This is a genomic window from Bradyrhizobium erythrophlei, assembly GCF_900142985.1.
In the GTDB taxonomy this organism is placed as follows: domain Bacteria; phylum Pseudomonadota; class Alphaproteobacteria; order Rhizobiales; family Xanthobacteraceae; genus Bradyrhizobium; species Bradyrhizobium erythrophlei_B.
Map to the genome: position 1 here is coordinate 3,084,202 of NZ_LT670849.1, position 56,225 is coordinate 3,140,426.

General features: G+C 62.4%; 52 protein-coding genes and 3 pseudogenes (1 of these 55 running past the window's edge). 21 read left to right on the forward strand and 34 right to left on the reverse strand.

Translation table 11 applies throughout. From position 1 onward, the window contains the following. Positions 1-87: 87 nt before the first annotated feature. Together BUA38_RS14365 and BUA38_RS14370 are read left to right on the forward strand one after the other, a co-directional pair. Positions 88-408: a hypothetical protein gene (locus BUA38_RS14365; RefSeq protein WP_072818609.1), complete on the forward strand. Its 321-nt coding sequence runs from the start codon at positions 88-90 to the stop codon at positions 406-408. A 142-nt stretch (positions 409-550) separates the two neighbouring features. Beyond that, complete coding sequence (locus tag BUA38_RS14370; protein ID WP_072818611.1) at positions 551-2,047, forward strand: NAD-dependent succinate-semialdehyde dehydrogenase; 1,497 nt, start codon at positions 551-553, stop codon at positions 2,045-2,047. Positions 2,048-2,085: 38 nt separating this feature from the next. Here BUA38_RS14370 and BUA38_RS14375 read toward each other — a convergent pair whose 3' ends face one another. The 8 genes from BUA38_RS14375 to BUA38_RS14410 all read right to left on the reverse strand — a co-directional run bounded on the left by BUA38_RS14375 (position 2,086) and on the right by BUA38_RS14410 (position 10,924). Beyond that, entirely contained in the window at positions 2,086-2,661 is a 576-nt protein-coding gene (locus BUA38_RS14375; RefSeq protein WP_072818613.1) for a hypothetical protein, read from the reverse strand. A 2-nt stretch (positions 2,662-2,663) separates the two neighbouring features. Beyond that, positions 2,664-4,238 carry a hypothetical protein gene (locus tag BUA38_RS14380; protein WP_072818614.1) on the reverse strand — a complete coding sequence of 525 codons (1,575 nt, stop codon included), beginning with the start codon at positions 4,236-4,238 and terminating at the stop codon, positions 2,664-2,666. A gap of 92 nt (positions 4,239-4,330) precedes the next feature. After that, positions 4,331-6,547 (reverse strand): SLC26A/SulP transporter family protein, encoded by a 2,217-nt coding sequence (locus BUA38_RS14385; RefSeq protein ID WP_072818616.1) that lies wholly within the window; start codon positions 6,545-6,547, stop codon positions 4,331-4,333. Then, the gene (locus tag BUA38_RS14390; RefSeq protein WP_072818618.1) at positions 6,544-7,458 is read right to left on the reverse strand and encodes a phosphoribosylaminoimidazolesuccinocarboxamide synthase; all 915 of its coding nucleotides are present in this window, start codon (positions 7,456-7,458) and stop codon (positions 6,544-6,546) included. Before BUA38_RS14390 ends, BUA38_RS14385 begins: the two co-directional genes overlap by 4 nt. A 30-nt stretch (positions 7,459-7,488) precedes the next feature. Next, complete coding sequence (locus BUA38_RS14395; protein ID WP_072818620.1) at positions 7,489-8,406, reverse strand: pirin family protein; 918 nt, start codon at positions 8,404-8,406, stop codon at positions 7,489-7,491. Positions 8,407-9,174: 768 nt separating this feature from the next. Then, the gene (locus BUA38_RS14400; RefSeq protein ID WP_083587578.1) at positions 9,175-9,891 is read right to left on the reverse strand and encodes a methyltransferase family protein; all 717 of its coding nucleotides are present in this window, start codon (positions 9,889-9,891) and stop codon (positions 9,175-9,177) included. Between the two features lie 176 nt (positions 9,892-10,067). Then, a complete protein-coding gene (locus BUA38_RS14405; RefSeq protein ID WP_072818624.1) occupies positions 10,068-10,247 on the reverse strand; it encodes a hypothetical protein in 180 nt (59 codons plus the stop codon). Between the two features lie 251 nt (positions 10,248-10,498). After that, positions 10,499-10,924: a GFA family protein gene (locus BUA38_RS14410; protein WP_072818626.1), complete on the reverse strand. Its 426-nt coding sequence runs from the start codon at positions 10,922-10,924 to the stop codon at positions 10,499-10,501. Between the two features lie 293 nt (positions 10,925-11,217). On the opposite strand from BUA38_RS14410, the gene BUA38_RS14420 reads away from it, so the two are divergent. From BUA38_RS14420 to BUA38_RS14430, 3 genes and pseudogenes are all read left to right on the forward strand, one after another. Beyond that, positions 11,218-12,237 (forward strand): AraC family transcriptional regulator, encoded by a 1,020-nt coding sequence (locus BUA38_RS14420; protein WP_072818630.1) that lies wholly within the window; start codon positions 11,218-11,220, stop codon positions 12,235-12,237. 115 nt (positions 12,238-12,352) lie between these two features. Next, positions 12,353-13,200: pseudogene (locus BUA38_RS14425) on the forward strand (class I SAM-dependent methyltransferase). Between the two features lie 31 nt (positions 13,201-13,231). Further along, on the forward strand, positions 13,232-14,086 hold the full coding sequence (locus BUA38_RS14430; protein WP_072818632.1) for an alpha/beta fold hydrolase: 855 nt from the start codon (positions 13,232-13,234) through the stop codon (positions 14,084-14,086). On the opposite strand, the gene BUA38_RS14435 is transcribed toward BUA38_RS14430, so the two are convergent. The 8 genes and pseudogenes from BUA38_RS14435 to BUA38_RS14470 form a co-directional block, all read right to left on the reverse strand. Next, a complete protein-coding gene (locus BUA38_RS14435; RefSeq protein ID WP_072818634.1) occupies positions 14,083-14,796 on the reverse strand; it encodes a winged helix-turn-helix domain-containing protein in 714 nt (237 codons plus the stop codon). The genes BUA38_RS14430 and BUA38_RS14435 overlap by 4 nt on opposite strands. A gap of 213 nt (positions 14,797-15,009) precedes the next feature. Further along, positions 15,010-16,074 carry a ketopantoate reductase family protein gene (locus BUA38_RS14440; RefSeq protein WP_072818635.1) on the reverse strand — a complete coding sequence of 355 codons (1,065 nt, stop codon included), beginning with the start codon at positions 16,072-16,074 and terminating at the stop codon, positions 15,010-15,012. 244 nt (positions 16,075-16,318) lie between these two features. Continuing rightward, entirely contained in the window at positions 16,319-16,996 is a 678-nt protein-coding gene (locus BUA38_RS14445; protein ID WP_072818637.1) for a VIT1/CCC1 transporter family protein, read from the reverse strand. A 23-nt stretch (positions 16,997-17,019) separates the two neighbouring features. After that, a pseudogene (locus tag BUA38_RS14450) lies at positions 17,020-18,013 on the reverse strand (TRAP transporter substrate-binding protein). A gap of 115 nt (positions 18,014-18,128) precedes the next feature. After that, positions 18,129-18,626, reverse strand: coding sequence for a hypothetical protein (locus BUA38_RS14455; protein ID WP_072818639.1), 498 nt, complete (start codon positions 18,624-18,626; stop codon positions 18,129-18,131). A gap of 124 nt (positions 18,627-18,750) precedes the next feature. After that, positions 18,751-18,996 carry a hypothetical protein gene (locus tag BUA38_RS14460; RefSeq protein ID WP_072818641.1) on the reverse strand — a complete coding sequence of 82 codons (246 nt, stop codon included), beginning with the start codon at positions 18,994-18,996 and terminating at the stop codon, positions 18,751-18,753. Positions 18,997-19,165: 169 nt separating this feature from the next. After that, complete coding sequence (locus BUA38_RS14465) at positions 19,166-20,032, reverse strand: dienelactone hydrolase family protein (RefSeq protein WP_072818643.1); 867 nt, start codon at positions 20,030-20,032, stop codon at positions 19,166-19,168. Between the two features lie 74 nt (positions 20,033-20,106). After that, entirely contained in the window at positions 20,107-21,105 is a 999-nt protein-coding gene (locus tag BUA38_RS14470; protein WP_072818644.1) for a Bug family tripartite tricarboxylate transporter substrate binding protein, read from the reverse strand. 182 nt (positions 21,106-21,287) lie between these two features. On the opposite strand from BUA38_RS14470, the gene BUA38_RS14475 reads away from it, so the two are divergent. The 3 genes from BUA38_RS14475 (at position 21,288) to modA (ending at position 23,905) form a co-directional block, all read left to right on the forward strand. After that, complete coding sequence (locus BUA38_RS14475) at positions 21,288-21,608, forward strand: hypothetical protein (protein WP_072826120.1); 321 nt, start codon at positions 21,288-21,290, stop codon at positions 21,606-21,608. A 192-nt stretch (positions 21,609-21,800) separates the two neighbouring features. Beyond that, on the forward strand, positions 21,801-23,060 hold the full coding sequence (locus tag BUA38_RS14480) for an MFS transporter (protein ID WP_072818646.1): 1,260 nt from the start codon (positions 21,801-21,803) through the stop codon (positions 23,058-23,060). Positions 23,061-23,113: 53 nt separating this feature from the next. Next, positions 23,114-23,905 carry a molybdate ABC transporter substrate-binding protein gene (modA, locus tag BUA38_RS14485; RefSeq protein WP_072818648.1) on the forward strand — a complete coding sequence of 264 codons (792 nt, stop codon included), beginning with the start codon at positions 23,114-23,116 and terminating at the stop codon, positions 23,903-23,905. Positions 23,906-23,928: 23 nt separating this feature from the next. Here modA and BUA38_RS14490 read toward each other — a convergent pair whose 3' ends face one another. Further along, on the reverse strand, positions 23,929-24,840 hold the full coding sequence (locus BUA38_RS14490) for a LysR substrate-binding domain-containing protein (protein WP_072818649.1): 912 nt from the start codon (positions 24,838-24,840) through the stop codon (positions 23,929-23,931). Between the two features lie 130 nt (positions 24,841-24,970). Here BUA38_RS14490 and BUA38_RS38770 point away from each other — a divergent pair. The 3 genes and pseudogenes from BUA38_RS38770 to BUA38_RS14500 all read left to right on the forward strand — a co-directional run. Beyond that, positions 24,971-25,036 (forward strand): annotated as a pseudogene (locus BUA38_RS38770) (twin-arginine translocation signal domain-containing protein); the annotation flags it as partial. 45 nt (positions 25,037-25,081) lie between these two features. Further along, complete coding sequence (locus BUA38_RS14495) at positions 25,082-25,705, forward strand: isochorismatase family protein (RefSeq protein ID WP_072818651.1); 624 nt, start codon at positions 25,082-25,084, stop codon at positions 25,703-25,705. Positions 25,706-25,796: 91 nt separating this feature from the next. Then, a complete protein-coding gene (locus tag BUA38_RS14500; protein WP_083587580.1) occupies positions 25,797-26,300 on the forward strand; it encodes a RidA family protein in 504 nt (167 codons plus the stop codon). A gap of 62 nt (positions 26,301-26,362) precedes the next feature. On the opposite strand, the gene BUA38_RS14505 is transcribed toward BUA38_RS14500, so the two are convergent. Continuing rightward, complete coding sequence (locus tag BUA38_RS14505; protein ID WP_072818652.1) at positions 26,363-26,584, reverse strand: hypothetical protein; 222 nt, start codon at positions 26,582-26,584, stop codon at positions 26,363-26,365. A 139-nt stretch (positions 26,585-26,723) separates the two neighbouring features. On the opposite strand from BUA38_RS14505, the gene BUA38_RS14510 reads away from it, so the two are divergent. Next, positions 26,724-27,647, forward strand: a complete 924-nt coding sequence (locus tag BUA38_RS14510; protein ID WP_072818654.1) for a LysR family transcriptional regulator — start codon at positions 26,724-26,726, stop codon at positions 27,645-27,647. Positions 27,648-27,806: 159 nt separating this feature from the next. Here BUA38_RS14510 and BUA38_RS14515 read toward each other — a convergent pair whose 3' ends face one another. The 4 genes from BUA38_RS14515 to BUA38_RS14530 form a co-directional block, all read right to left on the reverse strand. Further along, the gene (locus BUA38_RS14515; RefSeq protein WP_072818656.1) at positions 27,807-28,055 is read right to left on the reverse strand and encodes a hypothetical protein; all 249 of its coding nucleotides are present in this window, start codon (positions 28,053-28,055) and stop codon (positions 27,807-27,809) included. A 257-nt stretch (positions 28,056-28,312) separates the two neighbouring features. Further along, positions 28,313-29,599, reverse strand: a complete 1,287-nt coding sequence (gene ispG / locus BUA38_RS14520; protein ID WP_072818658.1) for a flavodoxin-dependent (E)-4-hydroxy-3-methylbut-2-enyl-diphosphate synthase — start codon at positions 29,597-29,599, stop codon at positions 28,313-28,315. A gap of 13 nt (positions 29,600-29,612) precedes the next feature. Then, complete coding sequence (locus BUA38_RS14525) at positions 29,613-30,569, reverse strand: DMT family transporter (RefSeq protein ID WP_072818660.1); 957 nt, start codon at positions 30,567-30,569, stop codon at positions 29,613-29,615. Between the two features lie 28 nt (positions 30,570-30,597). Further along, positions 30,598-31,083 (reverse strand): Fur family transcriptional regulator, encoded by a 486-nt coding sequence (locus BUA38_RS14530; protein WP_072818661.1) that lies wholly within the window; start codon positions 31,081-31,083, stop codon positions 30,598-30,600. Between the two features lie 367 nt (positions 31,084-31,450). Here BUA38_RS14530 and BUA38_RS14535 point away from each other — a divergent pair, with 367 nt between their 5' ends. The 3 genes from BUA38_RS14535 to BUA38_RS14545 are packed head-to-tail and all read left to right on the forward strand — an operon-like array spanning position 31,451 to position 34,655. Next, positions 31,451-31,927 (forward strand): MarR family winged helix-turn-helix transcriptional regulator, encoded by a 477-nt coding sequence (locus BUA38_RS14535; protein WP_072826122.1) that lies wholly within the window; start codon positions 31,451-31,453, stop codon positions 31,925-31,927. Continuing rightward, entirely contained in the window at positions 31,920-33,089 is a 1,170-nt protein-coding gene (locus BUA38_RS14540) for an HlyD family secretion protein (protein ID WP_072818663.1), read from the forward strand. Before BUA38_RS14535 ends, BUA38_RS14540 begins: the two co-directional genes overlap by 8 nt. Positions 33,090-33,092: 3 nt before the next feature. Next, a complete protein-coding gene (locus BUA38_RS14545) occupies positions 33,093-34,655 on the forward strand; it encodes an MDR family MFS transporter (RefSeq protein WP_072818665.1) in 1,563 nt (520 codons plus the stop codon). Between the two features lie 12 nt (positions 34,656-34,667). Here the strand turns inward: BUA38_RS14545 and pcaG are convergent, their stop codons facing one another. From pcaG to pcaF, 3 genes are all read right to left on the reverse strand, one after another. Further along, a complete protein-coding gene (pcaG, locus tag BUA38_RS14550; protein WP_072818667.1) occupies positions 34,668-35,270 on the reverse strand; it encodes a protocatechuate 3,4-dioxygenase subunit alpha in 603 nt (200 codons plus the stop codon). Further along, positions 35,270-35,971 carry a protocatechuate 3,4-dioxygenase subunit beta gene (gene pcaH / locus BUA38_RS14555; protein WP_072818669.1) on the reverse strand — a complete coding sequence of 234 codons (702 nt, stop codon included), beginning with the start codon at positions 35,969-35,971 and terminating at the stop codon, positions 35,270-35,272. Before pcaH ends, pcaG begins: the two co-directional genes overlap by 1 nt. A gap of 115 nt (positions 35,972-36,086) precedes the next feature. After that, positions 36,087-37,295: a 3-oxoadipyl-CoA thiolase gene (gene pcaF / locus BUA38_RS14560; RefSeq protein WP_072818671.1), complete on the reverse strand. Its 1,209-nt coding sequence runs from the start codon at positions 37,293-37,295 to the stop codon at positions 36,087-36,089. 373 nt (positions 37,296-37,668) lie between these two features. Here pcaF and mutS point away from each other — a divergent pair, with 373 nt between their 5' ends. After that, positions 37,669-40,398, forward strand: coding sequence for a DNA mismatch repair protein MutS (gene mutS, locus BUA38_RS14565; RefSeq protein ID WP_072818673.1), 2,730 nt, complete (start codon positions 37,669-37,671; stop codon positions 40,396-40,398). Between the two features lie 85 nt (positions 40,399-40,483). Here mutS and BUA38_RS14570 read toward each other — a convergent pair whose 3' ends face one another. The 5 genes from BUA38_RS14570 to BUA38_RS14590 all read right to left on the reverse strand — a co-directional run bounded on the left by BUA38_RS14570 (position 40,484) and on the right by BUA38_RS14590 (position 44,805). After that, positions 40,484-41,290, reverse strand: a complete 807-nt coding sequence (locus BUA38_RS14570) for a hypothetical protein (protein WP_072818675.1) — start codon at positions 41,288-41,290, stop codon at positions 40,484-40,486. A 169-nt stretch (positions 41,291-41,459) separates the two neighbouring features. Further along, positions 41,460-41,969, reverse strand: a complete 510-nt coding sequence (locus BUA38_RS14575; protein ID WP_072818677.1) for an OsmC family protein — start codon at positions 41,967-41,969, stop codon at positions 41,460-41,462. 54 nt (positions 41,970-42,023) lie between these two features. Next, a complete protein-coding gene (locus BUA38_RS14580) occupies positions 42,024-42,809 on the reverse strand; it encodes an ABC transporter ATP-binding protein (protein WP_072818679.1) in 786 nt (261 codons plus the stop codon). Further along, positions 42,809-43,645 (reverse strand): ABC transporter permease, encoded by an 837-nt coding sequence (locus BUA38_RS14585; protein WP_072818681.1) that lies wholly within the window; start codon positions 43,643-43,645, stop codon positions 42,809-42,811. Before BUA38_RS14585 ends, BUA38_RS14580 begins: the two co-directional genes overlap by 1 nt. 185 nt (positions 43,646-43,830) lie before the next feature. Further along, positions 43,831-44,805: an aliphatic sulfonate ABC transporter substrate-binding protein gene (locus tag BUA38_RS14590; RefSeq protein WP_072818683.1), complete on the reverse strand. Its 975-nt coding sequence runs from the start codon at positions 44,803-44,805 to the stop codon at positions 43,831-43,833. 283 nt (positions 44,806-45,088) lie between these two features. Here BUA38_RS14590 and BUA38_RS14595 point away from each other — a divergent pair, with 283 nt between their 5' ends. Further along, positions 45,089-47,872, forward strand: coding sequence for a [protein-PII] uridylyltransferase (locus tag BUA38_RS14595; protein WP_072818685.1), 2,784 nt, complete (start codon positions 45,089-45,091; stop codon positions 47,870-47,872). 46 nt (positions 47,873-47,918) lie between these two features. Next, the gene (locus BUA38_RS14600; RefSeq protein WP_156898527.1) at positions 47,919-48,917 is read left to right on the forward strand and encodes an ABC transporter substrate-binding protein; all 999 of its coding nucleotides are present in this window, start codon (positions 47,919-47,921) and stop codon (positions 48,915-48,917) included. Between the two features lie 18 nt (positions 48,918-48,935). Here BUA38_RS14600 and BUA38_RS14605 read toward each other — a convergent pair whose 3' ends face one another. After that, positions 48,936-49,367, reverse strand: coding sequence for a DUF1330 domain-containing protein (locus BUA38_RS14605; RefSeq protein ID WP_072826123.1), 432 nt, complete (start codon positions 49,365-49,367; stop codon positions 48,936-48,938). A gap of 57 nt (positions 49,368-49,424) precedes the next feature. Here BUA38_RS14605 and BUA38_RS14610 point away from each other — a divergent pair, with 57 nt between their 5' ends. Next, complete coding sequence (locus tag BUA38_RS14610; RefSeq protein ID WP_072818689.1) at positions 49,425-49,787, forward strand: DUF1304 domain-containing protein; 363 nt, start codon at positions 49,425-49,427, stop codon at positions 49,785-49,787. Between the two features lie 126 nt (positions 49,788-49,913). Then, entirely contained in the window at positions 49,914-51,137 is a 1,224-nt protein-coding gene (locus tag BUA38_RS14615; protein WP_072818691.1) for an ABC transporter substrate-binding protein, read from the forward strand. 29 nt (positions 51,138-51,166) lie between these two features. Here the strand turns inward: BUA38_RS14615 and BUA38_RS14620 are convergent, their stop codons facing one another. Both BUA38_RS14620 and BUA38_RS14625 read right to left on the reverse strand, forming a co-directional pair. Further along, the gene (locus BUA38_RS14620; protein ID WP_072818692.1) at positions 51,167-52,402 is read right to left on the reverse strand and encodes an amidohydrolase family protein; all 1,236 of its coding nucleotides are present in this window, start codon (positions 52,400-52,402) and stop codon (positions 51,167-51,169) included. 55 nt (positions 52,403-52,457) lie between these two features. After that, positions 52,458-53,450 (reverse strand): Bug family tripartite tricarboxylate transporter substrate binding protein, encoded by a 993-nt coding sequence (locus BUA38_RS14625; protein WP_072818694.1) that lies wholly within the window; start codon positions 53,448-53,450, stop codon positions 52,458-52,460. Between the two features lie 520 nt (positions 53,451-53,970). Between BUA38_RS14625 and BUA38_RS14630 the strand changes: the two genes are divergently transcribed. Then, complete coding sequence (locus BUA38_RS14630; protein ID WP_072818696.1) at positions 53,971-56,178, forward strand: transglycosylase domain-containing protein; 2,208 nt, start codon at positions 53,971-53,973, stop codon at positions 56,176-56,178. Here BUA38_RS14630 and BUA38_RS14635 read toward each other — a convergent pair. After that, positions 56,175-56,225: the end of a LysR family transcriptional regulator gene (locus BUA38_RS14635; RefSeq protein ID WP_072818698.1), read on the reverse strand. It continues 873 nt past the right edge of the window; 51 of the gene's 924 nt are visible here — the last part of the coding sequence; its start codon lies off the right edge, out of view; its stop codon occupies positions 56,175-56,177. The genes BUA38_RS14630 and BUA38_RS14635 overlap by 4 nt on opposite strands.

Consider the following 56,225-nt stretch of genomic DNA (forward strand, 5'->3'; position numbering starts at 1 on the left):
TCAAAGCAGAAGCGCCGCCTAGATATTGCGTTCGGCGACCTGACGGATCAACTGATTGATTGGCGGATGGGCCCGAGGAGAGTTCCCATGATTTCGACCTGGAGCGAATGGAAGCGGTACCCGCGGGCCGGCCGTGGCGAAAACCTCGAAGCGCCGATCACGCCGGGTATCTACGAAGTTCGCTTCGCTGCGACCGGTGCGTTGCACTCGTTCGGCGCCGTCGACAACGTGGCCCAGGCGCTGGCGCTTTTGCCTTCGGCCTCCAAATCCTGGTTCAGCCGCCGCGCGGCGGCGGAAACCCCGGATCTCGAATATCGCACCTGCGCGACCTCGACAAAGGCCGACGCCAAGGCTGCCGCGGACCGCATGATCGGCCGGCGCGAAACCTATCTGAGCGGCGCGGCCTGATCGCCGCTCGGCACCAGGCGGCGCGATCCCGAATCCAGCTTGCAAATTTGTTTGATGCCGTCCGTTTCGGTGCGGGCGATGCATCATGGCTGGTTCCGGCCTATATAGGGCCCAATTACAGAAGAATTTCAGGAGCAACGCCATGACCCCGACCGCTGCCGCCCGCGCCTCGCAATCGTCTACCCCGAACCTGCGGGACCATCTGAAGGACCCGTCGCTGCTACGTGAGCAATGCTACATCGACGGCACCTGGGTCGGGCAGCCCGAGCTTGCTGTGAACAACCCCGCAACCGGCGCTGAAATCGCCAAGGTCGCCCAGCTCGGCGCTGCGGACGCGACCCGCGCGGTCGAGGCCGCCGAGCGGGCTTTCCCGGCCTGGGCAAAGCTCACCGCCAAGCAGCGCTCGAATATTTTGCGCAAATGGTTCGAACTGATCATCGCCAACCGTGAAGACCTCGCGCTGATCCTGACCTCCGAGCAGGGCAAGCCGCTCTCTGAAGCGCTCGGCGAGGTCGATATCGGCGGCGCCTATGTCGAGTTCTTTGCCGAAGAGGCGCGCCGCGTTTACGGCGAGACCATTCCGACCCAGCGCGGCGATGCGCGTCTTCTGGCGATCAAGCAGCCGATCGGCGTTTGCGGCGCGATCACGCCGTGGAATTTCCCGAACTCGATGATCACCCGCAAAGTATCGCCGGCGCTGGCTGCGGGTTGCACAGTGGTGCTCAAGCCCGCCAATGAAACGCCGCTTTCGGCCCTGGCGCTGGTGGCGCTCGCCGAGAAGGCGGGCGTGCCGAAGGGCGTATTCAACGTGATTACAGGCGATGCGCCCCCGATCGGGCTTGTGCTGTGTGAGCATCCGGCTGTGCGCTTTGTCGGTTTCACCGGTTCGACCGAGGTCGGCAAGATTCTCTACAAACAGGCCGCGGTCGGCGTGAAAAAGCTCGGGCTCGAACTTGGCGGCAACGCGCCGTTCGTCGTGTTCGACGACGCCGATATCGACGCGGCGGTCGAGGGCGCAATCGTCTCGAAGTACCGCAACATGGGCCAGACCTGCGTCTGCGCCAACCGTCTCTATGCCCAGGACAAGATCTACGATCAGTTCGTCGAGAAGCTGTCGAAGAAGGTCGCGGCAATGAAGATCGGCGACGGCACCGAGCAGGGCGTGGTGCAAGGGCCGCTGATCAATATGGAAGCGATCGACAAGGTCGAGCGGCATATCGCGGACGCCGTCAAGGGCGGCGCCAAGGTCGTGACCGGGGGCAAGCGCCATTCGCTTGGCCGCACCTTCTTCGAGCCGACCGTGCTTGCCGATGTGAAGCCGGACGCGCTGGTGTCGCGCGAGGAAACCTTCGGGCCGCTCGCGGCCGTCATCCGTTTCAAGGACGAAGCCGACGTGATCGCAATGTGCAACAAATCGCCGTTCGGCCTGGCGTCGTATTTCTACGCCCGCGACCTCGGCCGGGTCTGGCGGGTGGCGGAAGCGCTGGAGTCGGGCATGGTCGGCGTCAACTCCGGCCTGATCACGACCGAGGTCGCTCCCTTTGGCGGTGTCAAGGAATCCGGCCTTGGCCGCGAGGGCTCGCATCACGGCATGGATGAATATCTCGAGATCAAATACGTGATGATGGCGGGCGTCTGACGCTTCCATCATCGCATGATATCCGAGTCGCTTAGGCGCTAGAGTCCCAGCGTGACCTCGGCCCAGTGCACGACGGCCTCACTGTTGAGGAAAGCGATCACGCTGGGCTCCAGCGTCGTGGGACGGTCATGCGCGACGGTCGCGGTCGCGACGATCGCATCGCAGCGGTCGTTGAAGGCGATCGCCAGCACCGAGCCCGGCGCGTGGTAGGGCTCGGCGACGGCGTAGGCGCGGCTGCGGCCTTTCATCCAGGCGATCTTGATTTCGTGGCCCGTGCCCAGCACCGCGGGCTTGCCGCCCATCAGATTAAAGTCGCTCAAACGATCGAGCTCGGCGTCGTCGGAGACGCCGGTCAGGCAATTGCAAAAGCCGATCTTGGCGCGGATGTAGACGTTCACTTCAGCGCCGCAATCGGCCTTTTCGCATCGAAACGCCTTGCCCTCGCCCCACTCGTCGGTCGGAAATGGCCATCGCACTTCGGTAAATTTCGGATGGCTCGGCGGCGTCAGTGCCTGGCTCGTGACCAGCATCGGCCAGGCGAAAAACGCCGACAACCCCGCGAGCGCGCCGAGCGCAAGCCCCAGCACCGTCGCGATGAAGGCGTTTCGGCTCATTCTCAATTACTTGCCACGAAGGTTCGAGCCGTTGCGAGCACCGGCCGATCGGAGTTCGAGCCTGCGGTGAGCGCGAGCAGCTTTTCATAATTGGCTTTCGCCGTTGCCGTATCGCCGAGCGCCTGCGCGGCCTGTGCCGCTCCAGCGTAGCCGTTGAAGCGGTTCGGCTCCTTGGCCTTGGTGGCGTCAAATGCCGCCAGCGCTTCTTTCGCCATGCCGTGATCGAGCAGCATGAAGCCGTAGAGTTCGCGCGCCGGCACCAGCGGTCCGGGGGTGACCGGTGCTTTCTCGGTTTTGTCCTCTGCGTCGGCCGAGGCGGCCATCGCCTTCAGCGCCTCGTCCGGCTTGCCGTCGGCATAAAGGATCCAGGCGTTCGCCTCCTGGACCTGAACATCGACCTGTCCGGCCCAGTAATCGCTCTTCGAGGCGCGCAGCTGGTCGCGAAGTTCGACAAGCTTGGCTGCATCGATGCGCGCCGCGGCCGCGTCGCCGGAGCGCGCGGCACCGATCGCGCGGGCGAAATGAGAAATCGCCATCGCCTGCGGAAACTTGTTCGGCTTGACGTCGAGGTTGGCCGCGCCCTTCCAGTCGCCGCGCTCGAACACATAGCGGGCAGGTGCGGCCGCGCGCGAGAATGCGCTGGCAAAGGAATCCGGATCGGGCGTCATGGCTCCAATGGCGTCGATCACCTTGCGCGCGTCGTCATCGTCGGCGAGTTGCAGATAGGCGTAGACCATGTAGTCCTCGCCATGAAGCTGCTCGCCACCTTCGCGGCTGATCTTGGCCGCCTCGACCGAAGCCTTGTTGGCGGCAATGGATTCCTTCCAGTAGCCGACGCGGGTGAAGATATGCGACGGCATATGCTGGGCGTGCGCCGCATTCGGCGCGATCTTTGAATAGCGCAGCGCCGCCGGCAGGCCCTTGACAGCGATCGGCGGATAGTCATAGAGGTGGATCAGATAGTGGGCGACGCCCGGATGCTGCGGCTGGCGTTGCCAGATCGGCTCCAGAATGGCCGCGCCCTTGAGCTGGTTGGCGTAGGTCTTGTCGGCGGGCGAGGCCGCTACATTCAAAGTAATGGCGTAGAAAATCTGCGCTTCGTCGTCGTCCGGATATTTCCCGGCGAGCGCTTCCATCTTCTTCAGATAGGATTGCACCCGCGCCTGCTGCGGAATCTTGTCGTAATCGACATACATCACCGACAGCGCGTCGATGTAATCGCGTTCGCGCTCGCTTTTCGCATTGACCGCCTTGGCCTTCTCGATGGCGGCTAGCCCGAGCGGCAAATTAGGTGCCGGGATCGCGCCATGCGGGTTATTCAACAGCGACAGCGCAATGCCCCAATAGGCGATGGCGCATTCGCCGTCGGCCTTGATGGCCTCTTCGTAGATCTCCTTGGATTCGGCGTACCAGAACGAATGCTGATAGCGCATCGCGCGGTCGAACCGGCGCTGAGCGACGTCGTTGCAGGTTGTCGCGAAGTGAACCTTGCCGAACTTCTGGTCCACCTCGTCTTGCGCGGTAACAGGCGAGGAGCCCGCAACCGCCAGGATCGTAGCCAAGAGAATCTTGCGCATGCATGTTCCCCTTCAACCGAAGAACTGAAGCCGGATATGTGTGGCGATCATAGGCCGCCCGTGACGAGTTCTCAACGCGCTCCTTTGGCTCGCTAGCGCCGGAGTACGCCGATCAGGCGGTTGGCGAAAGTCAGCCGTTCGGCCATGACGAGGACGAAAAACGTCAGCAATTTCTGGCTCAGCACGGGGCTCTCGGTCTTGATCGCTTCGAACTGGCTGGCGCTGAGGACATAGAGCACGCTGGCGACCTCGGCCTGGATGGTGGCGTTACGCGGCGTGCGCGACACCAGTCCCATTTCCCCGATGGTCGTATAGCGGCCGAGGCTTCGCACCCGCGTCAGCTCGCCATCGCCGGTCGGGATCATGACGCCGACGCGGCCGTCGAGAATAAAGTGCATGGAGTCGGCCGCATCGCCCGCACGCACGATGACGTCGCCGGCGCCGACCTCCAGCCGTTCGCAGCGATGGATCAGCTCGGTCGCTTCCTCCTCGGAGCCGAGGATGCGAACGAACCAGTCCCGCAACGAGGCCTCTTCGTCGCCACGGCCTTCGTGCTGCGCTATGATTTCGTTTTCGCACCACTCCAGCGCGTGGTCGAGCTCGGGCATGATGCTGACGTCGCGCGAGATGAACTCGCTCGAGCGCAGCCCCTTTTCCGTCGCCGCCTGCAAATGAACCAGCACCAGACGGATGCCGCGTTCGGTCGCGGCGCGCTTGATCTGCGCGAAGCTGTAGGCCGCGGAGGAATCGACGCCGGTGACGAGCTTGAAGTCGAACACCAGAAACCGGCATTCCGGGTGTCGCGCGAGCAGCGCCTTGACGTGCTGATAGAGGCGGTTGGCCGAGCCGAAGAACAGGTAGCTTTGCAAGTTCAGTCCCTGGATCGAGCCGCCATGCGCGGCAAGAATGGAAAGCTGCTCGCGGGAGCGGTCGAGCGAACTGCGGTACTCGGAGCCGTCGAATGAAAACTTGATGGAATCGATGCGCGAGGCGCTGAGCGCGAACGTCGTGCAGCCGATGACGACGCCGATCAGGATGCCGGCGATGAAGCCCCACTCGACGATAATGACGACGATGACGAGCAGCGAGATATAGTCGGTCAAGGACAGCCGGCGTCGCGACTGGACGATCCACTTATGGAGCCCGTCGGCGCCGAGATAGATCAAAAGGCCGCCGAGCACGAACTTCGGCATATAGCCGAGCAGCGTCGGCGCAAAGATCAGCATCAGCAGCGAAATCGCAGCGACCGTGAGTCCGGCCAGCGGGCCGGTGCCGCCGGCGTTGAAGTTGAGGACGGTGCGGCTGATCGAGATGCAGCCGGTATAACCTCCGAGGAGGCCGGAGATCACGTTGGCAATGCCGGTGACGTTGAGCTCACGCTCGAGATTGGCTTCGCGATTGGTCGCAACCTCGACGCCGGTGGTGTTGAAGAGCGCCGACGAGGCCGTGACGAATATCACCGCAATCAGGTTGCCCGAAAGCTCGGCCAGGATCTTCCAGGGATAATGGAACAGGCCCTCGACGGTCCACGGCAGCATGATGGTCACGCTCGGTGGCGGCTCGAAGGTCCAGCCGGCGGCCTGCGCGTCCGCCGCCGACAGGCCGGAGAGCCAGAACACGACATGCGCCGCCACGATGCCGCCGATAAGGATGACCGGTAATCCAAACGTGGAGCGCGAGCGGTGCCATGTCATGTAGAGAACGACCGCCATGGCGCAGGCGGCCGCGAGCTTCTCGAAGGTGAGAGGATCGCTGAAGTGAGAGAGCGTCGCGAATTCCAGGGAGTGTCCGGTGATGACGCGGACCGCGCCGAGAAGAATGAGACAGCCGGTCGCCGCGAGAAAGCCGCCGACCACGGGATAGGGCACGTAACGGATCGCGCGGCCCATGCGCGTCATTCCGAAACAACACAGCACGACGCCGGTCAGGATCGTCGTGACGGCAAGCGTGATCAGGACGGCGGGAAGCACCGGCGCCGACGGATCAACCGCCAGCATGCGCTCCACCATGGAAGAGGCGAGAATGCCGGTCATCGCGGCGGTCGAGCTTTCGGGTCCCGAAATCGCAAACGGCAGCGAACTGCCGACCGCAATCACGCCGGCAAGGATGGCGGATGCAATGAAGGTCGCGGCAACGCCGTAGGACAGATAGGGCGAAAGCGATCCGCCAAAGATCAGAAGCGAATAGGACAGCCCGAAGGTGACGGTGAGAACGCTGGCCGCGCCGCCGCCGAGAATATCCTTGAGAACGACGCGCAGCGGCAGCCCGGTGCCCGCTTTCCGAAGCTCGTACTCCACCTGTCCGGTCATATCTTGAGGTCGCTGCCGGTAACGCGGCGGTAGGCTTCGAGGTAGCGCTTGCTGGTCGCGTCCACGACACTCGCGGGCAATGGCGGCGGCGGGGCTTCGCCGTTCCAGCGGCCGGCGCGGCGCTCGGCGTCGAGATAGTCGCGCAAGGGCTGCTTGTCGAAGCTCGGTTGCGGCTGGCCTCGTCGGTAGGCGTCGACCGCCCAGAACCGCGAGCTGTCCGGGGTCATGACCTCGTCGATCAGGATGATCGCCCCGTCGGCGCCGCGGCCGAACTCGAACTTGGTGTCGGCGATGATGATGCCGTGTTCGCGGCTGGTCTTTTCGCCGCGCGCGTAGATCGCGCGGGTCATGCTTTCGAGTGTTTGGGTCACGTCTGCGCCGACGATCTCGCGCATCCGGCTCACGGTGATGTTTTCGTCGTGGCCGGTTTCAGCCTTGGTGGCCGGGCTGAAGATCGAGGGCTCCAGCCTGTCGCTTTCCAGAAGTCCTGGGGCGAGCTTTTCGCCGGCGAGTGTGCCGTGCGTGGCATATTCCTTCCAGGCCGAGCCCGAGAGGTAGCCACGGATGACGCATTCGATGGGAAAGACTGTCGTGCGTCGGCACAGCATCGCGCGGCCGACCAGCGAGGCGCGATGATCTTTCAGGGCCGGCACCTCGCGGATAATCGTATCGGCATCGGCGCTGATCATGTGATGCGGTACGGTGCCTTCGAGCTGCTTGAACCACCAGGCGCTGATTTGCGTGAGCACCGCGCCTTTCATCGGAATGGTTTCCGCCATCACGATGTCGAAGGCCGAAATGCGATCGGTGGTCAGGAGCAGCACGCGATCGTCGCCGACCGCATAGATGTCGCGAACTTTGCCGCGCCCGATCCGTGGGAGAGGCAGGTCGCTCGCAAGCATGGTGGTCATGTTTTCTTACTTTCGAAGGCGGTAGCTGGTTCACTCCGGCAGCGGAATGAACTCGTGCTCGTTGGGAACGGGCGCAAAGCGGCCGGACTTCCAGTCCTGCTTGGCTTGCTCGATCCGCTCTTTACTGGAGGAGACGAAGTTCCACCAGATGTGACGCGGGCCTTCGAGGGCATCTCCACCGAGAAACATCATCCGCGTGGGCTTCAACGTCTTCACGGTGATGCGGTCGCCGGGGCGGAACACCAACAGGCGCGGGCCTTCGTAACGCTCGTTGGCGATTTCAACCTCACCGTCGACCAGATAGATGGCGCGCTCCTCGTGATCCGCATCGAGGGGCACGCTGGTGCCCTCTCGCGCCGTCACCTCGACATAGAACCAGGGCGAGACCATCGTGACCGGCGAGGTCGCGCCGAACGAGCTGCCCGCGATGATGCGTGCGGAGATGCCGCCATCGCTCACGACCGGCAGGTCGGTCGCCGCATAATGCTGGAAAGTCGGCGCGATCTCCTCCTTGCCGGCGGGCAGCGCGATCCAGCTTTGCAAGCCCAGCATCTGCTGGCCGCTCTTGCGCTGAATGTCGGGCGTGCGCTCGGAATGGGCGATGCCGCGGCCCGCCGTCATCAGGTTCATGGCACCGGGCTGAATTTCGATGGCGTTGCCCTCGCTGTCGCGGTGCATGATGCTGCCGTCGAACAGGTAGGTGACGGTGGCAAGCCCGATGTGCGGATGCGGGCGCACGTCCATGCCCTTGCCCGACACGAACTGCACCGGCCCAAAATGATCGAAGAAAATGAAAGGGCCGACCATCTGCCGTTTGCCGTGCGGTAGCGCGCGGCGCACCTCGAATCCGTCGCCGAGGTCGCGGGTGCGCGGCACAATGACGAGTTCCAGCGCGTCGCAGGACGTGGGATCGCCGAGCACGGGATCGCGAGAAGGCTGCCAGCTCATGGGGTCCTCCGTTTGTCGGTTGGCGACATCATAGCAGGAATCCCACGGTGCCGTTCAAGCACAGACATCTCGTCCTCGCGGCGCTGGCGCACCCGAGCCATGCATGATCCATTGGCCCTTTGTAAGTAAAGAGGGCGCGCGGGAATGCCGGGCGCCTGTTGCGCCCGTAGCCTCGCGTGCGAAATAATAAGCACACGAGTTAGTCACCACGGTCGCACCGGACAAACCCGGCATTCCCGCACGCGAATGGTTTTAACGGCTTGCTTCGTGCTCTCCCCGGTGATCGGGCTTTCTTGTCACCGTCATCGGCGGATGTTCTCGCCAATTTGATCTCGGCGTCGAGAGATCAGGACCACACGACTTCGCCGTCCGCCTTCGCACCGCTCGTCTTGACGGCGCAAAGGCGTCCACCGCATCCCGCGGCCCAACGTCCGTGACGATCGCGAAACGCCCCTCTTGCGGGCGCGGGACGGGCGGGCTTCTAGCGGTGATTTGCCCGACTGCGAAAGCGAAATCTTTTTGGCGGAAGATCTGGACAGAGCAGGCAAATCAGCCGCAGCGGCGCCGTGGCTCTTGGAACCTCGCGGATTTGCAGGGGTGATCGACTAGTGGTCCGATTCTAACATTTGCATCCCGGTCTGGCTGGCACTTTTGCAAATGTTAGAATCAAAGGACCTCTAGCAAATATAGGTTTCTAGTGGAGTTTTGGATTTGACATTCGCATTACACATTCCGGGCGACAGGGTAGCGAATGTCAAATCCACTCCACTAGTACACGCCCGGCAGCAAACGGGCCGTCTTTGCCATGTAGTCTTCGTATTCCGGAAAACTTTGGAATAGCACCCGCTCCTCGTATTTCCTGCGCTGGAACTGGAATGCCCATGCGAGACACAGCAATAACAGCGCCCATACCGACAGGTGCTGTAGCGCAATTCCAGCGATCGCGACCATCTCGCCAAGATAAAGCGGATGGCGGACGAGCGCATACGGTCCCCTGGTGACGAGCCGCCGCGCTTCCGGCACAAGACTGATCGAGCGCCCGAGAACAAGCATCGCGTAAATCGCGAAAACCGTGCCGCCGGTAAGCAGGAGGAGCGAGACCAGGTAAAGCGCCGGCGAAAGCTCTTGCGGCGGCAACAGCAGGAAACCGAGACTCGAAAAGGTGCCGGCCATGGCGGCAAAGCGTGGATAAATTCCCGGATTGCCCCGCTGCGGAACGTAACGCACGGCAAACATCACGATCAAAACCGCGAAGAAAACCAGCGTCATGATCTCCGAGACCGTGCGAAAAACCAGAGAGGCCGGGAGCACGGACGGATCGGTCCGGACAAACAAGACAACAAGCGCCGCCCGCTGGGAAAGCGGTGGCAGCATCTGCGCCACGCTGAAGATAAACCAGGCGATGACAGGAGCCGCAGTGAGCAGGTCGTAGAGCTTGGTCCGCCGAAACGCTTCCAGACGCTCCATCACCGTAGCGCTTGCCATTTTGCTCCCTCTGCATCAGCAGCACCGTCAGTAGACTGACGTTGAGCGGAGCGTCAATATTATGGCGAGCGATTTTATCCCCGTCTGAACGCCAGCTTCGGGTCATCAGCGGAAGTTTGCGATCGCTGTGGCCCTGGGGCTGCGCTGTCACCAGGAGCGGCGTTCTGGGTTGGCGATCAGCCGAAAGCCGGCGAAGCTTGTTGAACGCAACGGCGCGCCTTCTCGAGGTCAGCCTCCAGTTCCTCGACGATCATCTGAAGCAGGCAGCGCGCGAGAGGATCCGTTACCTCTCGTTCCAGATCGCGATAGCGTGCGAGCCGAACCTGTTCCTGTCTGACGTGGCTATGAATGGTCATGTCGGGCCCTCCCGCAGAATGACCCGCGGGACGGCCGAAGGTTCACTGAGAATTTTCAGACAGTTTGATATGGTTTCCATTTCTTAAATGAGGAACCGGCTTCGGCCGCTTCATGGCGAGCGACCAATTGATCGCTTGCGTGGTGCCGGAACTTCGCCTCGTCGATGCCGATCTGAGAAGTCGACCATCCCAACACGCATTGGACGAAAAGCCTCGCGCAGAAGAGGACAATTTGCCGATGCGTGACGGCGCTACTCGGGAACGACATCGCCGGAGCCTCCCATTTCCGCCGGAAAGTCTTTCAATTTCGGAAGCCCGTCTTTCATCGGCAGGACGGTCTGCGAATAGTTGACGTGCACACCGGGCGTGAACTTCAGGGTCGGAATGGTGGCAGCGTAGACATCCACCAGCCCAAGCTCCGGATGGTCGGTCATCAGATGTCCGCCGCATCGTTTGCAATATTGACGGTGGCTCGCCGGCGTCTTCATGAACTTGCCGAGATACTCCGCGCCCTTGGTGAGGCGGACGTTCTGCGGCTTCCACAGCGTGAAGGCGTTCACCGGCGCGGCCGACCAGGATCGGCAGGACGAGCAATGGCAGTAGCCCATGCCTTCCGGTTCGCCCTGCACCTGAAGCTCCACGGCCCCGCAGAAGCAATTGCCCTTGTGCGTGATCATTTCTTCAATCTCCGGTTTCTCACGTCGACGACGTGCTCATGCGCTTCTTTTGCCTGCCTTTCGTGTCGAACAGAATGATCGCGCGTTCGTATCTCTTGATCGAGCTTCCGGCCGTTTGATTCCCGGCTTTGCGATCGCTGATTGAACGCCACGGCGCCTTTTGCTCGGGCGTCCGGATTGCTTGATCGGGCGTCCCGATTCGCACCGTGCCTTGGCGGCCGATCGAACCGATCGCCGCGCCTTGCGACGAAATGGCATACGCGAATGAGATCGAGGGCCGGTAAAATCAGGTTATGGCGGAAGATGCCCTGTCAGATGTGTTGAAGACCGTGCGGCTCACCGGCGCCACCTACTTCGACGTGGTCGCGCAAGAGCCCTGGTCGGTCCATTCGCCGGCAAAGGATTTGATCCTGCCCAGGGTGCTGCCAGGCGCCGATCATCTCATCGCCTATCACGTCGTGACCGCCGGCCGGTGCTACGCGAGCCTGGTCGGCGGCGAGACGATTCCGCTCGAAGCCGGCGAGGTCGTGGTCTTCACCAACGCCGACCCGCACATCATGTCGAGCAACGCCGGCATGCGGGCCGAGCCGCCGACTGCCGATTTCTTCGACCTGGCCGATGCGGGCCGCCTTCCATTCCACGTCAACCTCGCAAATGGGGGCGAGGCTTCCGCCAAGATCGTCTGCGGCTATCTCGCCTGCGACTCGCGCCCGTTCAATCCGTTGATCGGCGCGCTGCCGCCGATGTTGAAGGCCGGTGACCCGCGCCGCAACGACACCGGCTGGCTCGGCCAGTTCATCCATTTTGCGGTCGCCGAAGTCGCCGACAAGCGCGCCGGCAGTGAAAGCGTGCTGACGAAGCTCAGCGAATTGATGTTCATCGACGTGGTGCGGCGTTACATCGAAACCTTGCCGCCGCAGAAGACCGGCTGGCTCGCCGGCTTGCGCGATCCGACGGTAAGCAAGTCGCTGGCGCTGATTCACGCGCGGCCGTCCTTCAGCTGGACCATCGAGGGCCTTGCCCGGCAATGCGGGTCGTCGCGCAGCGTGTTCGCGGAGCGATTTGTGCAATTGCTCGGCGTGCCGCCGATGCAGTATCTCGCGCAATGGCGAATGCAGGTCGCTTCAGAAATGCTGGATCGCCGCAATATGAACATGGCGGCCATCGCGTCCGAGATCGGTTATGAGTCGGAAGCCGCGTTCAGCCGCTCCTTCAAGCGGATGATGGGCGTGCCGCCGTCAGCCTGGCGTCAGGGAATACGACCGGCCGGGCCGCACAATCAGGATGCTCGGGCAAGAAGTCCAGCCTCCTGATCATTCAGCGCCGGCGGCCGCCGTCCTAACAATCGCATCAACGTGCAAGTGACGTGCGCTCCGATGCGGGCCCCGCGCCACATGTCGCAACGCTTAAATCTTGGAGAGGATCATCATGACCGCCATCGTTGAACGTGCCCTGTCCGCGAACGAAACGCCTGCACCGGATCTGAAGGCCCTGAAGGCCAAACAGCATGCGGCGTGGTCGTCGGGCGACTATGCCGTTATCGGCACGACCTTGCAGATTGTCGGCGAGAGTCTCGTCGAAAGCATGGATTTGCGCGCCGGCCAGTCCGTGCTCGACGTTGCTGCCGGCAACGGCAATGTGACGCTGGCGGCCGCGCGGCGCTGGTGCGAGGTGACCTGCACGGATTACGTCGAAGCGCTGCTGGCGAGCGCGCGCCGGCGCGCCGAAGCCGACGGCCTTCATGTCCAGTTCGAGGTCGCAGATGCGGAGAACCTGCCGTTTGCGGATGCGTCGTTCGTGCCGTGGTTTCAACCTTCGGCGTCATGTTCTGCGCCGATCAGGATCGCGCCGCCGCCGAACTCCTGCGCGTGGCGAGACCGGGCGGACGGATCGGACTTGCGAACTGGACGCCCGAAGGTTTCATCGGCCAGCTGTTCAAGACCATCGGCAAGCATCTGCCGCCGCCCGCCGGCGTCAGGTCTCCGGCGATCTGGGGCACGCGGGATTGGGTGAATTCGGCGTTCGGCGCCAAGGCGTCTTCGGTCGTGGCGGTGTCGCGCCAGTTCTCTTTCCGCTATCGTTCGCCGCGGCACTTCCTTGGCCTGTTCCGCGAATATTACGGACCGGTGCTCAAGGCGTTCGAAGCGCTCGATGCGGCCGGCCGCGAGGCGCTGGCGCAGGATGTGATCGATCTGATCGGCCGCTTCAACCGATCGGATGACGAAACGATGGTTGTTCCCAGCGAATATCTCGAGGTCGTCGTGACGCGGCGGTGAATGCCGCCACGGATATCAGGAGCCGACCAGCATGCTTGACGACCCCCAGGGCGCCATCGACTACGAGGAGAGCGGAAACGGCGCGACGATCGTGTTCGTGCCGGGCTCGTGCAGCACGGCTGCGGCGTGGCGGCCCATCGTCGCCGCGCTGGCCGGCCGCTTTCGATGCGTGACCACAAGCCTGCCCGGCTATGGCGGAACGGCGGAGCGGCGCACCCCGATCGATCCTCCGATGACGCGCGAAGTCGAAGTTGTGGAAGCCGTCGTGCGCCGCGCCACGGGAGCGCGTCACACTCCCGTGCATCTCGTCGGTCACTCCTTCGGCGGGCAGGTCGCGCTTGCCGTGGCCTTGCGGCGGCAGGTGCCCGTCGCGAGCCTCGTGATCGCGGAAGCAACGACGCTGGATCTGCTCCGCGCCGCTGGCGAGATCGACCACTACCAGGCCTTCCGCGACGTGACGGACCGCTACTTCGCGGCGTTTCAGCAGGGCCGGCCCGAGGCCATCGCCGCCCTGATCGACTTTTACAGCGGTCCGGGCACATTCGAATCGTGGCCGGCGCGGGCCCGCGACTTCATGGTGGCGAACGCGCCGACCAACATCCTGGACTGGGCGAGCGCTTACGGATTCCTGTTGCCGCTGCCTGCGCTCCAGACGATCGATGTCTCGACATGCGTTGTGTGCGGCAGCGTCAGCCATCCCGCTCTGAGGCGCGCCAGCGAGCTCCTCAGTATTCACCTGCCTGACGCCTCGTTTGTCACCATCGCGGACGCGGCGCATTTCATGATCAGCACGCATCGGAAGAAATGGCCGGCATCATCGCTCGCCACTGCGGTTCGTCGACAGGTCGTCGCTTGCCGCGTTTCGCTGCACTGGGTACTTGATTAGCCGCCCTTGCGCAGCATGAAGCCGACGCCCCTGATATTCGCAATCCGCGACGGCCTGTCCTTGTCGTCGATCTTCTTGCGCAGGTTGGTGATATGCGCATCGACGACGTTGTTTTCGACCGGCGAATTTTGTCGCCATATGTCGTTCAGCAACATCGTGCGAGTGATCACCTGATCGGGACGCCGCAGGAAGTATTCCAGCAAAGTCAGCTCGCGCGGGAAGAGATTGAGCTGCCGGCCTCTGCGAAAAGCTTTTTGCTCGATCAGATCGATCTCAAGATCTTCGAAAACGAGCCTGGTGACTGGAACGTCGGCGAGACGGCGAAGCAACGCCTCGACCCGTGCCCCGAGTTCGGCCAATTCAAACGGCTTCGCCAGATAGTCGTCTGCGCCCGCCTTCAATCCGCGCGCGATCTCGTCGACCGATGACAAGGCCGAGACGACGAGGACCGGAATCCTGATTCCGTGCCGGCGCCAGCTCTCCAGCGTTGGCAGCGCATCCGAGCCGAACAGGAGCCGGTCGAGGATCAGCAGGGACCAGGTGCCCGTTCGGAGTTGCTCCGTCGAAGGCAGGCTTGCGACCGTGCTGACGAGATAGCCGTTTCTCGCAAGTTCACCCTCGATTTCCGCCGCCATTTCCGAGGTGTCCTCAACGAGCAATATGGTCCGACCCCTAACCGGCAACTCCGCCATCAAGGTGCCAACCTCCATCCTCGACGCAAAAGCGATCACGCAAACGCACGAACGCGCTCACGAAAACATGACGGCGCAGCCGAAAAATTGATACTTAAACTTCTTTTAGACGTCGGCCCGTGGGCAATCGACGCGCGCGAAAGCGGTTTTCATGCGCGCGATTGAAGCGGAATCGCGGCATTCGCTTTACGAATTCCGGGCGACAGGGCAGCGAATGTCAAATCCACTCCACTAAAGTCCGCCGGATCCGCCTTCGACGATCTTGTCGCTGAGTTTTTGATCCACGGTCTGGACCGTTCGGTCGATCTCGGCATTCGGCGCGCCGAGTTGATGCGAGATGAGCTTGACGAGCAGATCGACCCGCTCGATGAAGGGTGCGCCGGCGGCCACCGCGCGTGCCGCCGACGAAGGCCTGAGCAGGCTCTCGGCCGCCTTGGCATATTTCTCGAACGGAACCTGATCCTTCGCGTCCGCCCCAAGACGGCGGGCGACCGCATCGACATGCTCGTAGATCGACTGCGAGAGCTTGAGGTCGCCGTGCACGGCGTCCTTGATCGACCGAGGTTCTTGCGGCGTGATGCAGCGGTAATTCCCCGTCAGCAGCATTGACCATTTCGCCAGCGGCACGAACGGCGAATCGAACACCTTGAGTTTCACCGGAACGTCCTGGCCGTCGAGCTTGACCGCGTCGATGTCGGCTTCGAGTTCGCGCAGCACCTTGTTGTGCGCCTCGTCGGCGAATGCCGCGGCCTTGAAATTGGTGGCAAGACCCACGTGCAGAACATTCGCCGCTTCTTCCGGTGGACGAAACGCCTGCGGATCAGGCGAGCAGAGCGACACCAGTCCGGGCTCGAACCGCTCCCAGACCTGGGCGTTGGTGTAGGCTTCCTCGAGGTCCATGTCGGCGAGCGCCGGGATCCGCTTGAGATACGGCAGCGGCGGCATGTTCATGATCGACAGGCAAGGCAGCTTCGCCGCGGCGATCTTGACCATCAGGACGCGGATCGTGTGGTTGGTGTATTGCGGCTCCTGCATCGCAAGGCCGACCAGATCGTAACGCGAAATATCCACGTCCTGCGGCGCTACCGCGTCGAGCTTCCCCGGCAGATCGCGCGAGAAGATCGACCGGTGCGATGGTTCATCACGCAGCTTGATGCGGACTTCGGTGCCTTCGCGATTGATGAGGTCGGCGGTTTTCCTGCGGCAAACCAGCGTTACGTTGTGGCCGGCCATGAGCAGCTTGGTCCCCAGCAGGGATCCATAGGACGCTCCCAAGATCAGAATATTGCGGGCCATGTCGTTTCCTCTCGCGAATGGTTGTGACGTTTTCGGTCAACGTTGCAGACGACGTTTTTACACATCGTGGCTGCCAAACAACCTTCGTCAAGCGATGGGAAAATGGCATTTTGTCAATCTATGACTCGCAAAGTCAGACAACTTTACAAACTCGATGTGAAGTCTGAATTGGGTCATTCCGGAAGCCGATCATCCAACCGCCCGATCCGATCTGTCTCGGCCATCGAGCCCTCGCGGTGACGGGTCAGGCGAGCGAATGATCGATCAGCACGCCGATGGCGACGCCTGCAATCGCGGCTCCGACGCCCAAGGCAACGGTCTCGGTCACGGTGCGAATGACGTTGCGTCTCCCCAATTGCGCCCGTCCGATACCGAGCCCGACAAGCAGGGCGACGGTGACGATCCCGGAAACGATCCGCGCCCGATCGATCGGCAGGAACACGAAGGGCAGGATCGGGACCGCTGCCGCAAAGAAATCCGCAAACAACATCCATAGCGCCTGTTCGACAGGATTGAGTCGTTCCTTTGCCGCGCCGTTCAGGGCAAGCAGCAATCCGTCGGCAGCACTTCGATCGTTCTGCACGGCGGCCGAGAGTGCGTCGGATTGCTGCGGCGTCAGGCCGGCGTCGAGAAGGCGGCTTGAAAGAGATGCGCCGGAGCTATCTGAAGCCTGCCGGTTTGCATCGCTCTTGTCTTGCGTTGTCTCCGCGTCAAGGTAGGCGCCTGCCATCATGGACACGGCCGCCGCCGCAGCGCCCGAAGCCCCTGCGATCAGAACTGTTTTTGTGCTGCTGGTTGTGGCCGCAACACCGAAGATCAAGCCGAAGATGGAAACAGTCCCGTCTTCCATGCCGAAAACAATGGTGCCGGCTGCGTTGGCGACCGAGTCGCGCAGGCGCTGCAAGATCGATCCGGTTTTCATTTCTTTCGCCCCTGTCGCGCTTATCAGCCCAATTTGCCGACGGCTTTTTCCAGCAGGCCCCACGCCTCCTCGCCGTGCTTTGCTTTCCATTCCGCGTAGAAGCCGCTTTTCCTCAAGACTTCGCGGAATGGCGCCGGATCCGCGTCATTGAAGGTGATGCCCTTCTGCTTCAACGAGGCGACGAGGTCGTCGTTGAGTTTCGTCACGGCATCACGTTGTCTCACGGCGCCGTCGTTGAAGCCCGCAGCGACCCTGACCTTGATGTCGTCGGGCACGCCGCGCCAGATGCGGTTGCTGGTCACGATCCACGAGCCGTCCCAGACATGGTTGGTCCGCGAACAGAACTTCTGCACCTCGTAAAACTTCGACGTCTCGGCGACGACCAGCGGATTCTCCTGCCCGTCGACCACGCCCGTTTGCAGCGCCGTGTAGACGTCGGAAAGATTGATGCTGGTTGGAGCTGCGCCAAGCGCCTTGAACAGCGACACGTAGACCTGGCTGACCGGAACGCGAATCTTAAAGCCCTCGAGATCGGACGGATCCTTGATCGGTTTCCTGCTGGTCGTGATCTGGCGAAAGCCGTTGTTCCAGATTTTGTCAAATGCATAAAGCTCGGCCTTCTCGAAACCCTTGCGGATCAGCGCGCCGAGTTTGCCGTCCATCGCCGGCCACACCGCATCGGAATTCCTGAAAGCGAAGCCCGTTCCGTTGATGGCCGCGACCGGCACCAGCGTCGCGAAGATCAGCCCGCCGGTGGAAAAGAAATCGATCGCGCCCGATCGCACCTGGGACAGGAGATCGCTGTCGCCGCCGAGCTGGCTGTTCGGAAACACGCCGATATCGACCTTGCCGCCCGTGTCCTGCCTGATCTTTGCTGCGGCCTCCACCGCGAACGTATGCACGGGATGGGTGGCCGAATTTCCAGGAATAGTCGGCGGCCACCGCGCGCGAGACATAAGGCATCGAAAGGCCAGCGCCGCCCAGGCCCACAAGCATCGCCCTGCGAGATATGATCACGATTTCCTCCCTTTGCTCCCGCTCGCGGGCATGCCGCGGCGAAAGTCTCTTGGAAGGACATACCTAACGCAGTTTAACGGTGATGGCTAACGGGATGGAAGCTTGATGCCGCGGCTCAATTTTGCAGGAGCGCCTGCAAGGCGCCTCTGACTTCCCTTGAATCATTGAGCGCCTTGCAGCTCTTGAGAAGCGGCGCGATTTCCTTGGTCCCTTCCGCCTTGACGGTACGCAACATCATCGCCACGGACTGGCGGGCCGCCGTTTCAAGCTCCAGCCGCTTTTCCTGTTGCAGCGGCTTGGCGAGCTGAAATTCGATTTCCGCCGTGGCCTGCTGGGCTGTGACGTAATTCTTCCTGGTTTCGGTATTCGACGTCATGGTCGAAAGACCGCCATACATCAGCGAGCACTCGGAAAAGCGGCGCACGGCCTTCTCGCGCATTTCGACGCCTTCCTTGCTTTCCTCGATCGTGGCATTGATCGCATTGGTGACGTCGAGCACGGTCCACAGGCTGTCTCCGGCAACGGATTGCGCATGGGCAAGGCGCGGCAGGACCGGCGTGGTCAATAACACGCCAAAGACCATGAGCAGAATTGCGCTCCGACTGCCGGACATTACTGGTTCTCCATCTCGATTTGGCGTTGCCAAAAACGGGCGGAGTAAACCGCGACATCGGCCCGGAATCAACCGGGCCGACGTCGTACCTTTGTTATAAACTTCCAAATCACCGCGCGAAAAATCAGCTCGGGGGATTGAAATTCGGATCGTGGTCGCCGATCCGCGAGGGGTCGTAGCTACGATCGAAGTACGAGCCGGTGTTCGGCGCGCGCGGGTTCACGATCGCCGGTTCCGTCGCCTGGTTGTACGTGCCGCGGTAGTGCCGCAACGCGTGGACGGTCTTGTGCGGGGCGGCTTCGTCCTGGGCGAAGACCGGGCTCGCCAGTACGGCGGTCAAGATTGCGACAGTGCTGAGAGTTTTGATCATGATTAAGGGCTTTCCATCTAACGTGGGGAGCCCTCCCGAGGATGTTTCCGGACATCTCCTAACATCGCGCCCGGTCGCCTGGCGAAACACGTTATGAGCGATGGATTCAAACGGGCGTGAGTCACTCTCACGCGTCACGCCACCATTCGTGATCCGTGAACTTTTCATGTTATGGCTTGCCGGGGCCGTCAATCACCGCCGCCGCGCGCGCCATCGCATCTTCCTTGGCGGCCTGATTGCCCGGCACGGATTGGCGTCTCTCACCGGGATCGTCGAAATCGTGCGTCGCGCCTGGATAGAGCGTCACGGCGATGCTGGTGCCGGTGCCGACCGAGCGTTCCGCCACGTGCTGGCAGATCGAGGGCGAGACTTCCTCGTCGTCGGCTCCGAGAAACATCGAAAGCGGCGCCGTGGTTGCGACCGTGTTCTCGAGCAGCGCTTCGCGGCCGCAGCCCGGGTAGAAGACCAGCGCGGCGCGGAAACCGTCGTTTGTCTTCTGGCGAATCATGACGTTCAGCGCGGTCGACCCACCGTTCGACCAGCCCTGAAGAAAGACTCGGCTGGCCGCGACATCGGCGCGGCCGCGCAGGTAGGCAAGCGCGCCTTCCGCATCGAGCGGCCGCACGCTCTTCTCGTTGACGTCGTCGCGGTCTGAATCGCCATGCGTGAAGCGGCCGAAGCCATGCGCCTTGCCGCGTGGGCCGAAGCTGTCCGGCAACAGCGCGGTCACGCCGCGCGCGGCCCAGAACTCGCCCCACATTATGTGCCGCTTCGACAGGGTCGCGGCATTGCATGGCGAACTGAGCCCGCGCGAGACGGTCGTGCAATCCTTGTTGAAATTGGCCGAGTAAGGCCCGGCGCGCCCGTGCAGCAACACGATCGCAGGACTCGGGCCGGAGGCCTTCGGTTTGAAGAGATAGCCGACCAGCTCGGTCTGGCCATCGGCGCTCTTGAAATAGACCGTCTCGGGCTCGGCCCGCACGGGTGCGGCGGCGAGCAGCAGGAGCGGCAGAGCCGTCGCAAGGCGGAAAATCATTCGGGATCCGGCAAATGGGCTTAACGATTGTTTGTCGCGCAATGATTTCGAGCCGTTCAAACGGTCAAATTGAGCTAGTTGCTGAGCTTGATGCCGGCATCCTTGATGACCTTCGCCCATTCGGGAATCTCTTTCCGGATAACGGCTGCGAACTCGGCCGGCGTATTGCCGACCGGCTCGATGCCGAGTTCGTCGAACTTCCTGCGCACCTCGGGCAGCGCCAGCGTCTTGACGGTCTCGGCGTGGAGTTTGTCGATAATGCCCTGCGGCGTGCCGGCCGGCGCGACCAGGCCGAACCAGGGCACGGCCTCGAAGCCCGGATATCCCGACTCCGCCATGGTCGGCAGCTCCGGCGCCAGTGGAGAGCGTTTGATCGAGGTGATCGCCAGCGCGCGCAATTTTCCCTGTCGTGCCAGCGGCACCACGTTCACGATATTGGCAAACGACATGGTGATGCGGCCCGCGAGCAGGTCCGGCATCAGCGCGGTCGTGCCGCGATAGGGCACTGATGCAATCTCGACATGCGCCATGTGTTTGAACAATTCGGCCGCCAGATGTTGTGAGGTGCCGACGCCGGCATGGCCGTAGGAAAGCTTGCCGGGGCTGGCCTTGGCGAGTGCGACAAGGTCCGCCACCGACTTGACCGGCAGTTCCGAGGGAACGGCGAGCACGTTTGCTGCGACGAACACTTGCGAGATCGGCGCGAAATCTTTCACCGGATCGAACGGCAGCGTTTCATACAGGCTCGGATTGATGACGAGCGACGAGTTGCCGCCCATCAGCAAGGTGTAACCGTCGGGCGTCGCCTTGGCGGCCTGCGCGGTCACAATGTTGCTGCCGGCGCCTGGGACGTTCTCCACCACGAACGGCGAACCCCAGACTTTCGCGAAGCGGTCGGCGAGAATGCGCGCCGCAAGGTCGGGCGCGGTGCCCGGCGTGAAGCCGACCAGGATTTTCACCGGCCGGTTCGGATAGCTGGATTGCGCCGAAGCGGTCTGCGCCGCGAGCGGCACAGCCAGGGTAGCGACCAAGGCAGCAAACAAGGCAGCGAACAGGTTCGCAGCGACCCTCATCGTTTGCTTTCCGGCACGGCCGTTGGTTCGTCACATGGCTCGTTGTTCAGTCTGGCACCGGCCGCCAGCGCCTGCAAGGCAGCGCCGAATCCGGCGGGTGCGGCCGCCGTCTGACTAAATTTCGCTTAATGTCCGAACGGTGGACGAATCCCGGCGTTATGTTGTTTTCGAGGGAGCCCGACATGAAAAACCTCTTCGTTCTCGGCGTTGTCGTTTGCGCGGCGTTTGCCGGACCGGCCGCGTTCGCCCGCGGCGGCGGCTCGCACGGCGGCGGCATGGGTCTGCATCCGTCCTCTTCCGCCGCGACCGGCATTCCCGTCACCGGCGGCGCCTTCGGCGAACGGCCGGGATCGCCGGGGACCAACTCGCTGGGCACCGCGCTCTCGACGAGCGGCTTCAGCAACAGCCAGAAGAAGGGCCCGCTGCTCGGCACCAGCCCGGCGGTCGATCGCGAAGATGCAAAAGTCGAGAAGATGATCAGCTCGATCTGCCGGGGTTGCTGATCCACCCCGCGCGAGATCCGCGGGCGATCAGCCATGTCGTTTGTGACCTGTTCGTTTGTGAGCTGTGCGCTGCAACGCATGCACAGCTTCCATGACCGCATTTCGTTTGCATAGCGTCAGGTTTTCAATCTAGAAGCGGAGTCCTGTTCGGGCGAGCTTCGTCCCGGCGCAAAAGCAACGAAAACAAAGAGCGTGGCTCCAACCTATCCCCCCAGCACCCGCACGCTTCTATTTGCCCTGCTGGCGCTCGCCTGCGGGCATACGTTGTCGACCCTGCTGCGGACCGTGCCGGCCATCAGCCTCGATCTGATGGCGCACGATTTTGCGACGTCGCCGCAAAAGCTCGCGAGCCTGATTGCCGTCTATCATCTCTCGTTCGCGGCGTTTCAAATTCCGGTCGGCACGGCGATGGACCGCTTCGGCGTGCGCCCGGTCTCGCTCTGCCTGTTTCTGGGAACGATCCTCGGCGCGCTGGCGAGCGGCCTTGCCACCGGCACGACCAGCTTCGTGTTCGCGCAATTTCTGATCGGCGTCTCGACCTCGGGCATGCTGATGTGTCCGATGACGCTGGCGGCCAAGCAACTGCCGCCGGAGCGGTTTGGCCTGTGGTCGGGCGCCATTCTTTCTATCGGCAATACCGGCATGCTGCTGTCGGCGTCTCCGCTCGCCTACATCGTCGAGCAATATGGCTGGCGCTCGAGCTTCCTGCTCTCGGCGGCGATCGGCGTCGTCATCGCGATCGCGGTGTTCGCGCTGGTGCCGAAGCAGCCCGCCGAACACAAGGACCAGTCGTCTCCGCTATCGCAGATGGCCGAAGTATTTCGCCTGGCACTTTCGCGGCCGATGCGCGGCATCATTGCGCTGGCGCTGGTTTCGCTCGCCTCGACGCTGGTGATCAGGGGCGTGTGGGGCGGCCCGTGGCTGATGGACGTCAAGGGCCTGAGCCGGATCCAGGCCGGCAATCAGCTCGGCCTGTTCACGTTGTCGATGATCATCGCGCCGGTGTGCACCGGCATTATCGATCGCAGGTTCGGTCACCCCCGGCTGATCCTGGCAACCGGGCATCTGTTGGGCGCGCTGTGCCTCGCGCTGGTTGCGCTCGGTGGACCGGATGGATTGCTCTCGCGGCTGTTTCACGTCGAGGTCATGCCGCCGCAATTCGATTCCGTGCTGTTTGTCGTGATGGGCTTTGTGGTCTCTACCCACACCTTGCTGTTCGCCATGACCACGCAACTGATGGGTCCCGCGATGGCAGGGCGCGGGCTCGCCGCAACCAATCTGTCGCTGTTTCTGGGCACCGCGCTGTTGCAGTCGATTACCGGCGTGGTGGCGACGCTCTACGGTCTGCCTGATGTGATGATGTTCGTGGCGGCGGCGCTCGCCACCGGCGCACTGACATTCATCGTCTACACGAAGCCCCCGTCGGCGGGAGGTCCGCAGACAAAACCCTAAAGCGCCAAATGCACGTAGCATGACCCGATTAGCCTGGAACGGCGGGAGGATTCATGAGCTGTCCAAAGGTCGCCCTGGCGGGCCTTGCCGTGATCGTCGTCTTGTGCAGCGGCGTCACCGCGGGTGCCGCCGAAATCAGGGTTCTGGCATCCGGTTCATTGAAGGGCGCGCTGTCGCAACTCGCTCCGGATTTTCAAAAATCCTCCGGTAACATGGCAACGATTGAATATGGTCCAGCGGGTGCCACTACGGGGCGGATTCAAAAGAACGATGCCGCAGATGTGGTCATCGTATCCAGATCGCAGATCGAGAAGCTGCAAAGCAGTGGCAAGGTGCTCCCGGAAAACCTCGTCAACATCGCGGGAATTGCGCTTGGCGTTGCGATACGCAAAGGAGCGCCCAAACCTGACGTCAGCAGTGTCGAGGCGTTCAAGCGGTCGCTGCTCTCCGCGCGATCGATCGGGTACCGGGATCCCGCAACGGGCTCAACGTCCGGCACCTATGCAGCGAACCTGCTTGAGCGGCTTGGCCTCGCGGAGGATTTGAAGCCGAAACTCAGACTCGACCGAACTGAAGGCGATGTTCCCGAGAATGTCTTCCTCGCGGTGGCGAGAGGCGAAATTGAAATGCAGATCGGGCAAATAACCGAGATCGTTATTGCGCCCGGTGTCGAGTTGGCGGGGCCGCTCCCCGGCGAGATTCAGAACACAACTGTAATGGCCGCCGGGGTCGTCGCGACCAGCAAAGAGCCGGAGGCGGCTCGCGCATTCATCCGCTTCATATCGTCTCCCGCTGCAAGAAGCGTCTTGAAGGCAACCGGATTTCAGATGGTGAACGAGAATTGAGTCCGATCGCCCTGCGCGCCAAGCTACAGTGCCACCGCCTTCGGCAATTGAACCGCCAGGTGCTCGACGAAGGCGCGCACCGACGGCAGGAGGCCTTGGCGGTAGGGCAAGAGCGCGGTCAATGTCGAGTCGCCGGCAAGCCAAGTCGGCAACACCCTGCGCAGCGCTCCGGATCGAAGCTCTTCGCGGCAGACATAACCGGGTAGCGCGACAATACCGAGCCCGGCGATCGCAGCCTGCTTCAAGCCGACCATATCATTGGTCATGAGACGCGGGGTCAGCGGCACCACGATCTCGCGCTTTCGCTCGCTCGAATGACGAAGCCGCCAGGTCGGGGAAATCCCGGTGCGCATCATGAAAAGCGATGAGTGCTTGCGCAGATCCTCGGGCGTCCGGGGCGAGCCGTTGGCGTCAAGGTAGGCGGCGCCTGCGAACAATAGCCACGGCGCCGGCGCCAGCGTCCGCTGGATCAGCGTCGAACTCGGAAGCGGGTCAGAATGCGCTCTGACCGCGACATCGTAGTTTTCGCCGACGATGTCGACTTTCTCGTCGGTCGCGTGCGCCACGACGTTGACCTTCGGATGCCGGACCAGAAAATCCGCGACCGCCCCGCGCAAGGCGAACTGCATGGTGGCGGTACCCGATGTGAAGCGCACGGTGCCGACGGGTTCGCTCAAACGATGTCGTATCGAGGCCTCGGCCTGTTCGGCTTGCTGCAACATCTCCGTCGCATGGCGATAGAATTCGCCGCCCGCATCGGTCATGGCGAACCGGCGCGATGTGCGGTTGAGCAGTCGGACGCCGAGGCCCGTCTCGAGCTGGCGGATACGATGGCTGAGGGTCGATTTCGGAAGCCGAAGCGTGCGGCTGGCGGCGGTAAAGCCGCCGCGATCAACCACCTGCACGAAATAGAAGAAGTCGTTGAGGTCGAGCATGGCGCCAGTCGTCCAATGGATTGGATGATAAGTTCCGATATTGCTGTCTTCTTGTCCGATGGTCCAGCGGTTAGTTGTGGTGCCAGCGAGCGCCGACGGCGTCGCGCAGAAAGACCGACGGAGACCCCTGATGCAACGGCGTCAATTTCTTCAGACATCCACGCTCGGGGCCGCTGCCGTGCTTCTCGGCGCAGCCCCGATCAGCGGCGCATCTCAACCCATCTCATCCCGGGAGAAAATCATGGCAGACGACGCTCACCCGTATGAACCGCTCACGTCCGAAAACGCAGCCCTCGTCCTCATCGACCATCAGGTCGGTCTGATGACCGGGGTGCGCGACTATTCGACCGGAGAACTCAAGCACAACGTGGTTGCGCTGGCCAAAGCCGCCAAGGCGTTGAAGCTGCCGATCGTTGCGACCACGACCGCGCGCGACAGCCTCTGGGGTCCGACCTTCCCGGAGCTCGTGGCGGCGCTGTCCGGCGTCCAGATCATCGACCGCTCGTCCGTCAACGCGTTCGATGACGCCAAGGTCGCGCGGGCGATCGAAGCGACCGGCCGCAAGAAGCTGATCTTCGCCGGCATCTCGCTTGAAGTCTGCGCCGCATTTCCCGCCGTCACCGCGATCGGCAAGGGATATGGCGCTTACGTCGCCGTCGATGCGTCCGGCACGTTCAGCGAAACCAAGCGCCAGGCCGGCCTGTTGCGCATGATGCAAGCCGGCGTGATCGTTTCCGACTACGCGACCTTGATGGTTGAGATCCTGAAGGACAACGCCCGTCCGGAGGCTGGCGCCGTCTATGAGGCGTTGGATATGCCCTGGGCAAAGCTGGTCGGGCAGATCGCGCACGCTTACGGCAAATGAGCCTTGCAGGTAGGCCGCGGTCTTGTCAGTTGACGCGCTCCCAAGCGTCGCGCAGGTTTGCTTGGTTATTGTTTCCGTCAGGAGTCTTCCGATGAATCGTATTGTCACCGCGCTACTCGTCACGACGCTGGCAACGGCGGCGCAGGCCGCCGAGTACATGCAGAAGACGCCGTTTCAGCTATCGCGCGCGTTTTCGCCGGGGGTCGTTACCTCGGGCGGAATGACGGTCTGGGTGGCCGGCCAGACCGCGACGGAAGACGGCGAGGGGCGCAACATCGCCAACAACTTCGAAGCCCAGGTCAAACAGGTGATGGCTCAAATCGACGGCGTGCTGAAGCGCGCCGGCGGCAGCCTGGACAACGTCGTGGCCATGACGGTGTTCATCAAGGAACCCCGCTACGGCGACAAGTTCGTGGAGATGCGCAAGGACTTCTTCAAGAACGGAAACTATCCCGGCAGCGCGCTCATCACCGTGACCAATTTCGCGCGGCCCGGCATCGAGATCGAAATCCAGGCGGTTGGCGTGATCGGCGACACCTGCTCGACCGACAATCCCTGCTCGGCCGAGGGCAAGGCCAAGGCGACGCCGAAATAACCTGGTCGCAGACCAAGTGAACTCGCGTGCCGGCCAACTCGGGCCGCGCGGCCATCGGCCGGCTATGCACCGGGCGTCTTTGGAAAGGCCTCAACTTTGCTACTCGACGAAACCACAGGCGCGTTTTCCAACATCACATGACCGGCAGGCTTGGCGCCAAGCTGGACGAGGCTGAGCAACGCCGAGACCACGACGACTGCGCAGGTGTCGCCTCGTGCAAAGGCGACGCTGGCCGCGATCAGAATTGTCTTCAGGGTGGCTAGAAGTGCGAGAAGCTTGGTCATCTGACATCTCCCTGAGCGATTTCGGTGGCAGGTGTTCGAAATGCCTTTCCATGCTGCCTTTATTTGAAATGGAGCTATTGCCTCGGCGCGATAAGCGCGCTTCTCTTTGAATGACTTTTGACTTTTTTCGGGGAAATCGATGGACCTCGTGGGGACGCTCGAAGTCCTGGTCCGGGTAGTGGAGACAGGTTCGTTCTCTGCCGTTGCCCGCGAACGCGGCCTGACCCAGGCCGCTGTGGCCCGGCAGATTTCGCAGCTCGAGCAGCATTTCGGCGTACGCCTGTTTCACCGCACGACACGAAAACTCAGCCTGACCGACGATGGACAGATGCTGCTGGGTCTGGCCCGGCCGGTTCTTGAGGGCGTTGAGGGAATTGAAGCCGCGCTCGGGCGGCAGAGCGCCTCGCCGATCGGGCTGGTGCGCGTCGGGATCAACGTGACGGCTGGCCGTTTTCTCGCGGAACGTCTGCCGTCCCTGCTCGCCGAACACCCGGGGCTGAAGGTCGAACTCGTGCTGGCCGATCGGTTCGGCGACATGATCGAAGACCGGCTCGACATGGCCTTGCGCGTGGGTGAAATCACAGATGCGTCACTGGTGACACGCCCGGCCGGGACTGTCGCGCTGCTTGCCGTGGCAGCGCCAAGCTATATCGAGCGGTTTGGAAGACCTTCAACGCCCGCCGGTCTCGCCGTTCATACGTGCATCATCCACGATGTCGGGCCGGGCTCGGACGTGTGGACCTTTGTCACGCCGCAAGGACCACAGGGCTTTCAGGTGTCTGGCGGGCTTCTTGCCAATGACGCTCGCGCGGTGCACGGGGCTGCCCGCGCCGGATACGGCATTGCGCGTCTGTCTCCGCTTGAGGCGTTCGACGATCTGCGCAGTGGAGAACTGGTTCGCGTGTTGAGCAATTTTCAAAGCCCGGGCATTCCGATCAACCTGGTCTACTCGTCCCGACGACACCTGGCGCCGCGCACGCGACTCGTGCTGGATTTCACACTGGACCAGGTTCGACATGTGCAGGCGATGGTTGCCGCCTCCGACGCGACGCGGGACTCATAGGCGCCGTTGCCCTTGTTTGCCTGCTTCGGCGCCGGGGCGGCATTCGCGCCGGAATCCTGAAACTGTTATCGCGAGAAAAGTCCCGGGCATTGCCCGGGACTTTCTCCAGCGAGGCCAGCAGAACAGATCTTCAAAAATGTCCTGCGTCTCGTCGCCTGATCAGCTTCCGGAGGGACGAAGCGACGGATCAAAACCGCCCACGCGGGACGGATCCCGTCCGCTGAAGCCGAAGTTCTCCAGGTTCACCGCGCCTTCCGAGGAGGAGGGCGTGATCACCTGGTTATAGGAGCCGCGGAAGTTCGACAGGCCATAGGCACGGCCGTGTTTCGTCGCATGGGCAAACGCTGGTGTAGCGAGCGCAGCAGACAGAAGCATCACGGTGCTGAATGTTTTCACGTTGGTCAGCATGGCTCTTTCCTTTCTATTGAGCGATTTCAGGGGCAGGTGCGGAATTCCCGCCTGCCGCTCTCAAAGTGGGCCTACTGCCGCAACGTGATAAGCGCGCTTCTCCTTGAATGACTTTTGAGTTTTTTAGGGGAAATCGATGACGTTCGTCGTTACGCACGAAGCCGTGAGCGGAGTGACGGCGGTGCTCTCCCGCCGTGTCCGAGACGTGTCGCTCCGGTTGTGCGTCGTGATTTTAGGCTTGTCCCGGTGACGAAGACTTACTCTGCGGCCGTGGTCTCCGGCAGCTTGGCGCCTTTGCCGTAGCGCTGATCGATATAGTCGATCACCAGCGCCTTGAAGTCGGCGGCGATACCGGGGCCGCGCAGGGTGCGGAATTTCTTGCCGTCGACGAACACGGGCGCGGCCGGCGCTTCCCCGGTGCCGGGCAGCGAAATGCCGATATTGGCGTGCTTGGATTCGCCGGGGCCGTTGACGATGCAGCCCATCACCGCGACGTTGAGTTCTTCAACGCCGGGATATTGCGTCTTCCAGGCCGGCATCTCGTCGCGGATGAAGTCCTGGATCGAGCGCGCCAGTTCCTGGAACGTGGTCGAGGTGGTGCGGCCGCAACCGGGGCAGGCCGCCACCAGCGGCACGAAGGTGCGGAAGCCCATGGTTTGCAGCAGTTCCTGCGCGACCTGAACTTCCAGCGTGCGATCGCCGCCGGGTTCGGGCGTCAGCGAAATGCGGATGGTGTCGCCGATGCCGTCCTGCAGCAGGATGCCGAGCGCGGCCGATGAGGCGACGATGCCCTTTGAGCCCATGCCGGCCTCAGTAAGGCCAAGGTGGATGGCATAGTCCGAGCGGCGCGCCAGTTCCTGATAGACCGCGATCAGATCCTGCACGGCGGAAACCTTCGCTGACAGGATCATCTTGTTCTTGGGCATGCCGAGTTCTTGCGCGCGGGCCGCCGACAGCAGCGCCGACTGCACCATCGCCTCGCGCGTCACCGCGCGGGCGTCGCGCGGATTGGCGGAAGCCGTATTCTCGTCCATCAGCTTGGTGAGCAGCTCCTGATCGAGCGAGCCCCAATTGGCGCCGATACGCACCGGCTTGTTGTTCTTGTTGGCGATCTCGATGATGTCGGCGAACTGGGTGTCGCGCTTGTTCTTGAAGCCGACATTGCCCGGATTGATGCGGTACTTGTCGAGCGCTTCGGCGCAGGCCGGATATTCGGCCAAGAGCTTGTGGCCGATGTAGTGGAAGTCGCCGATCAAGGGCGTGGTGATGCCGAGCTTGCGCAGGCCGTCGCGGATATGCGGAACGGCCGCGGCCGCTTCCTCGCGGTCGACGGTGATGCGCACCATTTCGGAGCCGGCGCGCGACAACGCGGCGACCTGGGCGATGGTGCCGTCGATATCGGCGGTGTCGGTGTTGGTCATCGACTGCACGACGATCGGCGCACCGCCGCCGACGGCAACGTTGCCGACCATGACCTGGGTGGTTTTGTGCCGGGCGCTTGGCCCCGCAATATCGCTCTGGACGGGATTTTCGGGCTTGTTCATGGGCGTTCAAATATCAGGTTTCGGTATCGTTCAGCAACGGATTAGCTGGGGCGGGAACAGCCGAGTTTGGGCGGTTAACCAGAAAAAGCCCAGCAACTACAAGCAGGGCTGCGGCCCCGAACACCGGGGTCAACGTGTCATGCAGGATCAGATAGCTAGCCACCACGCCAAACAAAGGGGTGATGAAGGTAAATGCCGACAATTTGCTGGCTGAATAGGCCTTGACCAGCACCCACCACAGCAAAAACGTCAGCCCGACCACCCAGACCGCCTGGTAGGTGATCAGCGACACCGCCAGCGGACCGGGCACGTGGCTCAGGGTTTCCCCGGAAGCCCAGGCCGACAGCGCCAGGATCGGGATCGAGATGACCACCTGGTACATCAGTGACTTTTCCGGCGGGGCATGACGAAGCCGCGTCGCCTTCACGATCACGGTCGTGGCCGCCCACAACGCGCCGCCGCCGACGATCAGAAGGTCGCCCCACAACATCTTCGCATCGACGTCGGCCTGCGGCGCGCCGATCGCGAGCACCACGCCCACAAAACACAGCGCGAGCCCCGCCCATTGCGATGCGCCCAGTCGTTCGCCGAGCAGCCGGTGCGAGCCGAGGGCGACGAAGAACGGCGCGGTGTAGAGAAACACCGCCGCGCGCGAGGCCGAGGTCAGCCCGAGCCCGCGATAGATCATCGCGAACTCGACGCCGAAGATCACGCCCAGCCACAGACCGGCTTGAAGCGTGCCGTCGCGGGCAAAGAGTTTCACGCCACGAAAGTGGGCGATCAACAGCAGCACCGGAAGTGCGCCGATCGAGCGAAACGTGCCTTGCAGGAGTGGCGGAATGTCCGGCAGCGCCAGCTTGACCGCCACCTGGTTGAAGCCCCAGCTCACGCACAGCATGAGCATCAAGGCGATGGCGCGCGGGGGAAGCGGGCGCTCCACCGAGGAGAGCGGCAATGTTTCCGAGGTCATGGGATTCCTGTGGAGGCTTGTCGCCCTCTTAATTCTGGCAGTGCGCGCAAACGCCGGTGATTTCGACAATCGACATGCGCGGCGTAAATCCGGTTGAGCGTGCCGAGGCGGTGAGGCTTTGCGCAACCGGCGCCGCCGGCACCTCGCCGACCAGCCCGCAGCGCTCGCAGATCAGGAATGCCACCATCGCGGCTTCGTCGTGATCGTGGGCGCAGGCGAGAAAGGCGTTGCGGCTCTCGATGCGATGGACCAGGCCGTTTTCCATCAGGAAGTCGAGCGCGCGATAGACCGTGATCGGCGCCGGCCGCGGTTTGGACTTGGCGAGTTCCTCAATGATTTCATAGGCGCCGAGCGGCCGGTGGCTGGACAATAACGCTTCCAGCACCTGGCGGCGGATCGGTGTGAATTTCTGGGCGCGCTTCGCACACACCCGCTCGGCATGCTGCAACGCATCCGCCGTGCAGCGACCGTGATCGTGATCGGGCGCGGGAAATGTCGGTTTGGCGAGGCTCATTGGCCGAACCTAGCATTTTGTAGGGAGAACCAAAATCCCACTAGTGTCCCGATTCCGAAGTTCGTCGCATCTTGCGGAGCCACGTTTCGAACTTCGGAATCGAAAGGACACTAGCTAACTCGTTGATCTAGTGTGGCCCTGGTTCAGAAGTCCGCATGACCGACTCGCGGCGATGATAACGCGGACTTCTGATCCGCCACACTAGGTAGAAAATGGCTTAGCGCGCCGCCGAAAGAGTTCCCAAGCCATGTTCCTTGGACAGGGCAGGGCCGCAATGGCCGCCAATTAAAAATGAGCCTGGCCATTTAAAATTTCGTAAGCAAGCTTATTATATCCAAAGCTTATGAAAGGGCTGGGGAACGAAACGATGGCACGCAGTTCCGTTGACATGAACTTTTTGTTCACGCTCGGCGAGCTGGCGCGGCTGGTGCGCGCCCATGCCGACCGGCAGTCGGCGCGCTACGGCATCACCCGTGCGCAATGGGCGGTGCTGGCCAAGGTCGAACGTTTCGAAGGCATGAAACAGTCCGAACTCGCCGAACAGATGGAGATGCAGCCGATCACGCTGACGCGCCTCGTCGACCGCCTCTGCGATAACGGCTGGATCGAGCGCCGCGGCGACGAGACCGATCGCCGCGTCAACCGGCTCTATCTGCGCAAGGCCGCGCGGCCGCTGCTCGCCAAGCTGAGCGGCCTGCGCTCCGAGATCACCGAAACTGCGCTCGAGGGCATCAGCCCGGCGGACGCGAACCGGCTGCTCACCCAATTGGAGGCGATCAAGGAAAACCTCCGCAACGCCATTCAGGATCAAGAAGATGCAAGGAAGGAACAGCGCTATGGCTGATCCCGTATTGAAATTTCCGCCCGAGCAGAAAGGCGCGCCGGGTCAGCCGCCGCGCGAAAAACTCGCAGGCACGCCGCGCCGCCGATTGCTCGCCGCGCTGCGCCGCTATCGACGGTTCCTCTTGCTGGTGGTGCTGCCGATCGTCGCCGTGATCGGGGGCGTCGTGTTCTATCTCAATGGCGGCCGTTATGTCGGCACCGACGACACTTACGTGGGCGCGCAAAAGGTTCTGATCACGCCCGATATTTCCGGCCGCATCGACAAGGTCGTGGTCAAGGAAGGCCAGCTCGTTCACAAGGGTGATGTGCTGTTCGAGATCGATCCGATTCCGTTCCGCCTCACCGTGGATCGCGCCAAGGCCGCGGTCGAACAGGCCAGGACGAGCTACAGCAACCTCGTCGCCAACATCAAGATTTACGACGAGATGGCCAACTTGATGCAGCAGGCCATCGACCTCAAGCAGCGCGATGTCGAGCGCAAGTCGGCGTTGGTGAAGAACAGCTACGGTTCGCAGCTCGACCTCGATAACTCGACGAACTCCGCCATCACCGTGCGCGCCGAGTTGGCCTTCGTGCAGCAGCAGCGGTCGAGCTCGCTGACGCAACTGCTTGGCAATCCGAACCTCAAGCTCGACGACTTTCCGCCCTATTACCAGGCGCAGGCCGCGCTCGCGCAGGCGCAACGCGACCTCGATCACACCGAGATGCGCGCGCCGATGGACGGCATCGCAACGCTGGTCGATCAGATCCAGCTCGGACGCTTTGTCGTCGCCGGCTCGCCGGTGTTCACGATCATCGATGTCGCCAAGCCCTGGGTCGATTCCAATCTGAAAGAGTCGGATCTGACCCATGTCGCAGTCGGCCAGACGGTCGAAATCGATGTCGACGCGTTCCCGGACCATACCTTCAAGGGCACGATCGGTTCACTCTCGCCCGGCACCGGCGCGCAATTCGCGATCCTGCCGCCGCAAAACGCCACCGGCAATTTCGTCAAGGTGGTGCAGCGCGTGCCGGTGCGGATCTATTTCGATGCCAACGATCCGATGATCAAGAAGCTGAAAGCCGGCATGAGCGCCTATGCCACCATCGATACCGGCCACAAGCGCACGCTGGCCGGGCTCTTCGGCATTCGCTCGGCGGCAGCGAAGCAGGATCAGGATTAGACCATGTCGCCGACGGCGATCCCGACGCCCAGCGCCGTTCCTGGTTTCCGGCGGAACATGGTGACGATCTGCGCCATGACCGCCACCATCATGCAGGCGCTCGACACCACGATCGCCAATGTCGCGTTGCCCTACATGCAGGGCACGCTGTCGGCGTCGCAGGACCAGATCAACTGGGTGCTGACCTCCTACATCGTGGCGGCGGCGATCATGACCGCGCCGGTGGGATGGATCGCCAACCGTTTCGGACGCAAGCGCACCTTCATCATCTGCTCGGCCGGCTTCACCTTCGCCTCCGTGCTGTGCGGGCTCGCGCAGGACATCAACCAGATGGTGCTATTCCGCCTGCTGCAAGGCGTGTTCGGCGCCGCGCTGGTGCCGCTGTCGCAGGCGGTGATGCTCGACTCCTATGCGCTGCACGAGCGCGCCAAGGCGATGTCGATCTGGGGCATGGGCGTGATGATGGGCCCGATCATGGGGCCTTCACTTGGAGCGTGGCTGACCGAGACTTACTCCTGGCACTGGGTGTTCTTCGTCAACCTGCCGTTCGGCATCGTCACCGTGATCGGCTTGTTGGTGTTCATGGACGAGACCAGGCAGGACACGGATTTGCGTTTCGACTGGTTCGGCTTCGCAGCGCTCGCGATCGGGATCGGCGCGCTGCAAGTGGCGCTCGATCGCGGCGAACAGCTCGGCTGGCTGGAATCCAACGAGATCATCGCCGAATTCGTCGTCGCGATCGTCGGATTCTACTACTTCTTCGCGCACTCCTTTACGACGGATCGCCCGTTCATCCAGTTTGCGCTTTTCAAGGATCGCAACTTTCTCACCGGCTGCATCTTCATGACGGTGATGGGGCTCGTGCTGTACTCGACCATGGCGCTGGCCTCGCCCTACCTGCAAAACGTCATCGGCTATCCGATCATCACCGCCGGCGTGCTGCTCGCAAGCCGCGGCGTCGGCACCTTCGTCGCCATGATGATGGTCGGCCGCCTGATGCGTTATATCGAGGCGCGCACCTTGATCATTACAGGCTTGGGCCTCACGGCGCTATCGCTGTACCAGATGACCGCCTGGACCGATCAAACCGGCGTATCCGAAATCGTGACGATCAGCATCATCCAGGGCTTTGGCTTCGGGCTTGTGTTCGTGCCGCTGTCGACGGTCGCGTTCATGACGCTGCCGAATTACCTGCGCACCGACGGCACCTCGATGCTGACCTTGATGCGCAACGTCGCAAGTTCGGTCGGCATCTCGATCGTGATCGCGCAGCTCACCGAAGGCGGTCGGCGGGTCTATGCGATCCTCTCGGAACACGTCACCCCGTTCAACCAGGCGCTCCAGATGCCCGACGTGCACAGCATGATCAACCTCGGCACCGACAAGGGCCGTGCCATGGCCGATGTCATGGTGGGGCTGCAAGCGCAGATCATCGCTTTCTCGCAGGACTATCAGCTCGTGATGTTCTTCATCCTGGGCTCGATCCCGCTCGCGCTGATGATCGGTTCGACCAAGGCTGCTTTGAAAAAACAAGCCACCGGGCCCGAACACGCCGTGATGGAATAGCGTCGACTCGCGTCAAACGTCGAAGAACACCGTCTCGTTATCGCCCTGCAAGCGGATGTCGAAGGTGTAGACAGGGTTGCCGTCTGCCTTGCGCTTTGCAATTAGCGTCGCACGGCGATCCGCCGGCACCAAAGCGAGCACGGGATCGGCGGCGTTGGCCGCTTCGCCATCGAGATAGATGCGCGTGTAATTGTGCAAGAGCATGCCGCGGGCAAAAATCGCGACCAAAATATGCGGCGCCTGCGGCTTGCCACCGGGGCCGGGCACGGGACCCGGCTTGATCGTATCGAAGGCATATTCGCCGTTGGCGCCGGTGCCGCAGCGGCCGAAACCGCGGAATTTCGTGTTCGGCAGCGCGCGACTGTCCTTCGGGTCGACGAAACGTCCCTGGGCGTCGGCCTGCCAGATTTCCAGCATGCAGTCCGGCACCGGTTTGCCGTCGCCGTCGAACACCTGCCCCTCGATCCGGATGCGCTCGCCGGTCGCATCCGACGTCACGAGATTGTTCGTGAACGCGTCGTTCCACTCATAGCGGCCGGTCGGCGTCAGCCCGTAGGCAAAGAAGGGGCCCACGGTCTGTGAGGGGGTGATTCCCTCTCGCTTGGTCTCAGCCACTATTTGGTCTCCATCGGCGTGGCGTTCTGGCCGCGCAATACAATGTTGAAGCGGTAGCACAGCGCCCATTCGGGCTGGGTGTTCTCCAGGTCGAAGGAGGAGACCATCCGCGCCCGCGCCTTTTCGTCCGTGACCGAGTTGAAGATCGGGTCGAACGGGAACAGCGGATCGCCCGGAAAATACATCTGCGTGACCAGCCGCGTCACGAAGGAATAGCCGAACACCGAGAAATGAATGTGCGCCGGCCGCCACGCATTGTGATGGTTGCCCCAGGGATAAGCGCCGGGCTTCACTGTGATGAACTTGTAATAGCCTTCGCTGTCGCTCTGCGCGCGGCCCGCACCGGTGAAATTCGGATCGAGCGGCGCCGGATGCTGATCGCGTACGTGGATGTAACGTCCGCAGGCATTGGCCTGCCACAGCTCGACCAGCGCGTTCGGCACGCCGCGGCCGTCTTCGTCGAGCACATGGCCGTGCACGATGATGCGTTCGCCGATCGGCTCGCTTTTGTGCTGGGTGGTGAGGTCGGCGTCTCCGGGGCGCACGGTCTCATGGCCGTAAACCGGCCCGGTCAATTCCGACAGCGTATGCGGCATGATGACCAGCGGCTTCGACGGCGAACGCTTCACCGTGCTCTTGTAGTCCGGCGACAGCCGCGCCGGATGCGCCGCATTGCTGCTGATGGGATAGGTGAGGGTCATGTTGGTCTCCGCTGCTCACCCTCATGGTGAGGAGGCGCTTGCGCCGTCTCGAACCCTGAGGCCCTCATCCTTCGAGACGCGGCTTTGCCGCTCCTCAGGATGAGGGTGTAAGTCGTCAGTTCAACTTCTCGATCGCCATCGCGACGCCCTGGCCGACGCCGACGCACATGGTGGCGAGCGCGCGTTTTCCCCCGCCCTTTTCCATGCCGTGCACGGCCGTCACGACCAGGCGCGCGCCGCTCATGCCAAGCGGATGGCCGAGCGCGATCGCTCCGCCATGCGGGTTGACGAAATCAGCATCGTCCTTGACGCCGAGCTGGCGCAGACAAGCGATGCCCTGGCTGGCAAAGGCCTCATTGAGCTCGATCAGATCGAAGTCAGTAATCTTCAATCCAAGCCGTTCCATCAGCTTCCTCGTTGCCGGCACCGGGCCGATGCCCATGATGCGCGGCGGTACGCCGGCCGAGGCCAGCCCGAGAATGCGCGCCCGCGGCGTCAGGCCGTGCTTTTTCACAGCGGCTTCGGAAGCGAGGATCATGGCGGCGGCGCCGTCATTGACGCCCGATGCGTTGCCGGCGGTCACGGTGCCGGGATTGCGCACGATTGGCTTCAGCTTGGCGAGGCCCTCCAGCGTGGTTTCCGGGCGCGGATGCTCATCCTTGTCGACCGTGATGGGGCCGGCCTTGCCGCCGGGCACGGTCACCGGCGTGATTTCCTCGGCGAAGTAACCGGCCGCGATGGCTTTGCCGGCGCGCTGCTGCGAGCGGATGGCAAACGCATCCTGGTCGGCGCGGGAAACCTGGAATTCCTCGGCGACGTTCTCGCCGGTTTCCGGCATCGCATCGACGCCATATTGCGCCTTCATCAAGGGATTGATGAAGCGCCAGCCGATGGTGGTATCGAAAATATCGGCCGAGCGCGAAAACGCTTCCGCCGCCTTGCCCATCACGAACGGCGCCCGCGTCATCGATTCCACGCCGCCGGCAATCGCAAGATCGACCTCGCCGGCCCGGATCGCGCGCGCACCGGCGCCGACCGCATCCAGTCCCGAGGCGCAGAGGCGGTTGAGGGTCTGTCCGGGAACCTTGTCCGGGATGCCCGCGAGCAACAGCGCCATCCGCGCCACGTTGCGGTTGTCTTCGCCGGCCTGGTTGGCGCAGCCGAAATAGACCTCGTCGACTTGCGACCAGTCGAGATTGGGGTGTTTGGCCATCAGCGCCTTGATCGGCGTGGCCGCCAGATCGTCGGCGCGGACCTTGGCGAGTGAACCGCCGAAGCGGCCGATCGGGGTCCGGATCGCATCACATACAAATACCTCACCCATCGGTCTCTCCTTAGTGCCCACTTTCCGAAGTTCGTGCTCTGTCCCAGCACCCACCTTTCACGAACTTCGGAAAGTCATGGGCACTAAGCAAACTTATCGATTCCAGTGCCGCTTTTCTATTTGAAGTTCCTGGGCGGACTCGCCGCTTGTGGTGCAGGAACTTCAAATAGGCGGCACTGGTGTTCCCTGCGTTAGCGCGAGTTGTAGGAGCGGGCATATCCAAGGTCAATTGACTGGTTTCATGCGATCTTTGCTTTCCCGCGAAGGCGGCCATGCTGGCCAGTCAGGATGTCCGCTCCGGGGCGTGGAAAACGCGCAAAGACGTGGCAAAGCGGTAGGATCAGCCACCTAAATTTTGTAGTTTGCGCCGCTCATGACCATCCAGCCGACATTTCCCGCACCCACCGACGCGCAAGCCCCCGCCGAGCCTGTGGCGCGCGTCACGCCGATGATGGAACAGTACCTTGAGATCAAGGCGGCCAATCCGGGCCTTCTGCTGTTCTACCGGATGGGCGATTTCTACGAGCTGTTCTTCGACGACGCCGAAATCGCCTCGCGCGCGCTCGGCATCATGCTGACCAAGCGCGGCAAGCACCAGGGCGCCGACATCCCGATGTGCGGCGTTCCGGTCGAGCGTTCCGACGACTACCTGCACCGGCTGATCGCGCAAGGCTTCCGGGTCGCGGTCTGCGAGCAGATGGAAGACCCGGCGGCGGCGCGCGCCCGCGGCAACAAAAGCGTGGTCCGGCGTGATGTCGTCCGGCTGGTGACGCCGGGGACGCTGACCGAAGACACGCTGCTCGATGCGCGCACCAACAATTATCTGCTCGCGATCGCGCGGATGCGCGGCTCGAGTGGCGCGGATCGGCTGGGGCTCGCCTGGATCGATATTTCGACCTCGGAATTCATTGTCACGGAATGCGCGGTCAGCGAACTCGCCGCGACCCTGGCGCGCATCAATCCGAACGAGATCATCGTCACCGATGCGCTCTATGGCGATACCGATGTCGGGCCGACCTTGCGCGAATGGCCAGCGGTGACGCCACTGACACGTGACGTGTTCGACAGTTCGACGGCGGGACGCCGGCTCTGCGACTATTTCGCCGTCGCCACCATGGACGGGCTATCGGCGATGTCGCGGCTCGAGGCGACCGCCGCGGCCGCCGCCGTCACCTATATCGACCGCACCCAGGTCGGAAAACGCCCGCCTTTGTCGCCGCCGGCGCGCGAGGCCACCGGCACCACCATGGCGATCGATCCCGCAACCCGCGCCAATCTCGAACTGACGCGCACCTTGGGCGGTGAGCGCCGCGGCTCGCTGCTGGACGCGATCGATTGCACGGTGACTTCCGCCGGCTCGCGGCTGCTGGCGCAGCGCCTGGCCGCGCCGTTGACGGATGCGGGCGCGATTGCGCGACGGCTCGACGCGATCGCGGCCTTTGTTGCAGATAGTGGCCTGCGCGACGATCTCCGCAGCACGTTGAACGCCGCGCCCGATTTGTCGCGCGCGCTGGCGCGGCTGTCGGTCGGGCGCGGCGGTCCGCGCGACCTTGCCAGCTTGCGCGATGCCATCCTCGCCGCCGACCAGGTGCTGGCGCATCTGGCACGGATGGACGAGCCAACGCAGGAAATCGCAGCCAGCATGGCGGCGCTGCGCCGCCCGTCGCGGGAACTCGCGCGCGAATTCGAACGCGCTTTGGCCGAGCAATTGCCGCTGCTCAAGCGCGATGGCGGATTTGTGCGCGAAGGCTATGAGCCGGCGCTCGATGAATCCCGCAACCTGCGTGACGCCTCGCGTCTGGTCGTGGCCTCGATGCAGGCGCGCTATGCCGACGACGCTGGCGTCAAGGGCCTGAAGATCCGCCACAACAACGTGCTCGGCTATTTCGTCGAGGTCACCGCCCAACACGGCGACAAGCTGATGTCTCCGCCGCTGAATGCCACCTTCATCCATCGCCAGACGCTGGCCGGACAGGTGCGCTTCACCACCTCCGAACTCGGCGAGATCGAAGCCAAGATCGCGAACGCCGGCGATCGCGCGCTTGGGCTGGAACTGGAAATCTTCGAGAAGCTATGCGCGATTGCAGTTGCCGCAAGCGAAGATCTGCGCGCGGCGGCGCTTGCTTTCGCCGTGCTCGATGTCGCAACCGCGCTCGCCAAGCGCGCCGTCGACGACAATTATGTCCGGCCCGATGTCGATGGCTCGCTGTCCTTTGCGATCGAGGGCGGCCGTCATCCGGTGGTTGAGCAGGCGCTGAAGCGCGACGGGCAACCGTTCATCGCCAATGCCTGCGATCTGTCACCGGCGCCCCAGCAGCCATCCGGCCAGATCTGGCTGCTCACCGGCCCCAACATGGCCGGCAAGTCGACCTTCCTGCGCCAGAATGCGCTGATCGCGCTGCTCGCACAGGCGGGCTCCTTCGTGCCGGCGTCGCGGGCGCGGATCGGCATTGTCGATCGCCTGTTCTCGCGCGTCGGCGCGGCCGATGATCTGGCGCGCGGCCGCTCCACCTTCATGGTGGAGATGGTGGAGACCGCCGTCATCCTCAACCAGGCCAGCGAGCGCTCGCTGGTGATCCTCGATGAAATCGGCCGCGGCACCGCGACCTTCGACGGTTTGTCGATCGCCTGGGCCGCGATCGAACACCTGCACGAGGCCAATCGCTGCCGCGCTTTGTTCGCCACGCACTACCACGAACTCACCGCGCTGTCGGCAAAACTGCCGCGGCTGTTCAACGCGACCGTCCGTGTCAAGGAATGGCAGGGCAATGTCGTGTTCCTGCACGAAGTCTTGCCGGGCTCGGCGGATCGTTCCTACGGCATTCAGGTGGCGAAGCTTGCAGGACTGCCGCCGTCGGTGATTGCGCGCGCGAAATCCGTGCTGGCAAAACTCGAGGCGCAGGACCGCGGCCAGACCGCGCGGGCGCTTGCCGACGATCTTCCATTGTTCGCGGTGCCCTCGCGTGCCGCGGCTGAACCCGCGCCGCCGAGCGAAAGCGAGAAGCTGATGGAAGCGGTGAGGGCGCTGCATCCCGACGAGATGTCGCCGCGCGAGGCGCTGGAAGCGCTCTATGCCTTGAAGGCGAAATTGCGGAACACTTAGCCGTCATTGCGAGCGCAAGCGAAGCAATCCAGCATGTGACTGAAACTGGATGCTTCGTCGCGTTCGCTCGTCGCAATGACGAGGGCTATCGCATCTTAGTCGCCACCTTCCTTCGTCCGATCCACCACAACAGGATATTCCAGACGATGCTGGTGGCGAGCGCGAGGCTGAGCGCCGCGGCCGATCCCAGCGGCACCGCGGCGAGGTGAAGCACTGCGATCGCGACGCCAAATCCCATCATGCCCCAGCCGCCGTTGGCGATCATGGCCGCCGTCGCCGGCCCACCGATGCGCGGATGCAGGATCATCGTCACACTGCTCAGAACCACCGGAAACAGCGCGATCGTGCCGCTGACGAACGGCCCGACCCAGCGCGACAGCGAGACGACAATTGCAACGAGTGTCGCGACCATGATCGCGCGCAGCGGAATGTCGTACCAGCGCCGCGTGACCAGCGGCATCTTCTCGACATGCTGGAAGCGCTTGAAGGCGGGAATGCAAATGCCAAATGCGATCGCATTCGCAATGAAGCCGCCGAGAAGCGTCCACGAAAACAATCGCTCGATGACGGCGAGCCCGATCCACACGACAAGCGCGCCGCCGACGCTGACCACCGCGCTTCGGCGCTGCGCCAAAACCACGTAAGCAAGGCAGTAAAACATCGTGACGGCGTTGATCGGAAAGCTTGCCAGCGCGCTTTCCGAAATGAAAGCCGCATTGTGATCGAGCGCCAGAAACACGTAAGACGGGCCGGCCGAGATCGGCAAGGTTGCGATCAGCGCGCCGATCACAGGTCCCGAGCGTTCGGTGACCATCGATGCCGTCACGACGAGGGCGGCGGCCAGCGCCATGCGCAGCGCAAGCAGCAGGATGAAGGAAAGATCGGTGGGCATTTTTTCTTTTGTCGTCCCGGGCAGGCGAAGCGCGACCCGGGACCCATAACCACAGTTCGTTGTTAGTTGCGAAGTCTGGCCGGCAGCGCGCGAGACAACTCTATTCCGGGGTTATGGGTCCCCGCTTTCGCGGGGACGACACCTTCAGCTTGGTTATAAATTGGTTTGGTTACACCCTATTCATCGTCACCGAAACTTTCGGGCCGTTCTTGATGGTCTGATAGACCACGCAATAACGCTCGGTGAGTTTGAGCAGGAGATCGAGCTTGTCCTGCGGGGCGTCGGTTGCGACGTCGAAGCGGAGGCGGATTTCGGCGAAGCCGACCGGCGCCTCCTTGTCGACGCCGAGCGTGCCGCGAAAATCGAGATCGCCCTCGGCGCTGACATTGCCGCTTCTGAGCGGAATCTCGATCGCGGTCGCGACCGATTTCAGGGTTACGCCGGCGCAGGCAACGAGCGCTTCGAGCAGCATGTCGCCGGAGCAGAGTTCAAGCCCGGAGCCGCCGGTGGCCGGGTGCAGGCCCGCCACCGCCAGCGCGCGGCCGGTCTCGACCTTGCAGGCGATGCCTTCCTGGTCGATCGAGCCTTTGGCTTTCAGGGTGATGAAAGCGGCCTTCGGATCGCTCTTGTATTTTTCCTTGATCGGGGCCTGTGCGGCGCGGAGTTCGGCAGCGTCCATTCTTCTCTCCCGGATATTTGTTCGCGTTGGATGTAATGGGTTAGGACGCCTATGTCACCACCACAATGCTTCGCCGGTATTCGATTTTGCCTCTGTATCGCGCACCTTGCGGTCGAGCGAACGATCGAGGGCGGTCAAGACCCGGCGCTTGAAATTGTCGAACGATGGCGAATTGCGATCGCGCGGTCGCCCCAGGCTGATCCGGATTTCCTCGAACAGCCGGCCCGGCCGTGGCCGCATCACGAAAACGCGGTCGGCGAGCACCACGGCCTCATCAACGTCGTGGGTGACGAGCACGAGCGTGGGACGCGTTTCCGCCCACAGGTCCAGCAGATGATCTTGAAGATCGCGCCGGGTGAAGGCGTCGAGCGCGGAGAAGGGTTCATCGAGCAAGAGCACTTCCGGCTGCGGCACCAAAGCGCGCGCGATTGCGACCCGCTGCGCCTGTCCGCCGGACAATTCGCGCGGCCAGGCAGTGGCCTTGTCGACAAGGCCCACCTTTGCGAGCGCATGCGCGATCCGCGTGCGCCTGACGTCGGCGGGTACGTCGCCAAGTCCGAAACCGATATTGTCGGCAACGGAAAGCCACGGCAGCAATCGCGGCTCCTGAAAGATGATGCCGATCTTGGCGTGCGGCGCCGTGATCGTGACGCCATCGAGCGTCACGTTGCCCGAGGTTGCGGGATCGAGGCCGGAGACGGCGCGGAGCAACGTCGATTTTCCGCAGCCGGAGCCGCCGATGATGGCGACGATCTCGCCGACATTGATATCAGCCGAAAACTGCTCGAGCGCATGAACGCCATTCGGATAGGTCTTGTCGACAGCATCGAGCCGCAGCATCACACGGCTCCTGTCCGGCTGAACGCGTCCTGCCAGCGCAGCAGCGGCGCGGAAGCGATTTCGATCAGCCAGTCGGTAGTCTTGCCGAGAATGGCGAAGATCACGATGGCGGCCACGATTTGCGCCGGTTTGCCGAGTTGCTGGCCGTCGAGCAGGAGATAGCCGAGGCCTTCGGAAGCGCCGATCAACTCGGCTGCGACGACGAACATCCATCCCAGACCGAGTCCGACGCGCAGCGCCACCACATAGGCGGGCAGCACCGCGGGAAGAAGAATGCGCCGGATCATCGCAGGTCCGGACAGTCGGAACGCGCGGCCGACCTCGACGATTTTTCGATCGACGGAAAGGATCGCGCCCATCACGCCGAGATAGACCGGGAAGAACACGCCAATCGCGATCAGCGCGACTTTTGATGTCTCGAAGATGCCGAGCCATAAAATAAAGAGCGGCACCCAGGCGAGCGAGGGGATCGCGCGCAGCGCTTGAATAGTCGGGTCGAGCAGCCGCCGCGCCAGCGCCCAGTAGCCGCAGATCGCGCCGAGCAGCGTGCCGGCGAGAACGCCAAAACCAAACCCCACAAAGACACGCGTCAACGTCGCCACGATATGGCGCAGCAATTCGCCTGACTTGGCGAGATCGACGATCTCGCCAAAGATCCGCGACGGCGGTGGCACCAACCGCCCGCTGGAAAGACCGAGGTGGACGACGATTTCCCAGCCGAGGGCGAGGCCGACGGGCAGCAGGAGGCCGAGCAGGGGCCGCGCGTAGCTGCGGCGGCCAGCATCCGCCTCCGTCGAAATCTCCGGCTTGGTCGTTGCGATGGTCTCGCTCGTCATGGCGGGTACCAAAACCGCGTCTGGCTGCGGATTGCAAGGTGGTGATCTTGTCACAACCAACTAAGCCGTCATTCCCCGCGAAAGCGGGGAATCCGGCATTCCAGAGCTGTTTGCGGTAGATCGAGACGTCCCGGCGTACTGGATCGCCCGGTCAAGCCGGGCGATGACAGCCCCATCGCGGGTTGCTAATTCGTCGGCAGCCGCACGCTGTCGTCGACGAGCTGATCCAGCGCCCCTTTGACATCGACCTTGGCGTCGATCACGCCCGCCTGTTGCAGCGCGAGGCCCGCGGCGAGAATGGATTCGCGCTGCGGCGCGCCGATCCGGCTAAAGGAGATGTCCGTGCGTTCCTTGAGCTGCTTGTCGGCCACGACATCAGGCAACCGCGTCGCCGTCACCAGCGCCTGCTTCAATTCGTCATAATGGCTAACCGAATATTTGCGGGCTTCCTCGTAGGTGGCGAGCACCCGCTGCGCGATCTGCGGATGATCCTTCAGAAACTGTTCGCGTACGTTGAGGATGCCCCAGGTGTTGGCTTGCGCCTTACGGAAGAACAATTTGGCGCCGTCCTCGATTTCCGCCTGCGCCATCATCGGGTCGAGGCCGGCCCACGCGTCGACGTCGCCGCGGATCAGCGCCGTCTTGCCGTCGGCGTGCTGCAGCAGCACCGGCGTGATGTCCTTCTCGGACAGGCCGGCGTCGAGCAGCGCCCGGACCAGGAAGATGTGCGGATCGGTGCCGCGCGTGACCGCGACGCGCTTGCCTTTGAGGTCGGCGACGGTTGCGATCTTCGAATCCTTGGTCGTCACCAGCGCCGTCCATTCGGGGCGCGAATAGACGTAGATCGACTTGATCGGGTTGCCGTTGATCCGGGCGACCAACGCCGCGGAACCCGCGGTCGAACCGAAATCGATCGAGCCGGCGTTGAGATATTCGAGCGCCTTGTTGGAACCCGCCGACTGAACCCAGACGATGCGGATGCCGTCCTTGGCGAATTCCTTCTCCAGCATGCCCTTTTGCTTGAGAATCAGGGACACCGGATTGTAGGTCGCCCAATCGATGCGAATCTCGCTCAACGCCTCGGCAGCCGACGCACTGGCGGGCGCCACCGCCAGGATGGCGATCATGGCGGCGAAACCGCGGCGTGAAATCCTGGACATCGTCGTAATTCTCCGAGAGATGACTAGATCAAAGCAGATCGTGAGAGGGCGTCAACGCGACGGCGGCAAATTGGGATGGGATGCCGGCCCGCGCCCGCTTGCTTTCGAAACCCCTTTCTCTTTCAATGAGTTAGGGTGGCGGTCAATAGGAAGAAAGATTGCGCCTTGGAAGCGAAGTTCGGAGGACAGCGTTGTTCCAGATAGCCGGCAAAAGAGAATGGATTGGTTGTTTGCGTGCGATCGGCCGTGACAGGCCGTGCGGCGTCCATTAATCGAGTTACGGATGGATCACATCGTCACAGAAGCCCGGCGTGAGGTCGATGAGCGTTTCGACACCGCACGGATCACCGCGGCAGTCGATGCGCTCGCGACGGAGCATGCCGGACGCGAGGATGTGTTTCGTTCCGCGGTCGCCAAACTGCTGAAGGCCGAACTGATCGAGGCGCGCTCAACGGCGCAGGCCGTGCTGCTGAGGGATCGCCACGGACGTCGGTGCGCGGAGCGGCTGTGTTTCGTCCAGGACGAAATCATCCGCATCCTGTTCGATGCGGCGACGCGCCATCTCTATCACTCGCCGATCCCCTCCGGCGCCGAGCGGATGGCCGTGGTGGCGACCGGCGGCTATGGCCGCGGCCTGATGGCGCCGGAATCCGACATCGATCTGCTCTTTATTCTTCCCTACAAGCAGACCGCCTGGGGCGAGCAGGTGGCGGAAGCCATTCTCTATTGCCTGTGGGACATGGGGCTCAAGGTCGGCCACGCGACGCGATCGGTCGACGAATCGATTCGTCAGGCGCGCGGCGACATGACGATCCGCACCGCGATTCTCGAAACCAGGTTCTTGACCGGCGACCAGCCGCTCTACGACGAACTGGTCACGCGGTTCGACAAGGAAGTGGTGCAGGGCAACGCCACCGAATTCGTCACCGCCAAGCTGGCCGAGCGTGAAGAACGGCATCGCCGCGCCGGGCAGTCGCGCTATCTGGTCGAGCCCAACGTCAAGGACGGCAAGGGCGGGCTTCGCGACCTGCACACGCTGTTCTGGATCGCCAAATATGTCTACCGCGTCCGCGACACCGACGAATTGCTCGAGCGCGGCGTGTTCGACGCGCAGGAATACCGCACGTTTCGCCGCTGCGCCGATTTCCTGTGGTCCGTGCGTTGCAACCTGCATTTCCTGACCGGCCGCGCCGAAGAGCGGCTGTCATTCGATACCCAGCGCGAGATTGCGATTCGGCTCGGCTATACGTCGCATCCGGGCATGCAGGACGTCGAGCGCTTCATGAAGCACTACTTCCTGATCGCCAAGGAAGTCGGCGACCTCACCGCGATCCTGTGCGCCAAGCTGGAAAACGAACAGGCGAAGCCTGTGCCTGTCTTGAGCCGGATGATGGCGCGGTTCCGGCCGAGCGCGGTGCGGCGCCGGGTGCCGGAGAGCGACGATTTCATCATCGACCATAACCGCATCAATCTCGCCGCGCCCGACGTCTTCAAGCACGATCCGGTCAACATGATCCGGATCTTCCGGCTCGCGCAAAAGAACAATCTGGCGTTCCATCCCGATGCGATGCGGACGGTGACGCGCTCCCTCAAGCTGGTCAACACGGAGCTGCGCGCCGATCCCGAGGCCAACCGGCTGTTCATGGAGATCCTGACCTCGAACGATGCGGAGATCGTGCTGCGTCGGATGAACGAGACCGGCGTACTCGGTCATTTCATCCGCGCCTTCGGCAAGATCGTGTCGATGATGCAGTTCAACATGTACCACCACTATACGGTGGACGAGCATTTGATCCGCTGCATCGGCTTCTTGCAGGAGATCGAGCGCGGCGGCAGCGATGAATTCATCGTCGCCAGCGACCTGATGCGCAAGATAAGACCTGAGCATCGTCCCGTGCTTTATATCGCGACGCTCTTGCATGACATCGCCAAGGGCCGGCTCGAGGATCATTCGATTGCCGGCGCGAAAGTCGCACGGCGTCTCTGCCCGCGGCTCGGCTTCAGTCCGGCCGACACCGAACTCGTGGCCTGGCTGATCGAAGAGCACTTGACCATGTCCACGGTCGCGCAGTCGCGCGATCTGACCGACCGCAAGACCATCGAGAATTTCGCGGCCGTGGTGCAATCGGTCGAGCAGATGAAGCTGCTGACGATCCTGACCACTGCCGATATCCGCGGCGTCGGCCCCGGCGTGTGGAACGGCTGGAAGGCGCAGCTGTTGCGCACGCTTTATTACGAGACCGAGCCGGTCTTGACCGGCGGCTTTTCGGAAGTCGACCGCGCCCGTCGCCTGGCGATCGCGCAAGGGGAGTTTCGTTCCGCCTTTACCGAATGGCCGGAACAGGAACTCAACGCCTATATCTCGCGGCATTATCCGGCCTACTGGCTCAAGGTCGAGCTGCCGCGCAAGATTCGTCACGCACGCTTCATGCGTGCCAGCGAGCAGGCCGGCCACAAGCTCGCGATCAATGTCGGTTTCGACGAAGGGCGCGGCGTCACCGAACTGACCATTCTGGCGATGGACCACCCATGGCTGCTTTCGATCATCGCGGGTGCCTGCGCCTCGGCCGGCGCCAACATCGTCGATGCGCAGATCTACACGACGACCGACGGGCGCGCGCTCGATACCATCGCGATCACGCGGGAATACGACCGCGACGAAGACGAGGGCCGGCGCGCGACACGAATTGGCGACATGATCGAGGACGTGCTCGAAGGCAAGCTTCGACTGCCCGAGGTGGTGGCGCGGCGTGCGGCGAGCCGCGGCAAGGTGCGGCCGTTCGTGGTCGAGCCGGAGGTGACGGTCAACAACCAGTGGTCGGATCGCTTCACCGTGATCGAGGTCTCCGGCCTCGACCGTCCCGGTCTGCTCTATGACCTGACGACGGCGATCTCGAAGCTCAACCTCAACATTGCTTCCGCCCACGTCGCGACTTTCGGCGAGCGGGCCCGCGACGTGTTCTACGTCACGGATTTGCTGGGCGCGCAAATCTCGGCGCCGACGCGCCAGGCCGCAATCCGCAGCGCGCTGTTGCATCTGCTCGCAAGCGAGAAGGTCGCGGCGTAGGATGAAATCAGCGCGTGCCGCGTTCTAGCTTAACGCCGGATGCTCCATGTCTCTGTTTCGCCGTAGGTTCTTGCAACTATTGATGGGCGCTGCCACGGTGCCGGCCCTTGTTGGCCGATCCTCGTCGGCAGAGACCCAGCGACAGGTCCGCGTCGCAACCGGTCTGCTCGCGATGTGGCAAAGCACGGCCTGGCTCGGCGCGGAAGCGGGTATCTTCGGGAACAGGCAGATAGAGATGAGTCTGACGGGCGTCGCGATCGGCGGGCCCCAAGCTGCTGCCGGGCTCATTCGCGGAGACTATGAGTTCGCCCATACCGGCGTGCTGCCCGTTGCCGAAGAAGTGCTCAAGGGCAACGACATCGTCATCCTCGCCACGCCCACCACGGAATTCCCGAACCAGTTCATCATGACCCGGCGTGAGATTGCCGAACTGGCTGGGCTTGCGGGCAAGCGGGTTGGCGTTTTGAGCGAGACCGGTCAGACCAGTGTGGCTACGCGCATCGCTATTGAAAAGGCGGGCGCCGTCGCAACCTATGCTCCGCTCGTAAGGTTTGACAGGATCTATGCGGCACTCGCCGCCGGCGAGATTGACGCGGGGGTGCTGCCGGTCGACCTGCGCTTTGTCGGCGCAAACCGCTATGGGTGGAATGCCTTTCCGGTTTACGAATTCGGCACGCCGTCAATCTTTGCCGGCACGCGCAAGCTGATTGCATCCGATCGCGAACTCGTCATGAATGTTATGCGCGGCTTCGTCGAGACGATCCATCTCTTCAAGACTCGCCCGGATATCGTTGTGCCTCTGCTTGCGCGCTATCTCAATATCGAAGACCGGAAGGTCGCTGCCGACCTTTACGCATTTCACTTGCCCGTCTTTCAGAAGAGTCCCCGCCCTTCGCTTGGAGGGCTGCAAAACATTCGCGACGTTCTCGTGACCAAATATGCCACTGCGGCATCGCTCACCGAGGCGGACATTGCAGACGCTTCGTTCATCGAACAGCTTGAATCGGAGGGTTTTATCGACCGTCTCTATCGCGACGGTCGCTAGAACCGGCTGCAAAGCTGATCAGCCCTCGGGAATTTCGCCAAAGGTCTTGCCGGCCGGCAGCGGCTTCAGCCGGATCAGGCGGGAGTCCTCCACCGCGGCCTGACGGTGTTCGACCGCCTCGCGGTAAACCGGATCGCGGATCATCTCGACGAAGGCGGCGACGCTTGGATATTCGGCGATGAAGCAATGGTCCCAATGCTCCTCGGAGGGCCCGATCAGCATCAGTTCGAAACGGCCCTGCCAGGCCACCTTGCCGCCAAGGCGGGTAAACACCGGTCCGCTTTCGCGGCCGTAAGCCGCGTAGGCTTCAGCGCCTGTCGCGGCGCGTCCGTCCGGATAGGCGGCGCGCTCACGCAGTTTCACCAGGTTGAGCATCTGAATGGGACCGGGACGGTCGCTGTCGCGAAACGCCGCGAATGTTTCCTTGGTCGGATCGATGTACCCTGTCATCGTCATTGCCTCGTTGCTGCCTTTCGCGTTTGATCAGCGAAAATTTGGGAGGGCTTCATGAACGCGATTGCCAATATCCTAGTGGGACTGGTCGCCGCGCTACACGTCTATTTTCTCACGCTCGAAATGTTTTTTTGGACCAAACCGCTGGGCTTGCGGGTTTTTGGAAACTCCCCGGAAAAGGCCGCCGACTCGGCCGTGCTCGCTGCCAATCAGGGGCTCTATAACGGCTTCCTCGCGGCTGGCCTCGCCTGGGGCTTGCTACAGCCGAGCGCGGCCTTTGCCTTTCAGATCAAGGTATTTTTCCTGGCCTGCGTGATCGTGGCTGGACTCTATGGCGCGGCTTCCGTCAGCCGGAAAATTCTGTTCGTTCAGGCCGCGCCCGCGGTGCTGGCGTTTGTCTTCGTCTGGCTTGCTTAAGCGGATTGTTCCAAAGCACGTTATCTTGCTTTGCCATGGCCGTTCATTCACACTCGGTATCAAACGGCGACTTCCGTCGAATACGGACGCCTCGCCGACAATCAAAACATCAGGTGAGGCAACGTCATGAGGAACAGCCTTTTTCATTTCGTCACCGGGACGCTGCTTGCGGCTGCGCTGGCTGCGCCGTCTTACGCGCAAAAGAAGTACGATCCCGGCGCCACCGACACCGAAATCAAGATAGGCCAGACCTTGCCGTTCTCCGGGCCGGCTTCCGCCTATGCCTCGATCGGCAAGACGCAGGCCGCCTACTTCAACATGATCAACGAGCAGGGCGGCGTGAACGGCCGCAAGATCAACCTGATTCAGTATGACGACGGCTATAGCCCGCCGAAAGCGGTCGAGCAGGTGCGCAAGCTGGTCGAGAATGACGAAGTGTTGTTCATGTTCCAGATGATCGGCACGCCGTCGAACGCGGCGGTGCAGAAATATCTGAACACGAAAAAGGTGCCGCAGCTTTTCGCTGCGACCGGCGCGTCGCGGTTCTCCGACCCGAAGAACTATCCGTGGACGCTCGGCTTCAATCCCAATTATTTCGTCGAGGGCCGCATCTACGGCCAGTACATCCTCAAGAACTATCCGGATGCGAAGGTTGGCGTGCTCTATCAGAATGACGACCTCGGCCGCGATTACCTGAACGGCATCAAGTCGGGCCTTGGCGACAAGGCGTCGACCATGGTGGTGGCGGAGGCGTCTTACGAAGTTTCCGACCCGACGATCGATTCCCAGATTTTGAAGCTGAAATCCGCCGGCGCCGAAGTGCTGTTCAGCGCCTCAACGCCGAAATTTGCAGCCCAGGCGATCAAGAAAAACGCCGAGCTCGGCTGGAAGCCGGTGCACATTCTCGACATCAACGCCACCTCGGTCGGCGCGGTCATGCAACCCGCCGGCCTCGAAGCGTCCAAGGGCGTGATCAGCGTCAACTACGGCAAGGACCCGCTCGATCCGACCTGGAAGGACGACCCCGGCATGAAAAAGTATTTCGAATTCATGGCGAAGTACTATCCGGAGGGCGACAAGAATTCGAGCTTCAATTCCTATGGCTACTCGACGGCGCAGTTGATGGTGCATGTGCTCAAGCAGTGCGGCGACGATCTCACGCGCGAGAACGTGCTCAAGCAGGCGACCAACCTGAAGGACGTCCAGCTTGACCTTGCGCTGCCGGGCATCGTCGGCAACACCACGCCGAACGATTATCGCGTCAACAAGCAGTTGCAGATGATGCGCTTCAACGGCGAGCGCTGGGAGATGTTCGGCCCGATTCTGGAAGACGCCGGCCCAGCTGGCTGAGGGTAGCCGAGCACTGCGGCAATGTTATTTCAGGCGTTCGCCGGGTGTAAAAGTTGCGGCAGATCCCAGGCCACGGTCCGTGTCCCGCGCTTGAAGACCGCGACGGGCTGCCGAAGTTCCGCGACGACCTTTTCTGGAGAAGGCGCGTCGATCACGACGATGTCGGCCGGATTGCCTACCTCGACGCCGTAGTTCTTGATATTGAGAATGCGCGCCGACCGGTCTGTAATCATATGAAAGCAGTCGGCCAGTTCGTGAGGTTGTGCAACCTGCAGCACATTGGCTTGAAGATTCGCAATCCTGATGAGGGAACAGTCGCCGTACGGCGTGGACGGATTCATGATGTTATTCGACGAAATCGAACAATTCACGCCGCACTTAACAAGAAAATTTGCATCGGCCACCCCGCGATGGACCGCATGATCGTGCTTCCTACCCATCAGGAAAAGATCGGTAGCGGGCAACACGGTTACGTTGATGCCGGCGTCGGCAAGCCGTACGCCAACTTTCTCCAGCTCTGCTAAGGGCAACAATGAAAGTTTTGCCATATGGCCAACAGTGACGCGGCCACCGAGACCGTGCCGGTTCGTGAGATCGATCACATCGTAGACGTCTAAATGCTCGGCAGTAGGACCGACATCGAGATGCATATCGATATCGACATCGAATTCTCGAGCAAGCTCAAAAATACGCAGGATTTGCGCTCTGGCGTCAGTATCGTACCGTGGAGCGGCGCCGATGACTTTTGCACCTCGCCGCAAACCTTGGACAATCAACTCTTCCGTTCCTGGCAGATTCGTCAGCCCGTCTTGGGGAAACACGCAAATCTGAATGTCAGCCGCCCATCGGTAGGCGGCTGCGAGCCTCTCGATCGCGTCGAAGCCGCGCATGCCGATGACAGGGTCGACTTCGACGTGCGTTCTGATGTGCGTGGTTCCCCGCATCAAGCACTGCTTCAGCGCGCGTTCCGCCCGACCATAAACTTCTTCCGTAGACAGCTTCGGCTTGATTGAGGACGTATACGGCACGGGACTGATGTCGCGCCCCGCGAGCGCAGGGCATTGCTCAATCAGATAGGCCTTGTCCAGGTGAATATGCGTTTCGACGAGTCCGCCGCAGACAAGTCTGTGATCCGCGTCATAGGTTTCGCCTTCAGCCGCTAGACTCCTCTCGATCGCGACGATCGCGCTACCCTGGATGCCGATATCGACGCATTCTGTCTGCGATCCCCGGAGAACCAGAGCGTTTCTGATGATCAGATCCATCGTCTTGAACCTCTTCAGCGCATCGTGAGAAATTGAATAGGCGAGAACAGCGACTTCAGTTGAGCGTAAGATTAGCGGCTGCAATGACTCGCCTCCAGCGAATCAGTTCAACGCCGATCAGACGACCGAACTCTTCGGGCGTGCTTGTGCGAGCGTTGATGCCGATCGCCTCAAAGCGGCCACGCGTATCCGATCCGTTTAGCACCTTCACGATTGCGCTGTTCAGACGAGCCACGACTTCGGAAGGCGTACCGCGCGGCACCATGATGCCGCCCCACGAGGTTCCAGCAAGTTCGGGCATGCCAGCCTCGACGACCGTCGGCACGTCGGGAAGCAGGGGTGATCTGCTATCTGTGGTTACGGCAAGCGGCCTCACCAGGCCACTTGCGGCTTGACCTGCCGCTGAAGCGATTTGAGGAAACATGATCTGGATCTGACCGGCGATGACGTCGTTCAACGCTTGTCCATTGCCTCGATAAGGAACGTGCAGGATGTCGACCTTCGCCGTCATTTTGAAGACCTCGCCGTAAAGATGGGTCGACGTCCCAATGCCTCCGGAGCCGAAACTGAACGTTCCCGGTTTGCCGCGTATAAGGCCCGCAAGGTCAGCCAGAGACTTGACTTGCAGAGATGGATTCACGACCACCAAATGTCCCGTTTCGTACGCGAGCGAAACGGGAATGAGGTCCTTGGATGCGTCGAACGTCAGTCCCTTGTACAGGGTCGGATTGACTGTCAGGACCCCCATTGGCGCGAGCAGCAACGTGTAACCATCGGGCTCGGAGCGGGTCACTCGCTCCACTCCGATATTGCCGCCTGCGCCAGTGACGTTTTCCACAATGATGCGCTGCTTCAGTTCTGAGCCCAGGCTCTCCGCGAGGACGCGCCCGATGACATCGGCATCACCTCCAACCGAGAATGGAACGATCAATTTGATCGGCCTTGCGGGGTATTCCTCAGCGCTCAGCGAGCGCGCCGGACCAAGCAACAGCAGAAAAATCAAGCCTCTTATGACGCGAAAAATGGCGCGCGGCAGATCAACCTTCATGCATCCCTCCAAAGCGTACTCAGTTTTGCATTTTCAGCTGATGCAGCATCGGCAAAATGCCTTCCGACATGTCAAGACATGACGAATGCTGTCAAGCGCCCTACGATCTCAGCTTATGGTGTCATGCCGCAAGGCTTCCTCGATCAAGGTGATACTCACAATGCAGAGTCCGATTTGGGTCGTTAAAAGAAGTGGGCGACCACTCCGCCCTCAGTCTGCTTTGCTGCTGGAAGAGGAAGCCGCGGTAGCCCGATTAGGCGTCGGCTAAGGGCCGATGCTGTTGAAAACGGCGAAAATCGAACGGCTACGAAAATCTCGCGAAGGTCGATCGTTCGATCTCTCCGCCGGCCCGTAATCGCGCTTCGCATTTCTCCGCCTGCTTTAAGGTTAAGCCAGTCTGAATGCCTTGCCGGTCAAGCGGTTAGGTGGAGCTAAAGTAGCGTCGATTAACCATCGTTTAAGACGGCTTTAAACCCGGTCCGCTAACGTCGCATCTCATTGGGATGCAGGCGTTTGGCGTATGGCGTGGGGACGGAAAAAGAGCGGCGGACGCAGGGAGCCGGTATTCGGCCTTGCGGGAGCGCTTTCCGATCTGCGGCTGTCGGCGGAAGACCGCATTCCCGGCGGCGGCGACGACAAGCCGAAGAAATCGGCCAAGCGAAAAATCGTCGACGACGATGATGATGACGACGAGCCGCCGCCGGAGCGGAAGCCGCGCGCGGCCCGTAGTCCCGCGAAGCGGAAATCGAAACCGCGCGGCAGTCTTCCGATCGGCCGGCTGTTTTACTGGGGCGCGGTGCTCGGCCTGTGGGGCGCGATTGCCGTCGTTGGCCTCGTCGTCTGGGTCGGGGCGCATCTGCCGGCGATCCAGTCGCTCGAAATCCCGAAGCGGCCGCCGACCATCCAGATCACCGGCGTCGACGGCAGCGTGCTCGCTATTCGCGGCGAGATGCCCGGCGCCAATGTCGCGCTGAAGGATTTGCCGCCCTATCTGCCGAAGGCGTTCATCGCGATCGAAGACCGCCGGTTCTATTCGCACTTCGGCATCGATCCCTGGGGCATCCTGCGTGCTGCGGTGGCTAACGTCCTGCATCGCGGCGTGTCGCAGGGCGGTTCGACGCTCACCCAGCAGCTTGCCAAGAATCTTTTCCTGACCCAGGAGCGCACTTTCCAGCGCAAACTGCAGGAAGTCGAGCTCGCGCTCTGGCTGGAGCGTAAGCATTCCAAGAACGAAATCCTCGAGCTTTATCTCAACCGCGTCTATTTCGGTTCCGGCGCCTATGGTGTGGAAGCGGCAGCCCAGCGTTACTTCGGCAAATCCGCCAAGAACGTCACCATCGCGGAAGCCGCGATGCTCGCGGGCCTCGTCAAGTCGCCCTCGCGCCTGGCGCCCAACCGCAATCCGGAAGGCGCCGAAGCGCGCGCGCAAACCGTGCTCACCGCGATGGCGGAAGCCAGGTTCATCACCGAGGCGCAGGCGCAGGCCTCGATCGGCCATCCGTCCTACAATGTGAAGCCGGTCGGCGCCGGCACGATCAATTATGTGGCGGACTGGATCGGCGAAGTGCTCGACGATCTCGTCGGCCAGATCGACCAGAGCGTCATCGTGGAAACTTCGATCGATCCGAAATTGCAAGGAGTTGCGGAAGTCGCTGTCATCGACGAACTCGCGGCGAAAAGCGTGAAGTTCAACGTCAGTCAGGGCGCGCTGGTGGCGATGTCGCCAGATGGCGCCGTGCGCGCCATGGTTGGTGGCCGCAACTATTCCGAAAGCCAGTATAACCGCGCGGTCACCGCCAAGCGTCAGCCGGGTTCGGCATTCAAACCTTTCGTGTATCTCACCGCGATCGAGCAGGGACTGACACCGGAGACCGTCCGGCAGGACGCGCCGCTCGATATCAAGGGCTGGAAGCCCGAGAACTACACCCATCAATATTTCGGCTCGGTCACGCTGACGCAGGCGCTGGCGATGTCGCTGAACACGGTCGCGGTGAGGCTCGGGCTTGAAGTCGGGCCGAAGAACGTGGTGCGCACCGCGCATCGGCTCGGCATTTCGTCGAAGCTCGACGCCAATGCCTCGATCGCGCTCGGCACGTCCGAAGTCTCGATGGTCGAACTGGTCGGCGCCTATGCACCGTTTTCCAATGGCGGCCTCGGCGTCTCTCCGCATGTCGTCAACAAGATCCGCACCGTCGACGGCAAGGTGCTCTATATGCGTTCCACCGACCAGCTCGGCCAGGTGATCGATCCGCAGTACGTCGCGATGATGAACACGATGATGCAGGAGACGCTGCTCTCCGGCACTGCGCACAAGGCGGAACTGCCGGGCTGGCAGGCCGCCGGCAAGACCGGCACCAGCCAGGATTTCCGCGACGCCTGGTTCATCGGTTACACCTCCAATCTCGTGACCGGGGTCTGGCTCGGCAACGACGACAATTCGCCGACCAAGAAGGCGACAGGCGGCGGATTGCCGGTCGAGATCTGGACGCGCTTCATGAAAGCGGCGCATCAGGGCGTCGCGCCTGCGCCACTGCCGGCCTCAACGCCACCGGGCGGAATGCTCGCGACGATCGCGCAAGCGATCACTCCGCCGACAAGCCCGGGCGTTGCCCCGCCGCCGTCTTCCTCTCCGGGGCGTCCTGCTCCGACGCGGACCGCGGCCTCGGCGCGGCCGGAGGCGGCCGCCGGCCTCGACGGTTGGCTGATGGATCGGCTGTTCGGGCGTTAGAGTTCCCCGTCGACTGACTCAATTCCCGCAACACTCTTACGAAACTG

Bases quoted from the DNA above. Each gene is read 5' to 3' on its own strand.
- BUA38_RS14365 (WP_072818609.1), top strand. From the start codon at position 88: ATGATTTCGACCTGGAGCGAATGGAAGCGGTACCCGCGGGCCGGCCGT.
- BUA38_RS14370 (WP_072818611.1), top strand. From the start codon at position 551: ATGACCCCGACCGCTGCCGCCCGCGCCTCGCAATCGTCTACCCCGAAC.
- BUA38_RS14375 (WP_072818613.1), bottom strand. From the start codon at position 2,661: ATGAGCCGAAACGCCTTCATCGCGACGGTGCTGGGGCTTGCGCTCGGC.
- BUA38_RS14380 (WP_072818614.1), bottom strand. From the start codon at position 4,238: ATGCGCAAGATTCTCTTGGCTACGATCCTGGCGGTTGCGGGCTCCTCG.
- BUA38_RS14385 (WP_072818616.1), bottom strand. From the start codon at position 6,547: ATGACCGGACAGGTGGAGTACGAGCTTCGGAAAGCGGGCACCGGGCTG.
- BUA38_RS14390 (WP_072818618.1), bottom strand. From the start codon at position 7,458: ATGACCACCATGCTTGCGAGCGACCTGCCTCTCCCACGGATCGGGCGC.
- BUA38_RS14395 (WP_072818620.1), bottom strand. From the start codon at position 8,406: ATGAGCTGGCAGCCTTCTCGCGATCCCGTGCTCGGCGATCCCACGTCC.
- BUA38_RS14400 (WP_083587578.1), bottom strand. From the start codon at position 9,891: ATGGCAAGCGCTACGGTGATGGAGCGTCTGGAAGCGTTTCGGCGGACC.
- BUA38_RS14405 (WP_072818624.1), bottom strand. From the start codon at position 10,247: ATGACCATTCATAGCCACGTCAGACAGGAACAGGTTCGGCTCGCACGC.
- BUA38_RS14410 (WP_072818626.1), bottom strand. From the start codon at position 10,924: ATGATCACGCACAAGGGCAATTGCTTCTGCGGGGCCGTGGAGCTTCAG.
- BUA38_RS14420 (WP_072818630.1), top strand. From the start codon at position 11,218: ATGGCGGAAGATGCCCTGTCAGATGTGTTGAAGACCGTGCGGCTCACC.
- BUA38_RS14430 (WP_072818632.1), top strand. From the start codon at position 13,232: ATGCTTGACGACCCCCAGGGCGCCATCGACTACGAGGAGAGCGGAAAC.
- BUA38_RS14435 (WP_072818634.1), bottom strand. From the start codon at position 14,796: ATGGAGGTTGGCACCTTGATGGCGGAGTTGCCGGTTAGGGGTCGGACC.
- BUA38_RS14440 (WP_072818635.1), bottom strand. From the start codon at position 16,074: ATGGCCCGCAATATTCTGATCTTGGGAGCGTCCTATGGATCCCTGCTG.
- BUA38_RS14445 (WP_072818637.1), bottom strand. From the start codon at position 16,996: ATGAAAACCGGATCGATCTTGCAGCGCCTGCGCGACTCGGTCGCCAAC.
- BUA38_RS14455 (WP_072818639.1), bottom strand. From the start codon at position 18,626: ATGTCCGGCAGTCGGAGCGCAATTCTGCTCATGGTCTTTGGCGTGTTA.
- BUA38_RS14460 (WP_072818641.1), bottom strand. From the start codon at position 18,996: ATGATCAAAACTCTCAGCACTGTCGCAATCTTGACCGCCGTACTGGCG.
- BUA38_RS14465 (WP_072818643.1), bottom strand. From the start codon at position 20,032: ATGATTTTCCGCCTTGCGACGGCTCTGCCGCTCCTGCTGCTCGCCGCC.
- BUA38_RS14470 (WP_072818644.1), bottom strand. From the start codon at position 21,105: ATGAGGGTCGCTGCGAACCTGTTCGCTGCCTTGTTTGCTGCCTTGGTC.
- BUA38_RS14475 (WP_072826120.1), top strand. From the start codon at position 21,288: ATGAAAAACCTCTTCGTTCTCGGCGTTGTCGTTTGCGCGGCGTTTGCC.
- modA (WP_072818648.1), top strand. From the start codon at position 23,114: ATGAGCTGTCCAAAGGTCGCCCTGGCGGGCCTTGCCGTGATCGTCGTC.
- BUA38_RS14490 (WP_072818649.1), bottom strand. From the start codon at position 24,840: ATGCTCGACCTCAACGACTTCTTCTATTTCGTGCAGGTGGTTGATCGC.
- BUA38_RS14495 (WP_072818651.1), top strand. From the start codon at position 25,082: ATGGCAGACGACGCTCACCCGTATGAACCGCTCACGTCCGAAAACGCA.
- BUA38_RS14500 (WP_083587580.1), top strand. From the start codon at position 25,797: ATGAATCGTATTGTCACCGCGCTACTCGTCACGACGCTGGCAACGGCG.
- BUA38_RS14505 (WP_072818652.1), bottom strand. From the start codon at position 26,584: ATGACCAAGCTTCTCGCACTTCTAGCCACCCTGAAGACAATTCTGATC.
- BUA38_RS14510 (WP_072818654.1), top strand. From the start codon at position 26,724: ATGGACCTCGTGGGGACGCTCGAAGTCCTGGTCCGGGTAGTGGAGACA.
- BUA38_RS14515 (WP_072818656.1), bottom strand. From the start codon at position 28,055: ATGCTGACCAACGTGAAAACATTCAGCACCGTGATGCTTCTGTCTGCT.
- ispG (WP_072818658.1), bottom strand. From the start codon at position 29,599: ATGAACAAGCCCGAAAATCCCGTCCAGAGCGATATTGCGGGGCCAAGC.
- BUA38_RS14525 (WP_072818660.1), bottom strand. From the start codon at position 30,569: ATGACCTCGGAAACATTGCCGCTCTCCTCGGTGGAGCGCCCGCTTCCC.
- BUA38_RS14530 (WP_072818661.1), bottom strand. From the start codon at position 31,083: ATGAGCCTCGCCAAACCGACATTTCCCGCGCCCGATCACGATCACGGT.
- BUA38_RS14535 (WP_072826122.1), top strand. From the start codon at position 31,451: ATGGCACGCAGTTCCGTTGACATGAACTTTTTGTTCACGCTCGGCGAG.
- BUA38_RS14540 (WP_072818663.1), top strand. From the start codon at position 31,920: ATGGCTGATCCCGTATTGAAATTTCCGCCCGAGCAGAAAGGCGCGCCG.
- BUA38_RS14545 (WP_072818665.1), top strand. From the start codon at position 33,093: ATGTCGCCGACGGCGATCCCGACGCCCAGCGCCGTTCCTGGTTTCCGG.
- pcaH (WP_072818669.1), bottom strand. From the start codon at position 35,971: ATGACCCTCACCTATCCCATCAGCAGCAATGCGGCGCATCCGGCGCGG.
- pcaF (WP_072818671.1), bottom strand. From the start codon at position 37,295: ATGGGTGAGGTATTTGTATGTGATGCGATCCGGACCCCGATCGGCCGC.
- mutS (WP_072818673.1), top strand. From the start codon at position 37,669: ATGACCATCCAGCCGACATTTCCCGCACCCACCGACGCGCAAGCCCCC.
- BUA38_RS14570 (WP_072818675.1), bottom strand. From the start codon at position 41,290: ATGCCCACCGATCTTTCCTTCATCCTGCTGCTTGCGCTGCGCATGGCG.
- BUA38_RS14575 (WP_072818677.1), bottom strand. From the start codon at position 41,969: ATGGACGCTGCCGAACTCCGCGCCGCACAGGCCCCGATCAAGGAAAAA.
- BUA38_RS14580 (WP_072818679.1), bottom strand. From the start codon at position 42,809: ATGCTGCGGCTCGATGCTGTCGACAAGACCTATCCGAATGGCGTTCAT.
- BUA38_RS14585 (WP_072818681.1), bottom strand. From the start codon at position 43,645: ATGACGAGCGAGACCATCGCAACGACCAAGCCGGAGATTTCGACGGAG.
- BUA38_RS14590 (WP_072818683.1), bottom strand. From the start codon at position 44,805: ATGTCCAGGATTTCACGCCGCGGTTTCGCCGCCATGATCGCCATCCTG.
- BUA38_RS14595 (WP_072818685.1), top strand. From the start codon at position 45,089: ATGGATCACATCGTCACAGAAGCCCGGCGTGAGGTCGATGAGCGTTTC.
- BUA38_RS14600 (WP_156898527.1), top strand. From the start codon at position 47,919: ATGTCTCTGTTTCGCCGTAGGTTCTTGCAACTATTGATGGGCGCTGCC.
- BUA38_RS14605 (WP_072826123.1), bottom strand. From the start codon at position 49,367: ATGACAGGGTACATCGATCCGACCAAGGAAACATTCGCGGCGTTTCGC.
- BUA38_RS14610 (WP_072818689.1), top strand. From the start codon at position 49,425: ATGAACGCGATTGCCAATATCCTAGTGGGACTGGTCGCCGCGCTACAC.
- BUA38_RS14615 (WP_072818691.1), top strand. From the start codon at position 49,914: ATGAGGAACAGCCTTTTTCATTTCGTCACCGGGACGCTGCTTGCGGCT.
- BUA38_RS14620 (WP_072818692.1), bottom strand. From the start codon at position 52,402: ATGGATCTGATCATCAGAAACGCTCTGGTTCTCCGGGGATCGCAGACA.
- BUA38_RS14625 (WP_072818694.1), bottom strand. From the start codon at position 53,450: ATGAAGGTTGATCTGCCGCGCGCCATTTTTCGCGTCATAAGAGGCTTG.
- BUA38_RS14630 (WP_072818696.1), top strand. From the start codon at position 53,971: ATGGCGTGGGGACGGAAAAAGAGCGGCGGACGCAGGGAGCCGGTATTC.